59 protein-coding genes and 1 pseudogene (1 of these 60 cut by a window edge) are annotated in these 54,784 nt (G+C 60.4%); 32 read left to right on the top strand and 28 right to left on the bottom strand.

All coding sequences use genetic code 11. From position 1 onward, the window contains the following. The 7 genes from CSZ94_RS14620 to def all read left to right on the top strand — a co-directional run. Positions 1–207: the end of an ATP-dependent Clp protease proteolytic subunit gene (locus tag CSZ94_RS14620; protein WP_258000985.1), read on the top strand. It extends 378 nt beyond the left edge of the window; 207 of the gene's 585 nt are visible here — the last part of the coding sequence; its start codon lies off the left edge, out of view; it ends in the stop codon at positions 205–207. Positions 208–355: 148 nt separating this feature from the next. Further along, the gene (locus CSZ94_RS14615) at positions 356–991 is read left to right on the top strand and encodes a phosphatase PAP2 family protein (RefSeq protein ID WP_258000984.1); all 636 of its coding nucleotides are present in this window, start codon (positions 356–358) and stop codon (positions 989–991) included. 180 nt (positions 992–1,171) lie between these two features. Continuing rightward, on the top strand, positions 1,172–4,699 hold the full coding sequence (gene smc / locus CSZ94_RS14610; RefSeq protein WP_102122165.1) for a chromosome segregation protein SMC: 3,528 nt from the start codon (positions 1,172–1,174) through the stop codon (positions 4,697–4,699). Continuing rightward, positions 4,696–5,862 (top strand): cell division protein ZipA C-terminal FtsZ-binding domain-containing protein, encoded by a 1,167-nt coding sequence (locus CSZ94_RS14605; protein ID WP_102122164.1) that lies wholly within the window; start codon positions 4,696–4,698, stop codon positions 5,860–5,862. Before smc ends, CSZ94_RS14605 begins: the two co-directional genes overlap by 4 nt. A 14-nt stretch (positions 5,863–5,876) precedes the next feature. Next, positions 5,877–8,228, top strand: a complete 2,352-nt coding sequence (gene ligA, locus CSZ94_RS14600; RefSeq protein WP_102122163.1) for an NAD-dependent DNA ligase LigA — start codon at positions 5,877–5,879, stop codon at positions 8,226–8,228. Between the two features lie 24 nt (positions 8,229–8,252). Then, positions 8,253–9,146 (top strand): UTP--glucose-1-phosphate uridylyltransferase GalU, encoded by an 894-nt coding sequence (galU, locus tag CSZ94_RS14595; RefSeq protein WP_102122162.1) that lies wholly within the window; start codon positions 8,253–8,255, stop codon positions 9,144–9,146. Next, the gene (gene def, locus CSZ94_RS14590; protein ID WP_102122161.1) at positions 9,143–9,679 is read left to right on the top strand and encodes a peptide deformylase; all 537 of its coding nucleotides are present in this window, start codon (positions 9,143–9,145) and stop codon (positions 9,677–9,679) included. Before galU ends, def begins: the two co-directional genes overlap by 4 nt. A gap of 128 nt (positions 9,680–9,807) precedes the next feature. On the opposite strand, the gene CSZ94_RS14585 is transcribed toward def, so the two are convergent. The 4 genes from CSZ94_RS14585 to map form a co-directional block, all read right to left on the bottom strand. Continuing rightward, a complete protein-coding gene (locus CSZ94_RS14585; protein WP_102122160.1) occupies positions 9,808–10,572 on the bottom strand; it encodes a flagellar brake protein in 765 nt (254 codons plus the stop codon). A 147-nt stretch (positions 10,573–10,719) separates the two neighbouring features. Beyond that, a complete protein-coding gene (locus tag CSZ94_RS14580; RefSeq protein ID WP_102122159.1) occupies positions 10,720–11,469 on the bottom strand; it encodes a pseudouridine synthase in 750 nt (249 codons plus the stop codon). A gap of 42 nt (positions 11,470–11,511) precedes the next feature. Continuing rightward, positions 11,512–14,079, bottom strand: coding sequence for a [protein-PII] uridylyltransferase (locus CSZ94_RS14575; protein ID WP_102122158.1), 2,568 nt, complete (start codon positions 14,077–14,079; stop codon positions 11,512–11,514). Between the two features lie 45 nt (positions 14,080–14,124). Continuing rightward, a complete protein-coding gene (gene map / locus CSZ94_RS14570; RefSeq protein WP_102122171.1) occupies positions 14,125–14,937 on the bottom strand; it encodes a type I methionyl aminopeptidase in 813 nt (270 codons plus the stop codon). Positions 14,938–15,350: 413 nt separating this feature from the next. Here map and rpsB point away from each other — a divergent pair, with 413 nt between their 5' ends. From rpsB to CSZ94_RS14485, 17 genes are all read left to right on the top strand, one after another. Beyond that, on the top strand, positions 15,351–16,103 hold the full coding sequence (rpsB, locus tag CSZ94_RS14565) for a 30S ribosomal protein S2 (protein ID WP_071077760.1): 753 nt from the start codon (positions 15,351–15,353) through the stop codon (positions 16,101–16,103). 158 nt (positions 16,104–16,261) lie between these two features. After that, positions 16,262–17,173, top strand: a complete 912-nt coding sequence (tsf, locus tag CSZ94_RS14560) for a translation elongation factor Ts (protein WP_102122157.1) — start codon at positions 16,262–16,264, stop codon at positions 17,171–17,173. A 147-nt stretch (positions 17,174–17,320) separates the two neighbouring features. Further along, on the top strand, positions 17,321–18,037 hold the full coding sequence (pyrH, locus tag CSZ94_RS14555) for a UMP kinase (RefSeq protein WP_102122156.1): 717 nt from the start codon (positions 17,321–17,323) through the stop codon (positions 18,035–18,037). Between the two features lie 177 nt (positions 18,038–18,214). Next, the gene (frr, locus tag CSZ94_RS14550) at positions 18,215–18,775 is read left to right on the top strand and encodes a ribosome recycling factor (protein ID WP_102122155.1); all 561 of its coding nucleotides are present in this window, start codon (positions 18,215–18,217) and stop codon (positions 18,773–18,775) included. Between the two features lie 98 nt (positions 18,776–18,873). Next, entirely contained in the window at positions 18,874–19,641 is a 768-nt protein-coding gene (gene uppS, locus CSZ94_RS14545) for a polyprenyl diphosphate synthase (protein ID WP_102122154.1), read from the top strand. After that, the gene (locus CSZ94_RS14540; RefSeq protein ID WP_102122153.1) at positions 19,641–20,474 is read left to right on the top strand and encodes a phosphatidate cytidylyltransferase; all 834 of its coding nucleotides are present in this window, start codon (positions 19,641–19,643) and stop codon (positions 20,472–20,474) included. The genes uppS and CSZ94_RS14540 overlap by 1 nt, the downstream gene beginning before the upstream one ends. 8 nt (positions 20,475–20,482) lie before the next feature. Beyond that, entirely contained in the window at positions 20,483–21,667 is a 1,185-nt protein-coding gene (gene ispC, locus CSZ94_RS14535; protein WP_102122152.1) for a 1-deoxy-D-xylulose-5-phosphate reductoisomerase, read from the top strand. Then, positions 21,664–23,025, top strand: coding sequence for an RIP metalloprotease RseP (rseP, locus tag CSZ94_RS14530; protein ID WP_102122151.1), 1,362 nt, complete (start codon positions 21,664–21,666; stop codon positions 23,023–23,025). The genes ispC and rseP overlap by 4 nt, the downstream gene beginning before the upstream one ends. Positions 23,026–23,108: 83 nt before the next feature. Beyond that, complete coding sequence (gene bamA / locus CSZ94_RS14525) at positions 23,109–25,445, top strand: outer membrane protein assembly factor BamA (protein WP_102122150.1); 2,337 nt, start codon at positions 23,109–23,111, stop codon at positions 25,443–25,445. A 51-nt stretch (positions 25,446–25,496) separates the two neighbouring features. Beyond that, a complete protein-coding gene (locus CSZ94_RS14520; protein WP_102122149.1) occupies positions 25,497–26,015 on the top strand; it encodes an OmpH family outer membrane protein in 519 nt (172 codons plus the stop codon). Positions 26,016–26,040: 25 nt separating this feature from the next. Next, entirely contained in the window at positions 26,041–27,096 is a 1,056-nt protein-coding gene (gene lpxD / locus CSZ94_RS14515; protein WP_102122148.1) for a UDP-3-O-(3-hydroxymyristoyl)glucosamine N-acyltransferase, read from the top strand. Continuing rightward, positions 27,093–27,587, top strand: a complete 495-nt coding sequence (gene fabZ / locus CSZ94_RS14510; RefSeq protein ID WP_071077748.1) for a 3-hydroxyacyl-ACP dehydratase FabZ — start codon at positions 27,093–27,095, stop codon at positions 27,585–27,587. Before lpxD ends, fabZ begins: the two co-directional genes overlap by 4 nt. Continuing rightward, positions 27,587–28,378 carry an acyl-ACP--UDP-N-acetylglucosamine O-acyltransferase gene (gene lpxA / locus CSZ94_RS14505; RefSeq protein WP_102122147.1) on the top strand — a complete coding sequence of 264 codons (792 nt, stop codon included), beginning with the start codon at positions 27,587–27,589 and terminating at the stop codon, positions 28,376–28,378. The genes fabZ and lpxA overlap by 1 nt, the downstream gene beginning before the upstream one ends. Further along, on the top strand, positions 28,362–29,537 hold the full coding sequence (lpxB, locus tag CSZ94_RS14500; protein WP_102122146.1) for a lipid-A-disaccharide synthase: 1,176 nt from the start codon (positions 28,362–28,364) through the stop codon (positions 29,535–29,537). Before lpxA ends, lpxB begins: the two co-directional genes overlap by 17 nt. A 44-nt stretch (positions 29,538–29,581) precedes the next feature. Beyond that, on the top strand, positions 29,582–30,220 hold the full coding sequence (rnhB, locus tag CSZ94_RS14495) for a ribonuclease HII (RefSeq protein WP_102122145.1): 639 nt from the start codon (positions 29,582–29,584) through the stop codon (positions 30,218–30,220). Next, entirely contained in the window at positions 30,217–31,002 is a 786-nt protein-coding gene (locus CSZ94_RS14490) for a TrmH family RNA methyltransferase (RefSeq protein ID WP_102122144.1), read from the top strand. Before rnhB ends, CSZ94_RS14490 begins: the two co-directional genes overlap by 4 nt. A gap of 11 nt (positions 31,003–31,013) precedes the next feature. After that, positions 31,014–32,210, top strand: coding sequence for an aminotransferase class V-fold PLP-dependent enzyme (locus tag CSZ94_RS14485; RefSeq protein ID WP_102122143.1), 1,197 nt, complete (start codon positions 31,014–31,016; stop codon positions 32,208–32,210). Between the two features lie 36 nt (positions 32,211–32,246). On the opposite strand, the gene CSZ94_RS14480 is transcribed toward CSZ94_RS14485, so the two are convergent. The 3 genes from CSZ94_RS14480 to ppsR form a co-directional block, all read right to left on the bottom strand. Next, the gene (locus CSZ94_RS14480) at positions 32,247–32,798 is read right to left on the bottom strand and encodes a hypothetical protein (protein WP_102122142.1); all 552 of its coding nucleotides are present in this window, start codon (positions 32,796–32,798) and stop codon (positions 32,247–32,249) included. A gap of 61 nt (positions 32,799–32,859) precedes the next feature. Next, on the bottom strand, positions 32,860–33,270 hold the full coding sequence (locus CSZ94_RS14475; RefSeq protein ID WP_102122141.1) for a hypothetical protein: 411 nt from the start codon (positions 33,268–33,270) through the stop codon (positions 32,860–32,862). Positions 33,271–33,723: 453 nt separating this feature from the next. After that, the gene (gene ppsR, locus CSZ94_RS14470) at positions 33,724–34,572 is read right to left on the bottom strand and encodes a posphoenolpyruvate synthetase regulatory kinase/phosphorylase PpsR (protein WP_010397654.1); all 849 of its coding nucleotides are present in this window, start codon (positions 34,570–34,572) and stop codon (positions 33,724–33,726) included. Between the two features lie 152 nt (positions 34,573–34,724). On the opposite strand from ppsR, the gene ppsA reads away from it, so the two are divergent. The 5 genes from ppsA (at position 34,725) to CSZ94_RS14445 (ending at position 40,265) form a co-directional block, all read left to right on the top strand. Continuing rightward, positions 34,725–37,157 (top strand): phosphoenolpyruvate synthase, encoded by a 2,433-nt coding sequence (gene ppsA, locus CSZ94_RS14465; protein WP_102122170.1) that lies wholly within the window; start codon positions 34,725–34,727, stop codon positions 37,155–37,157. A gap of 142 nt (positions 37,158–37,299) precedes the next feature. Beyond that, complete coding sequence (locus CSZ94_RS14460) at positions 37,300–37,797, top strand: Dps family protein (RefSeq protein ID WP_102122140.1); 498 nt, start codon at positions 37,300–37,302, stop codon at positions 37,795–37,797. 177 nt (positions 37,798–37,974) lie between these two features. Further along, positions 37,975–38,391, top strand: coding sequence for an NfeD family protein (locus CSZ94_RS14455; RefSeq protein WP_102122139.1), 417 nt, complete (start codon positions 37,975–37,977; stop codon positions 38,389–38,391). Positions 38,392–38,406: 15 nt separating this feature from the next. Continuing rightward, positions 38,407–39,351, top strand: a complete 945-nt coding sequence (locus tag CSZ94_RS14450; protein ID WP_102122138.1) for an SPFH domain-containing protein — start codon at positions 38,407–38,409, stop codon at positions 39,349–39,351. A 605-nt stretch (positions 39,352–39,956) separates the two neighbouring features. Continuing rightward, the gene (locus CSZ94_RS14445; RefSeq protein WP_102122137.1) at positions 39,957–40,265 is read left to right on the top strand and encodes an H-NS histone family protein; all 309 of its coding nucleotides are present in this window, start codon (positions 39,957–39,959) and stop codon (positions 40,263–40,265) included. Positions 40,266–40,577: 312 nt separating this feature from the next. On the opposite strand, the gene smpB is transcribed toward CSZ94_RS14445, so the two are convergent. Continuing rightward, positions 40,578–41,027 carry an SsrA-binding protein SmpB gene (smpB, locus tag CSZ94_RS14440; protein WP_034752217.1) on the bottom strand — a complete coding sequence of 150 codons (450 nt, stop codon included), beginning with the start codon at positions 41,025–41,027 and terminating at the stop codon, positions 40,578–40,580. A 92-nt stretch (positions 41,028–41,119) separates the two neighbouring features. Here smpB and CSZ94_RS14435 point away from each other — a divergent pair, with 92 nt between their 5' ends. Next, positions 41,120–41,551: a type II toxin-antitoxin system RatA family toxin gene (locus CSZ94_RS14435; RefSeq protein WP_102122136.1), complete on the top strand. Its 432-nt coding sequence runs from the start codon at positions 41,120–41,122 to the stop codon at positions 41,549–41,551. Next, positions 41,544–41,840, top strand: coding sequence for an RnfH family protein (locus tag CSZ94_RS14430; protein ID WP_102122135.1), 297 nt, complete (start codon positions 41,544–41,546; stop codon positions 41,838–41,840). Before CSZ94_RS14435 ends, CSZ94_RS14430 begins: the two co-directional genes overlap by 8 nt. A 188-nt stretch (positions 41,841–42,028) precedes the next feature. Here the strand turns inward: CSZ94_RS14430 and CSZ94_RS14425 are convergent, their stop codons facing one another. The 20 genes and pseudogenes from CSZ94_RS14425 to CSZ94_RS14335 all read right to left on the bottom strand — a co-directional run bounded on the left by CSZ94_RS14425 (position 42,029) and on the right by CSZ94_RS14335 (position 53,484). After that, positions 42,029–43,138, bottom strand: a complete 1,110-nt coding sequence (locus CSZ94_RS14425) for a tyrosine-type recombinase/integrase (RefSeq protein ID WP_258000982.1) — start codon at positions 43,136–43,138, stop codon at positions 42,029–42,031. 5 nt (positions 43,139–43,143) lie between these two features. Beyond that, positions 43,144–43,473 carry a hypothetical protein gene (locus CSZ94_RS28310; protein ID WP_219726010.1) on the bottom strand — a complete coding sequence of 110 codons (330 nt, stop codon included), beginning with the start codon at positions 43,471–43,473 and terminating at the stop codon, positions 43,144–43,146. A 2-nt stretch (positions 43,474–43,475) separates the two neighbouring features. Next, positions 43,476–43,835, bottom strand: a complete 360-nt coding sequence (locus CSZ94_RS14415) for a hypothetical protein (protein ID WP_258000981.1) — start codon at positions 43,833–43,835, stop codon at positions 43,476–43,478. A gap of 74 nt (positions 43,836–43,909) precedes the next feature. Then, complete coding sequence (locus CSZ94_RS14410) at positions 43,910–44,347, bottom strand: hypothetical protein (RefSeq protein WP_102122132.1); 438 nt, start codon at positions 44,345–44,347, stop codon at positions 43,910–43,912. Next, entirely contained in the window at positions 44,344–44,715 is a 372-nt protein-coding gene (locus CSZ94_RS14405; RefSeq protein ID WP_146009808.1) for a hypothetical protein, read from the bottom strand. The genes CSZ94_RS14410 and CSZ94_RS14405 overlap by 4 nt, the downstream gene beginning before the upstream one ends. Next, entirely contained in the window at positions 44,712–45,029 is a 318-nt protein-coding gene (locus CSZ94_RS14400) for a hypothetical protein (RefSeq protein WP_102122130.1), read from the bottom strand. Before CSZ94_RS14400 ends, CSZ94_RS14405 begins: the two co-directional genes overlap by 4 nt. Then, entirely contained in the window at positions 45,026–45,451 is a 426-nt protein-coding gene (locus tag CSZ94_RS14395) for a hypothetical protein (RefSeq protein ID WP_102122129.1), read from the bottom strand. Before CSZ94_RS14395 ends, CSZ94_RS14400 begins: the two co-directional genes overlap by 4 nt. After that, entirely contained in the window at positions 45,448–45,699 is a 252-nt protein-coding gene (locus tag CSZ94_RS28690) for a DNA translocase FtsK (protein ID WP_308410566.1), read from the bottom strand. Before CSZ94_RS28690 ends, CSZ94_RS14395 begins: the two co-directional genes overlap by 4 nt. Positions 45,700–45,834: 135 nt before the next feature. Next, positions 45,835–46,722: pseudogene (locus CSZ94_RS14390) on the bottom strand (recombination-associated protein RdgC); the annotation flags it as partial. Positions 46,723–46,731: 9 nt separating this feature from the next. Continuing rightward, a complete protein-coding gene (locus CSZ94_RS14385; protein WP_099376061.1) occupies positions 46,732–47,145 on the bottom strand; it encodes a recombination protein NinB in 414 nt (137 codons plus the stop codon). A gap of 28 nt (positions 47,146–47,173) precedes the next feature. Then, a complete protein-coding gene (locus tag CSZ94_RS14380) occupies positions 47,174–47,815 on the bottom strand; it encodes a hypothetical protein (RefSeq protein WP_102122127.1) in 642 nt (213 codons plus the stop codon). After that, entirely contained in the window at positions 47,812–48,054 is a 243-nt protein-coding gene (locus CSZ94_RS14375) for a hypothetical protein (protein WP_102122126.1), read from the bottom strand. The genes CSZ94_RS14380 and CSZ94_RS14375 overlap by 4 nt, the downstream gene beginning before the upstream one ends. Further along, entirely contained in the window at positions 48,051–48,755 is a 705-nt protein-coding gene (locus tag CSZ94_RS28305) for a KTSC domain-containing protein (RefSeq protein ID WP_219726009.1), read from the bottom strand. The genes CSZ94_RS14375 and CSZ94_RS28305 overlap by 4 nt, the downstream gene beginning before the upstream one ends. A 39-nt stretch (positions 48,756–48,794) precedes the next feature. Continuing rightward, on the bottom strand, positions 48,795–50,087 hold the full coding sequence (locus CSZ94_RS14360; protein ID WP_102122125.1) for a hypothetical protein: 1,293 nt from the start codon (positions 50,085–50,087) through the stop codon (positions 48,795–48,797). Between the two features lie 78 nt (positions 50,088–50,165). After that, entirely contained in the window at positions 50,166–50,675 is a 510-nt protein-coding gene (locus CSZ94_RS14355) for a single-stranded DNA-binding protein (RefSeq protein WP_102122124.1), read from the bottom strand. A 16-nt stretch (positions 50,676–50,691) separates the two neighbouring features. Then, complete coding sequence (locus CSZ94_RS14350) at positions 50,692–51,381, bottom strand: hypothetical protein (protein ID WP_146009807.1); 690 nt, start codon at positions 51,379–51,381, stop codon at positions 50,692–50,694. Positions 51,382–51,409: 28 nt separating this feature from the next. Continuing rightward, positions 51,410–52,183 carry an ERF family protein gene (locus tag CSZ94_RS14345; protein ID WP_102122122.1) on the bottom strand — a complete coding sequence of 258 codons (774 nt, stop codon included), beginning with the start codon at positions 52,181–52,183 and terminating at the stop codon, positions 51,410–51,412. Positions 52,184–52,295: 112 nt separating this feature from the next. Continuing rightward, complete coding sequence (locus CSZ94_RS14340; protein WP_102122121.1) at positions 52,296–52,541, bottom strand: hypothetical protein; 246 nt, start codon at positions 52,539–52,541, stop codon at positions 52,296–52,298. Further along, positions 52,538–52,669: a hypothetical protein gene (locus CSZ94_RS28685; RefSeq protein WP_258000980.1), complete on the bottom strand. Its 132-nt coding sequence runs from the start codon at positions 52,667–52,669 to the stop codon at positions 52,538–52,540. The genes CSZ94_RS14340 and CSZ94_RS28685 overlap by 4 nt, the downstream gene beginning before the upstream one ends. A gap of 440 nt (positions 52,670–53,109) precedes the next feature. Next, entirely contained in the window at positions 53,110–53,484 is a 375-nt protein-coding gene (locus CSZ94_RS14335) for a hypothetical protein (protein WP_102122120.1), read from the bottom strand. Positions 53,485–54,220: 736 nt separating this feature from the next. On the opposite strand from CSZ94_RS14335, the gene CSZ94_RS14330 reads away from it, so the two are divergent. Then, the gene (locus tag CSZ94_RS14330) at positions 54,221–54,757 is read left to right on the top strand and encodes a KilA-N domain-containing protein (RefSeq protein WP_102122119.1); all 537 of its coding nucleotides are present in this window, start codon (positions 54,221–54,223) and stop codon (positions 54,755–54,757) included. The last annotated feature ends 27 nt before the right edge of the window (positions 54,758–54,784 follow it).

Raw genomic sequence — 54,784 nt, 5'->3', positions numbered from 1 at the left:
CTCAGCATCATCGTCGAGGGCTTGCGCGCCGACGACATGCGTACCGAGCGCATCCTGCGCGGCCAGGTCAACCTGACGGAAGAGCAATGGCAGGTGCATGCGTATTCCGACCTGCACCTGACGGCCGATCAGGCGCTGGAAGTGGGCATGATCGAATCGATCCGCGACTTTGCGCCGCCCAGGGGCAAGCGCCTGACGAATATCTGAGGCGCGCCTGGCGCCGGCCAGGCGGATAGTTTTAGCGCGTACATTTTGTAATGGAATGTAATTCTTCGCTGCAGCACAGCAAAAGCCGCGCAGAACAGGGCAGAGTCGTGGCATAGTGCAAGCTGATCATGAAATAAGTGCAGGCGCGATGACTTGGTGGAATGGGATTTCTTTTGCGGCCGACATGTCCGTCATGGGGCCGGCTGGTGTGGCGATTGCCCTGTGGCTGCTCGTGTCGCGCCAGTGGCGCCTGGTGCTCAGCTGGAGCCTGTGGTACGGCGGCGGCCTGGCCCTCGTGGTGCTGTCGAAGCTGGCTTTCATGAGTTGGGGCGTGGGCAGCAGCGCGCTCGATTTTACGGGTTTCAGCGGCCACGCCATGCGCGCCGGCGCCGTGTTTCCCGTGCTGATGTATGTGCTGCTGCAGCGCGCCGAACCGCGCTGGCGCCATGCCGGTGTTCTCGTGGGCGTGGCGTTTGCCGTGCTGGTGGCCATTTCGCGTGTCGTCGTGCATGCGCACAGCGTGTCGGAAGCCGTCAGCGGCTGCGTGCTGGGCCTGGCGCTGGCGCTGGGTTTCATGTGGAATTCCCGCGGCGCCGTCAATTTCGCCGTCAGCCATGCGCTGGCGCTGGCCAGCCTGGTGCTGATGGTAGTGCTGAGCTTCAAGGCAGAGCCCATGCCGACCGAGCAGTGGCTGCAAAAACTGGCCATGGTGCTGTCCGGCCATGAGCGCGTTTTTTCCCGTGACGACTGGAAACTGGCGCAAGATGGCCACCCAGCCCGTTAAGATGGCGCTGGCCAGCACTTGACGCTGCTGTTTTTGGCCAGAAAAGCATCGGGAAATGGTATGATAAAGCACTTTTTTGCGGTGAGCGGCCAGGCTGCCCTCGCCATGGTGCATCTGAACTGAATATGAACCGGATTCGCCGATCTCAACCGCCAGCATAGGCCAGGAACTCTAAAACACGTGCGTCTCTCTTCCATCAAGTTGTCGGGATTTAAGTCTTTCGTCGATCCCACCAATTTCCAGGTGCCAGGCCAGCTCGTGGGCGTGGTCGGGCCGAATGGCTGCGGCAAGTCGAATATCATCGACGCCGTGCGCTGGGTGCTGGGCGAATCGAAAGCGTCCGAACTGCGCGGCGAGTCGATGCAGGACGTCATCTTCAACGGTTCCACCCACCGCAAGCCCGCCGGGCGCGCTTCCGTGGAACTGGTGTTCGACAATAACGACGGCAAGGCATCCGGCCAGTGGGGCCAGTACGCCGAGATCGCCGTCAAGCGCACCCTGACGCGCGACGGCACTTCCACCTATTACATCAACGGCCAGCCCGTGCGCCGGCGCGACATCCAGGATATTTTCCTCGGTACGGGCCTCGGTCCGCGCGCCTACGCCATCATCGGCCAGGGCATGATTTCGCGCATCATCGAATCGCGCCCCGAAGAATTGCGCGTCTTCCTGGAAGAAGCGGCCGGCGTGTCCAAATACAAGGAACGCCGCCGCGAGACGGAAAACCGCTTGCAGGACACCCGCGAAAATCTGTTGCGCGTTGAAGACATCTTGCGCGAACTCAATGCCAACCTGGAAAAGCTGGAAGCGCAGGCGGCCGTGGCCACGCGTTTCCACGCCTTGCAGGCGGATCAGGAAGAAAAGCAGAAACTGTTGTGGCTGCTGCGCAAGAACGAGGCGCAAAACGAGCAAACGCGCTATTTCCGCGAAGTGGAACAAGCGCAGACGGACCTGGAAGAACAGACGGCCAAGCTGCGCAACGTGGAACTGACGCTCGAGCAGATGCGCCAGGCGCACTTTGCCGTGGGCGACCGTTTGCATACGGCGCAAGGCCATCTGTACCAGACGAATGCGGAAATTGGCAGCCTGGAAGCGCAGATCAAGTTCGTCATCGAATCGCGTGCCCGCCTGCAGGCGCAGCTGGCCACCTTGACAGCCCAGCGCGACCAGTGGAGCAGCCAGGGCGCGGAATACCAGGAACAGATCGAAGAGGCGGAATTTCACCTAGAGGAACTGGCTGCGAAGGTTGAGCAATCGCAAATGATGGCCGAACAGAAGGGTGAGCAATTGCCTGAACTGGACGCCGCCTGGCGCGCCGCGCAGAACAAGAGCACGGAATCGCGCGCGCGGATTATGCAGGCCCAGCAGCAGCTGGAACTGGAATCGGCGCACCAGCGCAATGCTTCGAACATCCTGGCCAGCCTGTTGACGCGCCGCGAACGCCTGCAGCAGGAAAAGAACAGCCTCAGTTTGCCCGACAGCAGCCACCTGGAAAACCTGAAACTGCAGCTGGAAGAAAAGCAGCAAACGCTGGAAGAACAGGGTTTCTATCTGGAAGAAGCGCTGGAGCAGCAACCCAAGCTGGAGCAGGAGCGGGCTGAAGCACAGGCGCAAGTCAATGCCGAGACGGCTGCGAATGCCCAGCTGGAAGCGCGTCTTTCCGCTTTGAAACAATTGCAGGAACGGGTGCAGACGCAGGGCAAGGTCCAGCCGTGGCTGAAAAAGCACGAGCTCGATACCTTGCCGCGCCTGTGGCAAAAGCTGCAGATCGAAGCGGGCTGGGAAGCGGCCATGGAATCGATCTTGCGCGAGCGCACGTCGGCCCTGCAACTGTCGAATATCGACTGGGCCAAGGCATTCTTTGCCGATGCGCCACCGGCCAAGCTGGCCCTGTACGCGCCGTCCACCGTGGCGCCGCTGACGATGCCGGAGGTGCCTGGCCTGAAGCCGTTTTTGACTTTGCTGAAACTCAACGATCCGGGTTTGCGCGGCTTGCTGCAGGACTGGCTGTACAACGCCTACGCCGTGGAAGACGCGGCCGAGGCGCTGGCCGAGCGGGCGAAATTGCCGCCGGGCGGCTACTTCGTCACGCGGCTTGGTCACGTGGTCACGGCGTCCAGCGTGCGCTTTTATGCGGCCGATTCGGAGCAGGAAGGCATGCTGGGGCGCCAGCAGGAAATCGAGAATATCGGCAAACAATTGCGCGCTCAGCAATTGCTGGCCGAAGAGGCGCGCGCCCGTTCCGTGCGGGCCGACGCAGCCGTCGCCACCCTGACGCGCAACCTGACCGATTTGCGCTTGCGCATACAGCAACTGACCTCGTCCGTGCATACTTTGCAACTCGACGTGGTCAAATTATCGGAAGTCGAAGCGCGTTTCAACCAGCGCAGCACGCAGATCGGTGCGGATCTGGCGGAAATCGCCGCGCAGGAAGCGGAACAGATGCAGACCAAGCTGGAATCGGAAGAAAAATTCGAACAGCTGGACATGGAACTGGGCAACTTGCAGGAAGCGCACGAAGACGGCCATACGGACTTCTTGCAGAAGGAGCAGCGCCTGGCCGAAGCGCGCGAAGCCTTGCGCGACCTGGAGCGTGCCGCCAAGGATACGGAATACGCGGAAAAAGCCCACCGCGCGAAGATCGAGGAATTGCGCCGCAACATCGCCACTGCCAGCACGCAGGCGCAGCAAGTGACGGCCAGCCTGCAGGCAGGCGAACTGGAACTGGCCAACCTGGAAAGCGGCGCGGCTGCCGACGGCTTGCAAGACTTGCTCGAGCGCCGCACCACGCAGGAGCGGGCACTGGCGGATGCGCGCCATGAACTGGACCAGATCACGCAGCAGCTGCGCCTGTTCGAAGATGCGCGCACGCAATCGGAGCGCAGCTTGCAGCCGCAGCGCGACAAGATCATGGAAATGCAGCTCAAGGAACAGGCCGCGCGCCTGAACCAGGAGCAATTCGCCCAGCAATTGCTGGAATCGGGCGCCGATGAAGCGGCCCTGACGGAAAAGTTGCATCCGGACATGCGTCCATCGTATCTGCAGGGCGAAGTCACGCGTTTGACGAATGCCATCACGTCCCTGGGCGCCGTCAACCTGGCCGCGCTGGACGAACTGGCACAGGCGTCCGAGCGCAAGAATTTCCTCGACGCCCAGAATGCCGACCTGACGGAAGCCATTAATACCCTGCAAGACGCGATCCACAAGATCGACAAGGAAACGCGCGACTTGCTGCAAGACACCTTCGACAAGGTCAACCACCACTTTTCCGAGCTGTTCCCCATTCTGTTTGGCGGCGGCCAGGCCAGGCTGACCATGACGGGCGACGAGATTCTCGATTCCGGTGTACAAGTCATGGCGCAGCCTCCCGGCAAGAAAAATGCCACCATCCACCTGTTGTCCGGTGGAGAGAAGGCGCTGACCGCGACCGCATTGGTGTTTTCCATGTTCCGTCTGAATCCGGCGCCGTTCTGCCTGCTCGACGAAGTCGATGCACCGCTGGACGATTCGAACACGGAACGCTTCTGCCGCATGGTCAAGCGCATGTCCGACCAGACCCAATTCCTTTTCATTTCGCATAACAAGATTGCGATGGAAATGGCCCATCAATTGATCGGTGTGACGATGCAGGAGCAGGGCGTATCGCGCATCGTGGCGGTGGACATGGAGTCCGCCGCAAATTTTGCTACCGAGGCACAAGCAGCATGACAGACCTTCAAATTACCTTGTTCGGCGCCGGCGGCGTCTTTATCGTCGGCGTTTTCTCGTACAACAAATGGCAGGAATACAAGGCCAAGAAAAGCGTGGAGCGGGCCTTTTCCACCGACCACGACGACGTGCTGATGCGCGAGTGCAATGCCCCCGTGGCGGATGTCCAGGAACCCGTCTTGCGCCAGGAACCGCGCTTTGACGCCGCGCCCGCCGCCAAGGCCGAACCGTCGTTCGGCGCGCCGCCAGCGGCGCCCGTGTCCGACGCCCCCGTGCATGCGGAACCATCGCTGGGGAATGCCCCAGCCGAGCCAGTCCTTGCACCAACCGCCGAGCCCGTGCAAGAAGTGAGCGCCGCCAGCGAGCAGGCGACCAGCCTGGTCGACCCGCTGATCGATTGCCTGCTGCCCCTGTCGCTGGAGGCGCCCGTGCGCGGCGACAAGATACTGCCCGTGTTGCAAACCCTGCGCCTGGTGGGTAACAAACCCGTGCACTTCATCGGCTTGCACGTGAATGGCGACTGGGAACCGATCACGCATGGCGGTGTCTATACCAAGATGCAGGGCGGCGTGCAGCTGGCCAGCCGCAGCACGGCCTTGAATGAACTGGAATACTCGGAACTGGTCACGCGGCTGCGCGGCGTGGCGGACGAGATCGGCGCCGAGCCGGAAGTGCCCGACATGATGGAAGTGATGGCCGAAGCGCGCAATCTGCACCGCTTCGTCGCCGGCCACGACGCCCAGCTGGGCGTCAACCTGCACACCAACGGTGCGCCGTGGGCCATTTCCACCTTGCTGTTCGCGCTGGAAAAACAGGGATTTGACGTGCGTCCGGACGGCCGTTTCGTCATGCCGGACGGCGACGGCAGCTATCTGTTTTCGCTGTCGACGAATGTCACCCTGGCCGAGGAAACCACGTCCCGCCTGACCCTGCTGCTGGACGTACCCTGCGTGGCGCCCGCGCGCGACGGTTTTGGCGCCATGGTCGCCTGTGCCAAAGCGCTGGTGGGCCGCCTCGACGCCACCATCGTCGACGATTACAACCAGGCCCTGTCGGACTCTGCGCTGGCCGAGATCGCCGGACAGGTGCAAGAGTTTTACCAGGAAATGGACGCGGCCGACATTCCGGCAGGCTCCACCCGCGCCCTGCGTTTATTTAGCTGAAGAATCCTGCAACAATGACTGATCTGACTAACCAGGATGCCGCCCAGCGCGTCCTGGCACTTACTGCCGAACTCAATCGGCATCTGCACGCCTACCACGTGCTCGACAATCCCACCATCCCCGACGCCGAGTACGACAAGCTGTTTGTCGAATTGCAGGCGCTGGAAGCGGCCCATCCCGAACTCCGGGCACCGGATTCGCCCACCTTGCGCGTGGGCGCGGCGCCCCTGCCGCAATTCGAGCAAGTCACGCACGCTGTGCCGATGTTGTCGTTGAATAATGGTTTCTCCGATGACGATATCGTCAATTTCGACCGCCGCGTACGCGAAGGCCTGGACCTTGACGGTGCAGAAGTCGACTACGCTGCCGAAGTGAAATTCGATGGCCTGGCCATCAACCTGCGCTATGAAAACGGTTTGTTCATGCAGGCGGCCACGCGCGGCGATGGCGCCACGGGCGAAGACGTGACGGCGAATATCCGCACCATTTCCGGCATCCCGCTGCGCCTGCAGGGCGAGAAGATTCCCGCCGTGCTCGACGTGCGCGGCGAAGTCATGATGTTCAAGGCCGATTTTGCGCGCCTGAACGAACGCCAGCGCGAGGCGGGGCAGAAGGAATTCGCCAACCCGCGCAATGCGGCGGCCGGCAGCCTGCGCCAGCTCGATTCGCGCATCACGGCGCAGCGCAAGCTGCGCTTCTATGCCTACGGCATCGGCGCCCTCGATGGCGCCGCCATGCCGGCCTCGCATTCGGCCTTGCTGGACTGGTACGACACCCTGGGCATACCCGTGTCGAAGGAGCGCAAGGTGGTGCAGGGCGCGCAGGGCTTGCTGGCATACTACGCCGATATCGGCGCGCGCCGCCCCGCCTTGCCTTACGAAATCGACGGCGTGGTCTACAAGGTGAACGCGACGCAAGACCAGCAGGAGCTGGGCTTTGTATCGCGCGCCCCGCGTTTTGCGCTGGCGCACAAGTTCCCTGCCGAAGAAGCCTTGACCGTGGTGCTAGGCATCGATATCCAGGTGGGCCGCACGGGTGCCATGACGCCTGTGGCGCGCCTGGCGCCCGTGTCCGTCGGCGGCGTGACGGTGACCAACGCCACCTTGCACAATGAAGACGAAGTGCTGCGCAAGGATGTGCGCGTGGGCGATACCGTCGTCGTGCGCCGCGCCGGCGACGTGATCCCGGAAGTGCTGTCCGTGGTGCTGGAGAAGCGCCCCGAACCGGCGCCGCTGCCGTTCAAGATGCTGGAACGCTGTCCTGTCTGCGATTCCCACGTGGTGCGCGAAGAGGGCGAGGCCATCGCCCGCTGCTCGGGCGGCCTGTTCTGTTCGGCGCAGCGCAAGGAAGCGTTCCGCCACTTTGCCGGGCGGCGCATGATGGATATCGAAGGCCTTGGGGAACGATATATCGATACCCTGGTCGAACTGGAATACGTGCATGGCCTGGCTGACCTGTACAGCCTGACCCTGGATAAATTGCTGGAAATGAAGCTGCGCGCCGACGAACGCGATGGTTCCACGCCGGAAACAGTGCAACAAGGCAAGATTCCCACCAAATGGGCGGAAAATCTGCTGGCCGGCATCGCGGCGAGCAAACGCCCGCCGCTCGAGCGTTTCCTGTTTGCGCTGGGCATACGCCATGTGGGTGAATCGACGGCCAAGACCCTGGCCGAGTGGCTGGGCAGCCTGGACTATGTGCGCCGCGCGCCGGCGGCCTTGCTGCGCGTGCTGCCCGACATCGGTGGCACCGTGGCCGTGTCGATTGCCGATTTCTTTGCCGAAGAAAAAAACCAGCAGGCGCTGCAGGCATTGCTGGATGCTGGCGTCACGCCACAGGGCGAACACGCACCCAGCGCCAAGCTACGCGTGCAACTGGAGCAAACCAAGCTGCTGGCGGCCATCGGCATTCCCAAGCTGACGGAACCGCGCAGCAAGCAGCTGGTGGAGCGGGGCGTGACCCTGGCCAGCCTGGCAGCGCAGGGCGCCAGCTTCCACGCTGGCTTGCCGGCCGCCGTGGCCGAAGCGCTGGCGCAATGGCTGGCCGATGAGGGCAATGTCAAGCTGCTCGCTCAACTGGACGCCTTGCGAAATGAATTACTGTCACAATTGCCTGAAATGTCAGCCGCTGGCGGTAAGCTGGACGGCAAGACTTTCGTCCTGACGGGCACCTTGCCCAATATGAGCCGCGACGAGGCCGCAGAGCTGATCGAGGCGGCCGGCGGCAAGGTCAGCGGTTCCGTGTCGAAGAAAACCGGCTACGTCGTGGCCGGATCGGACGCCGGAAGCAAGCTGGCCAAGGCGCAGGAACTGGGCGTGGCCATACTCGACGAGGCTGGCCTGCTGGCCTTGCTCGCGCAAGACTAATCATTAAAATACTATAGAAGACCCATGAAAAAAATCAGAAAAGCAGTCTTTCCCGTCGCCGGCCTGGGCAGCCGTTTCTTGCCTGCGACCAAGGCACAACCGAAGGAAATGCTGCCCATCGTCGACAAGCCCTTGATTCAGTACGCGGTGGAAGAGGCGGTGGCGGCGGGCATCACGGAAATGATCTTCATCACGGGACGCAACAAGCGTGCCATCGAAGACCATTTCGACACGGCCTATGAGCTCGAATCGGAACTGGAAGCGGCCGGCAAGCGCCAGTTGCTCGACATGGTGCAAAACGTCATTCCAAAGCACATCAATTGCATTTACATCCGCCAGTCGGCGCCGCTGGGTCTGGGGCATGCTGTGCTGTGCGCCCGTCCCGTGATCGGCGACGAGCCGTTTGCCGTCTTGCTGGCCGACGATTTCATGGATGTGGAAGAGGGCGTGCGCCCCGTGCTGGCGCAGATGACCGATGTCTTCCAGTATGAAAATTGCTCGCTGCTGGCGGTGCAAGATGTGCCGCGCGCGGAAACCAAGCAGTACGGTATTGTGTCGGCAAAGCATTATCAGCCCGACCTGGAACTGGTGTCTGCCATCGTGGAAAAGCCCGCGCCTGAAGAGGCGCCGTCGACCCTGGCCGTGGTGGGCCGTTATGTGCTGACCAGCCGTATCTTTAACCACCTGGAACATATCGGCACGGGCGCCGGCGGCGAAATCCAGTTGACGGACGGCATCGCCGCTCTGATGCGTGAAGAGCGCGTGCTGGCTTACCGCTACCAGGGGCAGCGTTATGATTGCGGCTCCAAGCTTGGTTATCTGAAGGCAACGACGGCGATGGGCATGAAACACCCGGAAACGGGCGCTGCCTTCCGCGCTTACCTGCAGGAACTGCAATCGACACTGGAAGCAAAATGACGGTACGTGAAATTCTGAAGATGGGCGATCCGCGCTTGCTGCGCATGGCCGAGCCCGTGCGTGAATTCGATACGCCCGAATTGCATGCCTTGATCACCGATATGTTCGACACCATGCACGCCGTCAATGGCGCGGGGCTGGCGGCACCGCAGATCGGTGTCAACCTGCAGCTGGTGATTTACGGTTTCAAGCAGAATTTGCGCTATCCCGATGCGCCGCAAGTGCCGGAAACCGTGTTGATCAACCCTGTGCTGACGCCGCTGTCGGAACGCAAGGAAGAGGGTTTTGAAGGCTGCCTGTCGGTGCCTGGCCTGCGCGGCAGCGTGCCGCGCTGGAGCGAACTGCACTATGAAGGCGTGGACCAGTTCGGCCAGCCCATCAGCCGCGACTGCGACGGCTTCCATGCCCGCGTGGTGCAGCATGAAGTGGACCACCTGCACGGCATTTTGTATCCGATGCGTATCGTCGACTTCACACAATTTGGCTACACGGAAGTCATGTTTCCTGATTTGGATCCAAACGACGACGATTAATTGCTGCTTCACCTGGGGTCTGACCAGGCGGGTCAGACCCCAAATGTTGCTGGCGGTAGCCGTGCATGAGTACAAAAAATGGCCGCGCAGCATGAGCTGGGCGGCCATTTTTCATGCGCGAAGTGAATCTAGCGCACCTTGCGGCTGCTGCCCAGGTTGTCGAGCAAGGCTTTCAATTCATCCTGCATGGCATCCGTCAGGTTCAGAAAGCGGCAGCCGATCTGCACTTGTTCGCCCAGCAGGAAAGAACGGAAGGTGCGCGACAGGCGGATTTCCAGGTCGGCGATCATGACCTTGTCCGGTCCCAGCTCCAGGCGCACGCGCGACAGCTTGCGCCCCACGTACAGGCCGACCGTATCGCGCGGGTGGGCGCGCATGCCGATGCCGCCGGCAGAGAAATCATACAGCTGCAGTTCGTATGGGCGCCCCTCCAGCACGAAGGCGGCCAGGTAGTACACACCCAGCGGTGTTTCCAGGCGCGTCGATTCGCGCCGTTCCAGCACCAGGCAATGGCTGGGGAAGTTCGTCAGGTAGACGTTTGGCCGCTCGGGATAGGCTTCCCATTCGCCATTGATGGTAAATTGCAGCTTGGCGCTTTGCACCCACGACACAAACGTGGCGCCGCCTTCGGGCAGGGTGGCACCTTCATTGAGTTCCAGTACGAATTGCGGCAAGTCGTCGTCGACCGACAATATGCGCGCCATGATGACGTCTTCGCCGCCCGTCGGGTAGATGGAAATGGCGTCGCCGTTATCAGCCAGGCTGCACAGGGTTTCGCCGATATCCCACGGATCGCTCATATGGTGCGGCTTGGTGCCTGGCTCCATCGGCTCGGCCACGTCGGCCAGGCTGGGCGCGCCTTTGCGCAGGGGATTGGGGATGGGATCGTTCACGACAGCGTATCTCTTTTGTTCTAATGGGGAATAGTGTATAGGTTTAAGGCAATATTTACTAAGTAAATCACAATAATTGATTTTATATCACTATATTCGCTTATGTAACATGGCATGCCGGGGCGCATGCCATCTTGATGCCGTCGCTTAAAACTGTTCGTCCGCGCTCAGGTAGCGCCATTTGCCCGTCGGCAAGTCGCCCAGTTTGACCTTGCCGATGCGTACGCGTTTCAGTCCCAGCACTTTCAGGCCGACGGCTTCGCACATGCGCCGGATCTGGCGTTTCTTGCCTTCGCGCAAGGTAAAGCTCAGCTGGTCTTCGTTTTGCCAGCGCACCTTGGCCGGCAGCAGCGGCTTGCCGTCGAGCCACAGGCCGTGGTTGAGTTTTTTCAGCTCGCTGTCGGGCAGGGTGTCACCCTTGGTATAGCTCACGCGCACCAGGTATTCCTTGTCGATATCGGTATCGTGGCCGATCAGCTGCTTGGCCACGCGCCCATCCTGCGTCAAGACCAGCAAGCCGACGGAATCGATGTCCAGGCGTCCGGCGGCCACCAGGCTGCGCAGCTGGGTCGGGTGGAACTGTTCCGGGCTGCGGTCTTCCGCCCAGCGGTTCTCCGCCTTGATCAAGGCCACGGCGGGCGTGTAGCCGTCTTCGGCCTGGCCGCTGACATAGCCCATCGGCTTGTTGATCAGGACGGTAACGCGTTTCGACTGTTCCGCCGCCGCTTGGCGCTCGACGGTGACGTGCTGGCTGGGGGTGACTTTGCTGCCCAGCTCGGACACCACCTTGCCATCTACGCGGACCCAGCCGCGCGCGATCCATTCATCGGCTTCACGGCGCGAGCACAGGCCCAGTTCGGACATGCGTTTGGACAAGCGTAATAATTCTTCGGTCATGTTGTTTCAGTTTCAGTAAGGGTAGGCGCTGCGCGGAGGTCATTACACTTTCAGCGCATCGAGTAAATCGGTTTCCAGCAATATCTGGTTGCGGGCATTGTTGAGCGCGGGACCGTCGACGAGGAAGACGTCTTCGACCCGCTCGCCCAGGGTCATGATCTTGGCCGTGTGCAAGTTAATGCGGTACTTGGTCAGCACATTGGCGATGGCATACAGCAGGCCCGTGCGGTCGTTGGCGGCCACCGACAGCAGGTAGAACTGGCCCCTTTCATCGGGCCGCAAATCCACCGTCGGCTGGAAGGGGAAGGTACGCGACAGGCGCGACAGCCGTCCCTTGCCCGGTGGCGGCAGCGGCGTTTGCGACTGCAGCAGTTCGCCCAGCTCATGCTCGATCAGGCTGATGATGTCGCGGTAGCTCTTGGCAAAGTTCTGCTCGGTGACGAGAAAAGTGTCGAGCGCATAACCATTTCTGGTCGTGTGGATCTTCGCGTCGAGAATGCTGAAATTCTTGCGGTCGAAATAGCTGCAGATGCGCGCGAACAGATCGGGCTGGTCGCGCATGTACACGGCCACCTGCAAGCCTTCGCCGATGGGCGCCAGGCGGCATTTTACCACCGGCAACTTGTTGTCGAGCTTGTCATACAGCGAGCGCGTCTGCCAGGCGATGTCGGAGGCGTCGTGGCGCAGGAAATACGCCACGTCCAGTTGCTGCCACAGTTTCAGGTGCGCGTCTGGCGGCAAACCGTACAGGCGCAGGGTGGCCAGCGCTTCCTGCTGGCGGTTCTTCAGCTCGCGGTCGGTCGTGTGCGGCTCTCCGCCCAGCACGCGCAAGGTGATTTTGTACAGGTCTTCCAGCAGCTTGCCCTTCCAGGCATTCCACACTTTCGGGCTGGTGCCGCGGATATCGGCCACCGTCAGCAGGTACAGGCCCGTCAGGTGGCGTTCGTCCTTGACCACTTTCGCAAAGGCAGCGATGACGTCCGGATCGGACAGGTCCTGCTTTTGCGCCACTTGCGACATGGTCAGGTGATTTTCCACCAGAAAAGCGATGAGTTCCGTGTCCTCTGCCGACAGGCCGTGCTCCTGGCAGAACTGGGTGGCGTCGGCCACGCCCAGCTTGGAATGGTCGCCGCCGCGGCCCTTGGCGATGTCGTGGAACAGGGCTGCCACGTACAACAGCCACGATTGCGAGAAATCGGCCATCAGCTGGCTGCAGAACGGGTATTCGTGCGCGTGTTCGCTCATCGTGAAGCGGCGCATGTTGCGCACCACCATCAAAATATGCTGGTCGACCGTGTACACGTGAAACAGGTCATGCTGCATCTGGCCCACGATGCGGCGGAAGTTCGGCAGGTAGCGCCCCAGGATGCTCATCTCGTTCATGCGCCGCAGCGCGTGGATGATGCCCACGGGGGCGCGCATGATGCGCAGGAAGAGGGCGCGGTTGACGGGGTCCTGGCGGAAGGGGGCGTCGATCTTGAAGCGCGCGTGCCACAGGGCCCGCGTGGCGCGCGACGTCATGCCCTTCAGGGCCGGGCGCTGCGTCATCAGCACGAAGATTTCCAGCATGGCGGACGGGTATTGCTCGAACGTATCGTCGGCGCTGATATCGATCAGGCTGTTGACTTCATTGAAGCGTTCGTTGATGGGCACGGCCACATCGTCTTGCGGAAACAGCCGTGCCTCGATATTTTGCAGCAGTATCGTGTTGAGCTGGGTCACCGTCTTGGCGGCCCAGTAGTAGCGCTGCATGAGGAATTCGCTGGCGCGGCGCATGTTTGGCCCGCTGCCCGTGGCCTGCAGACCCAGCGATTCGGCGATCGCCGTCTGCACGTCGAACACCAGGCGGTCTTCGCGCCGGCCCGCATGCAGGTGCAGGCGCACGCGGATATCCTTGAAGGCGCGCTCCTTTTCCATCAACTGGCGCGCTTCCGTCAAGGTGATCAGGCCGCCTGTGGCGAGTGTGCGCCAGGAATTGGCCAGGCCGGCCGCCTTGGCTACCCACAGGATGACCTGCAGGTCGCGCAGGCCGCCCGGGCTTTCCTTGCAATTCGGTTCCAGGCTGAAGGCCGTGTCTTCGTATTTCGCGTGGCGCTGGCGCATTTCCGCCGTTTTCGCCTGGAAAAACGCCTGCGGGTCCATTGCCGCCTCGTAGCGCTGCTGCAATTGCGCGAACAAGTCTGCGTTGCCGCACACGAGGCGCGCTTCGAGCAGGCTGGTTTGCACGGTGATGTCGGCTTTCGATTCGATCAGGCATTCCTCGACCGTGCGGATGCTGTGGCCAATTTCCAGGCCCAGGTCCCACAGCAGTTGCACCAGCTCCTCGAGTTTTTCCTGCGCGGCCGCGTCCGGCGCCTGCTGCAGCAGGATCAGCAGGTCGACGTCGGAATACGGAAACAGTTCGCCGCGGCCATAGCCGCCCACACCCACCAGGGCGGTGCCGGGCGGCAGTCCCGCTTCCTGCCAGGCGCGCGCCAGCACCCCATCGACGCTGTGGCGTAGGCTGCGCAGCAGTTTTTCAGGCTTGCCGTCGGCCTGGAAGGCCGCGATGACGACCTGGCGGTCGGCTTTCAGTTGCTGTTTCAGCTGTTCCCGAACTTGCTTTTTCATCTGGGCCCTGGGGTGGCGGTGCGTTTGGCTGGCTGGATGGCAGGATCAGGCTTTGTTCGTGATGAAGTCCGGCGGTGGCGGCATGCCGGGCGAGACGGTCAGTACTTCATAACCGGTTTCCGTCACCAGCACCGTGTGCTCCCATTGCGCCGAGTGGCTGCGGTCCTTGGTCTTGATGGTCCAGCCATCGTTCATTTCGCGGATCTCGCGGCGGCCGGCGTTGATCATCGGCTCGACCGTGAAGATCATGCCCGCATCCAAACGTTCCAGGGTGCCTGGTTTGCCGTAATGCAACACCTGCGGCTCTTCATGGAAGACCTTGCCGATGCCGTGGCCGCAGAATTCGCGCACCACGCTGTAACCGGCTTTTTCCGCGTGTTGCTGGATAGCATGGCCGATATCGCCCAGGTGGGCGCCCGGCTTGATCTGGTCGATTCCCAGCCACATGCATTCATAGGTGATTTCCGACAGGCGCTTGGCCAGGATGGTGGGCGTGCCAACCAGGAACGTGCGGCTGTTGTCGCCGTGGTAGCCATCCTTGATGACGGTGATGTCGAGGTTGACGGTGTCGCCGCTCTTGAGCACCTTGTCGCCCGGAATGCCATGACAGATGACATCGTTGACGGAGGTACAGATGGCTTTCGGGTAGGGCGTGTAGCCGGGTGGGCAATAGTTCAGCGGGGCAGGAATAGTGCCTTGTACATTGACCATGTATTCGTGACACAAGCGGTCCAGTTCGCCGGTCGTGACGCCGACCTTGACGAAGGGCGTGATGTAGTCAAGTACTTCGGCGCCGAGCTTGCCGGCAACGCGCATGCCTTCGATGTCGGCGGCGCTATTGATACGGATGGTGGGCATGGTGTAATTCGCAATCTGCAAGATAGTCGGCTGAAAAGCACGGGTGAAAAGCACAGACGAGTCCTGCGGTACGGGGAAAAGTCTGCATATATGTCGAAATTATAAACGAGGTGCCCTGAATCCGCCGCCTCCTTCCTATGGCCGGGCAGGGATTTGTGGGGAAATTGGGGTGAAGCGCCGCCGCGACCACGCCTTGCACCAGCGTGGTGCATCGGACGTCTCCGCAGGGCGGGCGATTTGCAGTGCGGACTTGATGCGGCGGTCATTTCGGTGTAGAATTCTGCGTTGCTTGAATTCTCTTTTGAGCAATGCAATAAAACAGTGTCTTTAATTTATATAAACACGCGAATCCGGTCGACAAGGGTGCCTGTATGGTGACTGATCGGATTCCAGACCCAACCCTGGAGTTAATAATGTCCGTAACAATGCGCGAAATGCTGGAAGCCGGTGTCCACTTTGGTCACCAAACCCGTTTTTGGAATCCAAAAATGGCACCGTTCATCTTCGGCCATCGCAACAAGATCCACATCATCAACCTGGAAAAAACCATGGCGATGTACCAGGACGCAATGAAGCACGTGCGTCAACTGGCTGCAAACCGTGGCACCATCCTGATGGTTGGCACCAAGCGTCAAGCTCGCGAAATCATCGCTGCTGAAGCACAACGTGCTGGCGTGCCTTTCGTTGATCAACGTTGGTTGGGCGGCATGCTGACCAACTTCAAAACGATCAAAACCTCGATCAAGCGTCTGAAAGACATGGAAGTCATGGTTGAAGACGGTTCGATCGAGAAGCTGTCGAAAAAAGAAGCGCTGATGTTCTCCCGCGAAATGATCAAGCTGCAAAAATCGATCGGCGGCATCAAGGACATGGGCGGCATTCCTGACGCAATCTTCGTTGTGGACGTCGGTTACCACAAAGGTGCGATCACCGAAGCAGCTAAACTGGGTATCCCGGTCATCGGCGTTGTCGATACCAACCACTCCCCAGAAGGCGTGAACTTCGTGATCCCAGGTAACGATGACTCGTCGAAAGCCATCATGTTGTACGCTCGCGGTGTTGCTGATGCAATCATCGAAGGCCGTGCAGCTGCCGGTAACGAAGTTGTTGAAATGGTTAAAGCAGCCGCTGGCGACGAATTCGTCGAAGTAAACGAACAGGCTTAATGGCCAGGCTATCGCGAGATAGCCGTTTGTAAGCACAGCAGTAAGGGAAAAGGGGTGGCAGCAGCTCCCCCTTTTTTTTAACAAAAAAACGATAGGCACCGCTGGCGAGGCATGCATGCCCGGCCGCGACTATCGACTCACCGAATCAGGAGAAACACATGGCAGCGATTACAGCAGCGATGGTAGGCGAATTGCGCGGCAAAACCGACGCACCAATGATGGAATGCAAAAAAGCACTGACCGAAGCCGAAGGCGACATGGCGCGTGCGGAAGAGATCCTGCGCGTCAAACTGGGCGGCAAGGCATCGAAAGCATCGGCACGCATCACCGCTGAAGGCGTTGTGGCAACCTACATCGCCAATGGCGTAGGTGCCCTGGTCGAAGTGAACTCGGAAACCGACTTCGTTGCGAAAAATGACGATTTCCTGGCACTGGCCAACAACGCTGCCCGTCTGGTAGCGGAACACAACCCGGCTGACGTCGCTGCCCTGCTGGCCCTGCCACTCGATGGCAAGACCCTGGACGACGTGCGCGCTGCCCTGATCGGCAAAATCGGCGAAAACATGACCATCCGCCGCTTCCAGCGTTTCGAAACCAGCAACAAGCTGGCGTCGTACCTGCACGGCGCGCGCATCGGCGTGATCGTCGAATTCGACGGTGCCGATGAGCAAGTCGGCAAAGACGTGGCCATGCACATCGCTGCCATGAAGCCAGTGTCGCTGTCGTCGAACGAAGTTCCTGCGGAACTGATCGAAAAAGAGCGTTCGGTTGCACAACTGAAAGCCGAAGAAGACGCAGTCAAAGCAGCCGCCGAAGGCAAGCCGGCGCAATCGCCGGAAATCCTGGCCAAGCGCCTGGAAGGTTCCGTACAGAAGTTCCTGAAAGAAGTATCGCTGCTGAACCAGGATTTCGTGAAAAACGACAAGCTGTCGGTTGAGCAAATGCTGAAGGCGGCTAACACCAGCGTCAAAGGTTTTGCCATGTACGTGGTAGGCGAGGGCATCGAGAAGAAGCAAGACGACTTCGCAGCAGAAGTCGCAGCACAGATGGCTGCCTCCCAGGGAGCGTAAGTAAAGCGGGCCGAGAGGCCCGTTTTTTTGGCCCGCCCGCACCTGTCGTGCCGGGCGGCGGCATGGGCAGCTACGCGCGCCTATCCGGCGCTGCAAGGCGCTGCGCCATGTCATACTCGAATAACCTCATTTATGGAGCCCCAGCTCATGTCAAAACCAGCCTACAAGCGCGTCCTCCTCAAGTTGTCCGGCGAAGCCCTGATGGGCGATGATCCCTATGGCATCAACCGCGCCACGATCGAGCGCATGGTGGCCGATGTGGCCGAGGTGGCGAAGTTGGGTGTGGAACTGGCAATCGTGATTGGCGGCGGCAATATCTTCCGCGGCGTTGCGCCTGGCGCGCAAGGCATGGACCGTGCCACCGCCGACTACATGGGCATGCTTGCCACCGTGATGAATGCACTGGCCCTGGCCGATGCGATGCGCCACGTCGGCATCGTCGCGCGCGTCATGTCGGCCATCGGCATCGAGCAAGTTGTCGAGCCATACGTTCGTCCGAAAGCCCTGCAATACCTGGAAGAAGGCAAAGTGGTTGTCTTCGCCGCCGGCACCGGCAATCCGTTCTTCACCACCGATACGGCAGCCGCCCTGCGCGGTTCCGAGATCAGTGCCGAGATCGTCCTGAAGGCCACCAAGGTCGACGGCGTCTACACGGCCGATCCGAAGAAGGATCCGAACGCCACCCTGTTCCACACGATTACGTTCGACGAGGCCATCGCCAAGCACCTGCAAGTGATGGATGCCACCGCATTCGCCCTGTGCCGCGACCAGAAACTGCCAATTAAAGTGTTTTCGATCACCAAGCCAGGCGCGCTGATGCGCGTGATCATGGGCGAAGATGAGGGCACGCTGGTCCACGTATAGAAATAAGGAGCACCGAGAAACCGTCCATGGCTGCGTTGCAGCGCCTCGCCGTACCTCAAGTACTGTCTTCGGCGCTGCGCCTGGCCCTGAACGGTTTTCGGCACTCCCGACTGAGCTAGTGTTTTCATCGCAAGCGCAGTAGAAATATTCATTATTATCAAGACAAGGAGTAGAGTAATGTCCTTAGCTGACGTTAAAAAGAACACCCAGGAACGCATGACGAAGTCGCTGGAAACACTGCGGGCCGACCTGGCCAAAGTGCGTACCGGCCGCGCCCATACGGGTATCCTGGACCACGTGATGGTCGATTACTACGGTTCGCCGACGGCGCTGACCCAGGTCGCCAACGTGACCCTGATCGACGCGCGCACCATCGGTGTGCAGCCGTACGAAAAAAAGATGGCCAACACCATCGAAAAAGCCATCCGCGACGCCGACCTGGGTTTGAATCCATCGGCGCAGGGTGACCTGATCCGCGTCCCGACGCCGCCGCTGACGGAAGAGCGTCGCAAGGAAATGGTCAAGCTGGTCAAGACCGAAGCGGAAGACGCAAAGATTGCCGTGCGTAACATTCGCCGCGATGCGAACGAGTCGCTGAAGAAACTGGTCAAGGAAAAAGCCTGCTCCGAGGACGATGAGCGCCGCTCGTCGGAAGAAGTGCAGAAGCTGACGGACAAGTTTATTGCCGACATAGACAAGATGGTGGTCGACAAAGAAAAAGAAGTGCTGACGGTCTAGTTTTCAGTCCTTTGACGCTGCCCGGGAAAGCATGGCTTTTCCGGGCAGTGCTATTTGGCGCATAATAGTTATCTTTTATTTTTGGTATTCGTGTTTTCATGATCTATTCGAGTTCGACAACGGCAGTACCTGAGGTGGGCACAGTGCCGCGCCATGTGGCAATCATTATGGATGGCAATGGCCGCTGGGCAACCAAACGCTTCCTGCCGCGCGTGGCTGGCCACGTCAAGGGCGCCGACGCCGTGCGCGGTGTCGTCGAGACCTGCCTCGAACGGGGCGTCGAATATCTGACCCTGTTTGCCTTCAGCTCGGAAAACTGGCGCCGCCCGGAAGAAGAAGTGTCGATGCTGATGCGCCTGTTCGTCACCATGCTGGAACGCGAAGTGGTCAAGATGCATGCCAACGACATCCGCTTGAAAGTGGTGGGCGACCTGTCGCGCTTCAACGACCAGCTGCAAACCTTGATCGCCAATGCGCAACGCAAGACGGCGCGCAACACGCGTCTGACGGTGACGATCTGCGCCAATTACGGCGGCCGCTGGGACATCATGCAGGCAGTCAACAAAATGACGGTCGAGGCTGCCGCCAACGGCCAGCCTGCCGGACAGGCTTACACGGAAGAGCAACTGGCGCCGCACCTGGCCATGGCCTATGCGCCCGAGCCTGACCTGTTCATCCGCACGGGCGGCGAGCAGCGCATTTCCAATTTCCTGCTGTGGCAACTGGCGTACACTGAGCTGTTTTTTACCGAGACTTTCTGGCCCGACTTCAATGACGAGTGCCTCGACGCGGCAATCGCGTCTTACCAGCAGCGCGAACGGCGCTTTGGCCGTACCAGCGCGCAATTAACTGAAAAGACAAACTGATGCTGAAAACACGGATAATCACCGCCCTGGTCCTCTTGGCGGTCTTGCTGCCGGTTCTGTATCTGAATTATTTCCCCGCCTTCGCCGTGATCGCCACGGCGTTCTTCGGCGCCGCCGTCTGGGAAAGCTTCCGCATTTTTAAAAATCGCCAGGCGCTCTTGATTGCTGCCGTCTGGACTGCCGCCTTCGCGTATACGTTTTTTGTCGCTAACGGCATGGCGCAGCTCAATTTCTGGTTTGCCTTGTGCGTGGCCATCTGGCTGATCCGCTTCGTGCCCTCGCTGGCGACGGGCTTGCCGCCCACCGAAGGCCTGGGCAATACCTTGCTCAGCCTGGTGTACCCGGTGACCATCGTCGGTTGCTTCGTCGCCATCATCGCCTTGTTCCTGCATAGCCCTTTGTACCTGCTGTCCGTCATGGCGCTGGTATGGATCGCCGATATCGGCGCGTATTTCTCGGGCAAGGCTTTCGGCAAGCGCAAGCTGGCGCCCAGTATTTCTCCTGGGAAATCCTGGGAAGGTGCCATCGGCGGCGGCATCGCCGTGCTGCTCATCGCCGCCATCACCATCGTTGCCGCGCCATCGCTGCCGGTGCTGCAAGACACCTTCGCCGTGCAGCTGCAATTGCGCCGTGGCTGGTTGGTGGCCGTGCTGGTGCTGTTGCTGATCGTCGCGGCCAGCATCGTCGGCGACTTGTTCGAATCGCAATTGAAGCGCCGCGCCGGCATCAAGGACAGCAGCAAGCTGCTGCCCGGCCATGGCGGCGTACTCGACCGTATCGACGCGCTGATTCCGGTCCTGCCATTTGCCGCCCTCGTGGCCAGCTGGCTTTAAGGAAACTCATGCAATACATCACCATCCTTGGCGCGACCGGCTCGATCGGCGTGTCCACCCTGGACGTGCTCGCGCGTCATCCCGAGCAATACAGCGTGTATGCGCTGAGCGCGCACAGCCGCGTGGCCGAACTGGCCGCGCAGTGCTTGCAGTTCCGTCCGCAGCGCGCCGTCGTCGGCACGGCAGATGCCGCCCTTGAACTGACGCGTTTGCTGCGCGGGCAGGGCGTTGCTACGCAAGTCGAGTACGGCGTGGAGGCCCTGTGCGCCATCGCCAGCGCACCGCAAGTGACGGGCGTGATGGCGGCCATCGTGGGCGCGGCCGGCCTGGCGCCGACCCTGGCAGCGGCACGTGCTGGCAAGAAAGTATTGCTGGCCAATAAAGAAGCGCTGGTCATGTCTGGCCAGTTGTTCATCGATGCCGTGTACGATAACGGCGCCGTGCTGCTGCCCATCGATAGCGAGCATAACGCCATCTTCCAATGCATGCCGCATGCGCATGGCCGCACGCCAGGTGCCGCAGGCGTGGCGAAAATCGTGCTGACGGCGTCCGGCGGCCCCTTCCTTACGCGCGATGTCGAGACGCTCGACACGGTCACGCCGGACCAGGCGTGCAAGCATCCGACCTGGGCCATGGGGCGCAAGATTTCCGTCGATTCGGCCACCATGATGAACAAGGGCCTGGAAGTGATCGAAGCGCACTGGCTGTTCGGCGCGCCGGCCGAGCAGATCGAAGTGCTGATTCATCCGCAAAGCGTGATTCATTCGATGGTGTCGTATGTCGACGGTTCCGTGCTGGCCCAACTGGGCAACCCGGACATGCGTACGCCGATCGCGCATGCGCTGGCCTATCCGCAGCGTATCGCTTCCGGCGTGGCGCAGCTTGATTTGGCGCAAGTGGCCACCCTGCATTTCGAACGTCCCGATTTCCGTCGTTTCCCCTGTCTGGCGCTGGCCTTCGACGCCTTGCGCGCGGGCGGCACGGCGCCAGCCTTGCTGAACGCGGCCAATGAAGTGGCCGTGCAAGCCTTCCTCGATGAGCAGATCGGCTTCCGCCAGATCGACCGCGTCATCGCGCATGTGATCGAGACGGTGCCGCATGGCGCCGCCTCCAGCATCGAGGCCGTGATGGAGCAGGATCGCCTGGCCCGCGTGGCCGCGCACGCGTATATCGCACTAAGGCTGGCCGCATGACCTTGATTACCACCTTGCTGGCCTTTATCGTCGCGCTCGGTTCCCTGGTTACCCTGCACGAGCTGGGTCACTATCTGGTGGCGCGCTGGTGCGGCGTGAAAGTGCTGCGTTTCTCGATTGGCATGGGAAAAGTAGTGTATTCGCGCAAGTTCGGCAAGGACCAGACGGAATGGGCGATTTCCGCGCTGCCGCTGGGCGGCTATGTCAGCATGCTCGACAGCCGCGCGCAAGACCTCAGCGACTTGCCGGAAAGCGAATTGCGCCGTGAATTCACGCGCCAGAGCGTGTGGCGCCGCATTGTCATCGTGGCCGCCGGCCCGCTGGCCAATTTCCTCGTCGCCATCGTGCTGTACGCGGGTCTGTTCATGCATGGCATCGAAGAGCCGTCGAGCAAGCTCGGTCCCGTGGCCGAGCAGACGGCCGCCTATGCGGCTGGCTTGCGCAGCGGCGATACGGTTGAAACGGTGAATGGCAAGGCCGTGGCCAGCTGGTCCGAGCTGCGCTGGGAACTGATTCAGGCCACCCTCGACAAGCAGCCGGCGCGCATCGAAGTGCACCGTCCCGACCGTGGGCAGCAGGAAGCGAACCTGCCGACGGCCAGCCTGACGGAAACGGATCTGGAAGGCGACGTGCTGGGCAAGCTGGGCCTGACCCTGGCCCGTTCCGCGCCCACCCTGATGGAAATCATGCCTGGTGGCGCCGCCGCGCGCGCCGGCCTGCAGAAAAACGACCAGATTCTGGCCATCGACGAACAGCCCGTGCATGAGGTGGCGGTCGTCATCGCCACCCTGAGCCAGGCGCCAGGCCGGACCTTGCAATTGCAACTCTTGCGCCAGGGTCAGGACCTGACCTTGCCCATTACGCCGGATGCCGTGCCGGGCGCCGGGACAGAGGGAGCTGTAACAGTTGGTAAGATCCAGGCAAAGCTGGGGCAGGTGCCGGATATGATCACCGTGGCCTCCGGACCGTTCTCTGCCGTGGGCAAGGCGTCCGCCAAAGTCTGGGATACCAGTGTCATGAGCCTGAAAATGCTGGGTAAAATGATCACCGGCCAGGTCTCGCTGAAGAATGTGACGGGGCCCATTACCATCGCCGATTACGCGGGCCAGACGGCGCGCATCGGCCTGGTAAGCTACCTGAGCTTCATCGCCTTCATCAGTATCAGTCTGGGCGTGATGAATTTGCTACCCATTCCTGTTCTGGATGGCGGGCATTTGCTGTATTATTCGCTGGAAGTTTTGACCGGACGCCCCTTGCCGGAGCGCGTAGGCGAGATTGCCCAGCGCCTGGGGATCGGTTTGTTGCTGACCTTGATGGTGCTTGCCGTCTTTAATGACGTGTTGCGATTGCTTAATTAGGGCGGTGGTTGATGCCATTGCGTGAGTCGCACAAGCAATCTTTTGTGTATGTTGTCCATTGATTTACCCATTGAATAACCCCAATGAAATTACATTCTGCTCGTTTTGCCTTGCCTTCCTTTCGTCGCAGCCTGATCGGCGCTGCCGTCATGGCCTTGTGTGCCGGCCATGCGCTGGCCGTCCAGCCATTTACTGTCAAGGATATCCGGGTCGAAGGGATCCAGCGTACTGAAGCGGGTACTGTTTTCAGCTACCTGCCAGTGCGCGTCGGCGAAACGTTCTCCGACGAGAAGAGTATCGCCGCCATCAAAGCCTTGTACGCGACGGGTTTTTTCAAGGATGTACGCCTGGAAGTCGATGGCGACGTACTGGTGGTGCTGGTCGAGGAGCGCCCGGCCATCGCTGCCGTGGAATTCACGGGCACCAAGGAATTTGAGAAAGATGTGCTGGTCAAGGCATTGAAGGAAATCGGCGTGGGCGAAGCCAAGATTTTCGACAAGGCTTCGGTCGACCGCGCGGAACAGGAGCTCAAGCGCCAGTATCTGTCGCATGGCCTGTACGGCGTGAAGATCACCACCACCGTCACGCCGATCGAGCGTAACCGCGTCAACGTGGTGTTCGCCGTCGACGAGGGCGACGTGGCCCGCATCAAGCAGATCAACATCGTCGGCAACAAGGCCTTCAGCGACAAGGAGCTGCGCGAACAACTGGCCCTGAACACGGGCGGCTGGTTCAGCTGGTACACCAAAGCCGATCAGTATTCGAAGACCAAGCTGACGGGCGACATCGAGTCGCTCAAGTCCTACTACCTGGACCGCGGCTATATCGAGATGCAGGTCGACTCCACGCAAGTGTCGATCACGCCCGATAAAAAAGACATCTACCTGACGATCAATATCACGGAAGGTGAAAAGTACAAAATCGCCGGCACCAAATTCGAAGGCGAGATGTTCGGCCGCGAAGAAGAACTGAAGGCCCTGAATCTGATGCGCGAAGGTGAAATTTACTCTGGCGCGCGCCTGACGGCCACGAATAAACGCATCCAGGACCGCCTGGCCACGTTCGGCTATGCTTTCGCCAACGTTAACGCCAACCCGGAAATCAACCGTGAAAAGCATGAAGTAGGTTTTACTTTCTTCATCGATCCGGGCAAGCGCGTGTACGTGCGCCACATGAATATCGCCGGCAACACCACCACGCGCGATGAAGTCATTCGCCGCGAATTCCGCCAGTTCGAATCGTCCTGGTATGACAGCAACAAGATCAAGCTGTCGCGCGACCGCGTCGACCGCCTGGGCTACTTCAAGGATGTGACCATCGATACGCCCGAAGCGCAGGGCTCGACCGACCAGGTTGACGTCAACGTGACGGTGGTGGAAAAACCAACGGGTAACTTCCTGATCGGTGGCGCCTTCTCGCAATCGGAGAAGTTCACCCTGTCGGCATCGATTTCGCAGGCCAACTTCGCCGGTAGCGGCAACACGGTCGGCATCGAACTCAATACCAGCCATTACAGCCGCACGATCGCGTTTTCGCAAACTAATCCGTACTTTACGGACGATGGCATTTCGCGCAGCTTTGAAGTTTACCTGCGTACGACGGAACCGCCCGCGCTGAACATCGGCAGCTACAAGATCAAGCAAACCGGTGGCCGTGTCAGTTTTGGCGTGCCGTTCTCGGAAGTCGATACTGTCTTCTTCGGCATCGGCGCCGAGCGCTCGCGCATCGAAACCGACATCACCAGCCCGGTCCGCTTCAAGCAGTATGTGATCGACAATGGCGGTCCGTCGGACGGTATCGGTTCGGCCACCACGAACTCCATCCCGCTGACGGCGGCATGGCAACGCGACAGCCGCGACAGCGCCCTGACGCCATCGATCGGCCGCTACCAGCGCATCAACCTGGAGGCTGACGTGATTGGCGACCAGAAATACTTCCGTGCCATCTATGAACACCAGTATTTCCGTCCGTTGTTCAGCAAGGTCACCCTGGCGCTCAAGGGCGAGCTCGATTATGGCCACGGCATCGGCAAGCACGTGTATCCGGTCTTCAAGAACTTCTACGGTGGCGGTATCGGCTCGGTGCGCGGCTACCTGAGTTCCTCGCTGGGCGCGGTCGAGCCGAGCACCAACGATGCGCTGGGCGGCGCTTCGCGCCTGATCGGTAACGCGGAACTGCAGATGCCATTCCCCGGTTCGGGCAATGACCGCAGCTTGCGCTGGTTCGGTTTCCTTGACGGCGGTCAAGTCTACCAGGAAGGCGAAAAAATGCGGATCTCGCAATTGCGCTATTCTGCTGGCTTGGGCATCAGCTGGATTTCGCCGGTGGGCCCGCTCAAGCTGAGCTATGCCAAACCGCTGAACGCCAAGCCGACGGACCGCCTGGAGCGCTTCCAGTTCCAGATGGGCACCGGTTTCTAAGCGCCCATCTGAACCGGGGCGACAGCTTTTACCTTTTGACCATGGAGTATCATGAACACCGCATCCGCTACCCTGCCCAAGTCCCTTGCCGTGATCGCATTGTGCTGGAGTTCGCTGTTGCCGGTGCAGGCGCAGGCTCAGGATTCGAAGATCGCCTGGATCAGCAGCGAACGTATTTATAACGAATCGAGGCTGGCCAAGGCGGCCAGCGCCAAGCTGGCTGAAGAGTTCCGCTCGCGCGAAAAAGCCGTGCAGGAACTGGCCAGCCGCTTCAAGGTGGCCAACGAAGCCCTGGAAAAGGATATGCCGACCCTGAGCGAGGCCGAGCGCGCCAAGCGCCAGCGCGAGTTTTTCGAGCTGGACAAGGAGCTGCAACGCCGTCAGCGTGAATTTCGCGAAGACTTGAGCCAGCGCACGAACGAAGAGCGCAGCGCCATCGCGGAAAAAGCCAACACCATCATCCAGCAGATGGCGCATATCGAAGGATATGACATCGTGCTGCAGGAAGCCCTGTGGGCCAGCCCGCGCATCGACATTACCGACAAGGTCTTGAAGGCGCTGGACAAGTAACAGTAACAAAATAAGGGTTATCAAGATGGGCACTCGACTAGGAGATTTGGTCGAACGCTTCGGTGGACAGTTGGCGGGCGAGCCCAACCTGGAAGTCACAGGGATCGCACCGCTGGCCGATGCCGGCGCTTCGCACATCAGTTTTCTCAGTAATAGCAAATTGCGCGCACAGGCGGCGCAGAGCGGCGCTGCCGCGCTGATTCTTACGCCGGCTGACAATGCGCTGATCGGTGCCGAGTACGCCGGTGCGCGCATCGTCACTCCGAATCCCTATGTCTATTTTGCGCGCGCGGCGCAGTATTTCGCCGCCCTGCATGAGATCAAGGCACCGATGGGCATCCATCCGAGCGCCTTTGTCGACGCCAGCGCGCAGGTCGATGCCAGCGCCTCTGTCGGCGTGCATGCGGTGATCGAAGCGGGCGCCGTCATTGGCGCCGGCTGCGTCATCGGTCCTGGCTGCGTGGTGGGGCGCGATGCCGTCATCGGCGCGGGCACCCAGCTGCTCGCCAACGTGACCTTCCACGCGCGCTGCGTGATCGGCCAGCGCGGCATCATCCATTCGGGCGCCGTGATCGGCACCGACGGCTTCGGCTTCGCCAACGAAGGTGGCGTGTACATCAAGATTCCGCAGACGGGCAGGGTGGTGATCGGTGACGATGTCGATATCGGCGCCAATACCACCATCGACCGTGGCGCACTGGCCGACACCATCATCGAAGATGGCGTCAAGCTCGATAACCAGATCCAGATCGGCCACAACTGCCATATCGGCGCGCATACGGCCATGGCCGGCTGCGTCGGCGTGGCCGGCAGCGCCATCATCGGCAAGTACTGCACCTTTGGCGGCGCCGCCATGGTGCTCGGTCATTTGACGATCGCCGACCGCGTCCATGTCGGCTCGGGCAGCATGGTCTCGCGCTCGATCGCGGAAGCAGGCCAGTACACGGGTTTTTATCCGCTGGCCAAGAACGCCGATTGGGAAAAGAGCGCCGCCATCGTGCGCAACCTGTCAAGCATGCGCGAGAAGATACGCGCGCTTGAAAAAACAATTAAAACACTGACCACGCAAGACGAAAAATGACTACTGAAAAAAAGACCCTCGACATCCTCGCCATCAAATCGCTGCTGCCGCACCGCTACCCGTTGCTGCTGGTTGACCGCGTGCTGGACTGGGAAGCCAACAAAACCATCACCGCCATCAAGAACGTGACGGTCAACGAAGAGTTCTTCCAGGGGCATTTCCCGCACAAACCGGTCATGCCCGGCGTGCTGATGATCGAAGCGCTGGCGCAAACGGCGGCCTTGCTGTCGTTCCTGTCAATGGGCGTCAAGCCCGACGAAAATTCGGTCGTGTACTTTGTCGGCATCGACAATGCCCGCTTCAAGCGTCCTGTCGAACCGGGCGACCAGCTGAAGATGGACGTGGAAATCCTGCGCGTCTCGCGCGGCATCTGGAAGTACAAGGCCGTCGGCTCGGTCGACGGCAAAGTGGCGCTGGAAGCGGAATTGATGTGCACCATCCGCAGTGCGCAGGATGCGAGCCAGTCTGCGAGCCAACCAGCGGGGCAGTGATGGCGGACATCCACTATACGGCAGTGATCGACCCGAAGGCTGAGCTCGACAGCTCGGTCGAGGTGGGTCCGTACACCATCATCGGTCCGCACGTGCGCATCGGCGCTGGCACCAGGGTCGGCCCGCACGTGGTCATCGATGGCCACACGACGATCGGCAGCGACAACCACCTGTTTCAGTTTTCTTCCATCGGCGCGCAGCCGCAGGATAAAAAATGGGCGGGCGAGGCGACGCGCCTGGAAATCGGCGATCGCAACACCATCCGCGAATTCTGCACCTTCAACACGGGCACCGTGCAGGGTGGTGGCGTGACGCGTCTGGGCAATGACAACTGGATCTCGGCGTATGTGCACCTGGCGCACGACTGCCAGGTGGGCAACAACACGATTTTCTCGAACAACGCCCAGTTGGCGGGCCACGTGGAGATCGGCGACTGGGTCATCATGAGCGGCTTCGCCAATGTGCACCAGTTCTGCAAGATCGGCGCGCACGCCTTTGTCGGCATGAGCACCAGCCTGACGCAGGACGTGCCGCCTTTCGTCCTGCTGAATGGCAATCCGGCGCAGGCGCATGGCGTCAATATCGAAGGCCTGAAACGCCGCGGCTTTACGCGCGAGCAGATCAACGGCATCCGCACCGCGTATAAACTCATCTACCGCTCGGGACTGACCCTGGAAGAATCCAAGGCAGCCCTGTTCGAAGAAGAAGCGGCATCGTCGCCCGAGGTGGCGCAGCACATTCGCGCCATGCGCGAATTCCTTGGCGCGGCATTGCGTGGCATCGTCCGCTGACCAGACCAGCGGCCTGTCGGTCGCCATCGTCGCCGGCGAGGTGTCGGGCGACCTGCTGGCTAGCCGGCTGCTGTCCGGCCTGGTGCCGCAGCTACCCGGCGCGCGCTTCCACGGCATCGGTGGCGAGCACATGGCCAAAAAGGGTTTCGTCTCCGACTGGCCGCTCGACAAGCTGACGGTACGCGGCCTGTTCGAGATCATTCCCCGCTACCGCGAAATCAAGGGCATCCAGAACGCGCTGCGCGACCAGCTGCTGGCGGAGCGGCCCGCCGTCTTCATCGGCGCCGACTATCCCGGCTTCAACCTGGGACTGGAGCAGCAGCTGAAGGAGGGGGGCATTCCCACCGTGCATTACATCGGCCCGCAGATCTGGGCCTGGCGCGGTGGACGCATCAAGAAAATCATCAAGGCTGTCTCGCACATGCTGGTGATCTTCCCGTTCGAGGAAGAGATCTACCGCAAGGCGGGCGTGCCCGTCACCTATGTCGGCCATCCGCTGGCCGAAATGATTCCCCTGCAGCCGGACGAAGCGGCCGCGCGCAGCAATCTGGGCTTGCCCGAGGACGCCAACGTCGTGACCTTGATGCCGGGCAGTCGCATGGGTGAACTCAAATACAATGCGGTGGCCTTTGTGGCTGCCTGCAAGCTCCTGCTGGCGCGCGACCGTTCGCTGCGTTTCGTCGCGCCCATGGCCGGCGAGAAGCAGCGCCAGTATTTCCTGCAGCTGATTGCGGAAGCGGGTTTGCAGGACGTCGAGATATTGCTGACCGATGGCGGCTCGCACACGGCCATCTGCGCCGCCGATGCGGTGCTGGTGGCGTCCGGCACGGCGTCGCTGGAAGTGGCGTTGTACAAGAAACCCATGGTCATCGCCTACAAGATGATGCGCGCGTCGTGGGAAATCATGCGCCACATGGGCTACCAGCCGTGGATTGGTTTGCCCAATATCCTGGCGCGCGACTACCTGGTGCGCGAGTTGCTGCAAAACGCGGCCAACCCGCAGGCGCTGGCCGACGCCATGTGGCAGCAACTGAGTGACGTGCCCGGACGCCTGCGCCTGGTGCAGCGCTTCACGGACATGCACCACAGCCTGCTGCGCGACAGCGCGCGCGAAAGCGCCAACGCGGTCATGCAAGTCATCGCCGCCAACCGCAAGTAAGTCCCGGTCATCGCTTCAACTGCATTACCAACCAAAGATTCAACGTGAAAAATATCTATCCCGGCCTGTTTGACGACTTGCCATTCTCGCTCGATGAAATCATCTGTGGCGTCGACGAGGCAGGGCGCGGTCCGCTGGCCGGCCCCGTGTTCGCCGCGGCTGTGATCCTCGACCCGCAGCAGCCGATTGACGGCTTGCGCGACTCGAAAAAACTCACCGAGGCCAAGCGCGACCTGCTGGCGCCGCAGATCAAGGCCACGGCCCTGGCCTGGGCCATCGCCGAAGCGTCGGAAGAAGAGATCGACCGCCTGAACATTTTGCAGGCGTCGATGCTGGCCATGCGCCGCGCCGTCGAGGCGTTGAGTACCGTGCCGACCCTGGCCCTGATCGACGGCAACCGCTGCCCTGTGATGCCGATACGCGGCATGGCCATCATCGGTGGCGACGACAAGGTCGATTCCATTTCCGCCGCCTCGATTCTGGCCAAGACGGCGCGCGACGCGGCCCTGGTGCACCTGCATGCGGCCTATCCCGAGTACTGCTTCGACCAGCACAAGGGCTATGGCACCAAGCTGCACCTGGAGCGCTTGCATCTGCACGGCGCCTCGCCCGTGCACCGCCGCTCGTTCGCGCCCGTGCGCAACGTGATCGCCCTGTTTGGCGGACAAGAGGTAGTGGCATGAAGACGATTACCTCGCGCGACAACGCGCAATACAAGGAGCTGCTGAAACTGGCGGGCAGTTCGCAGGCGCGCCGCAAGTCGGGTCGCACCTTGCTCGACGGCGTGCACCTGTGCGTGTCGTACCTGCAGCTGCGTGGCATGCCGGAGCAGTGCATCGTCAGCGAAAGCGCCTTGCAGAACGGCGAAGTGGCCGACATCGTCGGCCAGCTGGAAAGCCAGCGCGCGCACGTACTGGGCTTGCCCGATGCGCTGTACAACGCGGTGAGCCAGGTCGAGCATGGCGTGGGCGTGATGTTCCTCATCGAGACGCCGGAACGGGCCGTAACAACCCCCCTGAGCGTGTCGGCCGTGTTGCTCGATAACTTGCAAGACCCGGGCAACGTGGGTTCCATCCTGCGCAGCGCGGCCGCCGCCGGCATCACGCAGGTGTACTGCAGCGCCGGCACCGCTTTCTGCTGGTCGCCGAAGGTGCTGCGCGCGGCGATGGGCGCGCACTTCGTGCTCGACATTTTTGAAAACGTCGACCTGGCGGCACTGGTCGCCGACGCGAAGGTGGCGACGCTCGCTACCAGCGGCTACGCCACCCAGCGATTGTACGACGTCGACCTGCGCCAGCCCGTCGCCTGGCTGTTCGGCCATGAAGGGCAGGGCGTGGCCGACGACCTGCTGTCGATGGCGACGCACCAGGTGGTCATTCCCCACCTGGGCCAGATCGAATCGCTGAACGTGGCCGCCTGCGCTGCCGTGTGCTTCTTTGAACAGCTGCGCCAGGGGCAGGCCTGAACAGGGTCGCCATGTCTTTCCCTGTGCTTGCTGACGGTGCCGCACGTGACGAGGCATGGTGGCGCCAGGTCGCCGCGTTGTATCCCGCGCCGCCGGACGCCATCGTCAATCTCGAACATGGCTATTTCGGCGCCATGGCGGCGCCCGTGCAAGCCTCCTTCGAGCAGGCCGTGCGCTACACGAATGAACAGCTGAGTCCCTTCGTGCGCGGCGAGTTTACGCGCACGCATGTGGATATTCTGCGCCGGCGCCTGGCCGCCCTGATCCACGCCGAGCCGCACGAAATCCTGCTGACGCGCAGCGGCACCGAGTCCATGCAGGTGCTGATCACGCAATACCATGGCCTGGCGCCCGGCGATACCGTGTTGTGGAGTAATCTCGATTATCCGGCCACGCGCACGGCCATGCGCTGGCTGGCGCAGCGCCGTGGCGTCACCAGCACGCTAGTCACACTGCGCTTGCCCATCAGCGATGACGAAATCATCGCCCGATACGCGCAAGCCATGCGCCAGGCCGTCAGGCCGAAATTGCTGCTGCTGTCGCAGGTGACGCCGGCGAATGGTCAGCAGTTGCCGCTGCGCGCCTTGATTGCGCTGGCGCGCGAACACGGCATCGATGTCGTGCTCGATAGTGCGCATGCGCTGGGGCAGGTGGCGCTCGATGTGCGGACGATGGATGTCGATTTTGCCGGTTTTAATTTACATAAATGGCTGGGTGCTCCGCCGGGGCTGGGCTTTGTGTATATCCGCGCCGCGCAACTGCACAAGATCGAGCCGCATTTCGGCGACGACGATTATCCATTGGACGATATCCGCTGTCGTCTGCACATGGGCATGCCGCCGATCGGCGCCATCCTGGCCGCGCCCGCCGCGCTCGATTTTCATGAACGCCTGGGCGGCACGCCAGCCAAGACGGCACGCCTGGCCTGGCTGAGGGATTACTGGGTCAGCCGCGCAGCGCAACTGCCTGGCGTACGCCTGCTGTCGCCGCTCGATGCGCTTCGCGGCACGGCGCTGGTGGCATTTGCCGTCGATGACATGGACGCACGCGCGCTGCAACAGGCCTTGCTGCAGCGCTTTGGCGTCTTTACCGTGCAGCGCAATATCGGCGACATGGACGTCGTGCGCGCCACGGTGGCCGTCACCACCACCACCGCTGAACTGGACCGGCTGGTGGCGGCGCTGGAGGTGCTGGGCAGCGAGGCATAGCGGCAGGTCCGCCAGGAAAGCCGGCTGCGCGGTGACTTACAGTTTCAGCTCAGCGATTTTGCGCAGGCCCTGTTCGACATTGTTACGTGCCGCACCTTCCGTCGCCAGGCGCAGGCGTGTGGTTCCTGCGAAGGCGTCGGTGGCGCCGGCCGTGTGTTCCGACTTGATGGCTTCCTGCCATACCTTGCTGCCGTCGCTGGCGCGTATCAGTGTCCAGCCCATTTCCAGGCCCACAGTAAAGGAAAAGCCGAAATTGGGCTGGACGACGTTGACGATGTTGACGGTCAGCAGGTAGTCGCCGCCCTTGCCGGGCACCACGCGCGAAAAGGTCTTGGTCTGGTTGATCGCTTCGGTGACCGCTTTCGCCAGTTCCGCGTTGTCGATCTGCGATTTACCCATGCTGACGGTGCCGCTGCCGCCGAGCGCCGCCACTGACACCGATTGTGGATGTTGCTGGCTTACTTTCAGCGTCACCGGCACCATTGCCTGATAGGTGACGGGTGATGCGCAACCGCCCAGCGCCAGCAGAGTGGCAACGACAGGGATGGCGAGCAGGCGCGCTGCAGGGAATGGCAGAATTTTTTTCATGATATAGGGTCGTGGATGAGTGAACACGGCACGGTTTGCCACAGGCAGCAAACCGCAGGATTTACTGCGGCGTGGCGGAAAAAATATTGTTCAGCACTTCATCGACCATTTCGTCGGGCGACTTGCGCGACATCGAGGTATGGAAGGAATTGCCAGTGGCAAGCGGGAAGCCGGTTTTCGGGTCGCGCAAGTTGACGCTCAGTTCCACCATGTACATGGTGATATCCCACACCCACTTGTCGGCGTACGTGACGGCGACATCGGCGTTGTACGGTCCCGCCAATACAGGACCGTTGGTCACGACATAGCCGCGCTTTTCCAGATGAGCCTTGATGATCTTGTCGATATGGCGCCCGTCTTGCGGCAACTTCACCACGTAGACGCTTTTGATGCTATTCAGATCGGTTCCCGGACTGAGCGAGCTGGTGGCTTTATTGACAGCGCAGCCGGTCAGTGACAGGGCCGCCAGCATAGTGCAGCTTGAAGCAAAAACGGAAAGGGCATTACGTGTAAACATACTATGATGGCCTAGGTGGTAACGCGATCGAGCAAAAATAAGTCCGCGCGGTGGAGAACTCTTATTTGCTTTTAGGAAATAAAATAATAATGCATTTTTGATAAATAAGAAAGTGTAAAGATGGAGTTTTCAGTCCGCTGCGACCTGGCCTGCGACCGGCCACGCCGGATCACCGCAGTTTGGTCAGGGACATCGAAGGGAGTTTTTGATCGCTGGCCAGTCGGGGATGACTGCAGCAGAGAGTAGGGTCGTGGAAAGTGCGAAAGATATTTTAAGAGCAAGCCACTGGCAAGACCTCGGCCAGCGGCAGTGCCACTGCAACAGGCGATAGCTTGTGCCACCTTACGTTTTATTGCAGACACCTTGCTTTCGACATGATGCCTGCGCTACGCGGCGGACCTTCCTGTGTCAATACTCGCGGCGGTTCGGCTTGATTTCCTGCAGGATCGTCGTCGAGATTTCCTCGATCGACTTGGTGGTCGAGGACAGCCAGCGGATACCTTCGCGTTTCATCATTTTTTCCGCCTCGTTGACCTCGTAACGGCAATTCTCTATGGCCGCATACTTGCTTCCTGCGCGTCTTTCGTTGCGTATTTCCGACAAACGTTCGGGCGTAATGCTTAATCCGAAAATTTTATTCTTAAATTCCAGTAGGGCGGAAGGTAGCTTGTCGCGCTCGAAATCGTCGGGAATCAGCGGATAATTGGCCGCCTTGATACCGTATTGCATGGCCAGATACAGGCTGGTCGGGGTCTTGCCAGAGCGCGAGACACCTACCAGAATGACATCGGCCGAGGACAGGTTCTTGTGCGACTGGCCGTCGTCGTGCGCCAGCGAATAGTTGATCGCCTCGATGCGGTTCTTGTACTCCTCGCTGTCGACGATGTTGTGCGAGCGCCCGATGGTGTGGGTCGACATCACGCCCAGTTCCTGCTCCAGCGGCGCGACAAAGGTCTGGATCAGGTCCATGTGCATGCCGCTGGACTTGCGGATCACGGCCGACAGGTCGTTCTTCACCAAGGTGGAGAAAATGATCGGGCGCTGGCCATCGGCGGCGAAGGCTTCGTTGATCTTGCGCGCCGCCTCGTAGGCCTTGTCCATGGTATCGATGAAGGGCAGGCGGATCTGGCGGAAACGCAGATCGAACTGCGTCAGCACCGAGTGGCCGAAGGTCTCGGCGGTGATGCCGGTGCCGTCGGAAACGAAGAAGACGGTGCGGGCCGCGGAGGGCAGAGGGGGGCGTGGATCTTGTGTCATGGGTTTTCGGATCAAGATTGTGCGTCGTCAATTTGCGCCGCACAAGGTAAAATGGCTGCAACGGTATGATTGTGCTGCACGACGCCAAGAATAACAAGAAGACTGTCTGTGCGCCGCGCGTAAAGATTTCTATCATCAGTAAGGGTGTCATTATGACCAACGCAGTATCGCAACAGCAGGAAGACAAGGACGCGGTGTATGTTGCCTCGTTCGAGCATTTGCGCATGACGGATGTTGAATCCGTCGGCGGCAAGAACGCCTCCCTGGGCGAAATGATCAGCCAGCTGGCGGAAGCCGGCGTGCGCGTGCCCGGTGGCTTTGCCACCACGGCGCAGGCATTCCGCGATTTCCTGTCGTATAGCGCCAACGGCGGCTTGCCGCTGGCCGAACGCATCGCCCAGCGCCTCGAAGGGCTGAACATCGATGACGTGCGCTCGCTGGCGCAAGCCGGCGCCGAGATCCGGCGATGGATCGTGGAAACCCCATTCCAGCCACGCCTGGCCGCTGAAATCGACCAGTTCTATGCCAAGCTGGTGGCCGATTCCGATACCGAAATGTCGTTTGCCGTGCGTTCCTCGGCCACGGCGGAAGACTTGCCGGACGCGTCTTTTGCTGGTCAGCAAGAAACCTTCCTGAACGTGGTCGGCATCGACAACGTGCTCGACGCCATGAAACAGGTGTTCGCGTCGCTGTACAACGACCGCGCCATCTCGTACCGCGTGCACAAGGGTTTTACGCACGCTGAAGTGGCCTTGTCGGCCGGCGTGCAGCGCATGGTGCGTTCCGACCTGGGCGCGGCCGGCGTGATGTTTACCATCGATACCGAGTCGGGCTTCAAGGACGTGGTCTTCGTTACCTCCAGCTATGGCCTGGGCGAGACCGTGGTGCAGGGCGCCGTCAACCCTGACGAATTCTATGTGCACAAGCCGATGCTGGAAAAAGGCAAGTCGCCTGTGATTCGCCGCAATATCGGCTCGAAGCTGCTGAAAATGGAGTTCACGAACGAAGCGAAAGCCGGCCGTTCCGTGAAAACCGTCGACGTGCCCGTCGAAATGCGCAACCGCTACTCGCTGAACGACAGCGAAGTGGTGGAACTGGCAAAGTACGCCGTCATCATCGAGAACCACTACGGCCGTGCTATGGACATCGAGTGGGGCAAGGATGGCCGCGACGGCAAGCTGTACATCTTGCAAGCGCGTCCTGAAACCGTCAAGTCGCAGCAAAAGGCGACCGACGTGCAAGAACGCTTCAAGCTGAAAAGCACGGGCACCGTGCTGACGTCCGGTCGCGCCATTGGGCAGAAGATCGGCGCCGGCCCTGTGCGCGTGATACACGACCCGGCCGACATGGAGCGCGTGCAGCCAGGCGACGTGCTCGTTGCCGACATGACGGACCCGAACTGGGAACCGGTCATGAAGCGCGCTGCGGCCATCGTCACCAATCGCGGCGGCCGTACCTGCCACGCGGCAATTATTGCGCGTGAACTGGGCGTGCCTGCCGTCGTCGGCTGCGGCAACGCCACTGACGTGCTGAAAGATGGCACCTTTGTCACCGTGGTGTGCTCCGAAGGCGACGAAGGCAAGATCTACGATGGCCTGCTGGAAACGGAAGTGTCGGAAGTGGCGCGCGGCGAATTGCCGAAGCTCGACACCAAGATCATGCTCAACGTGGGCAATCCGCAACTGGCGTTCGACTTCCAGTCCGTGCCGAATGCAGGCGTGGGCCTGGCGCGCCTGGAATTCATCATCAATAACAATATTGGTGTGCACCCGCGCGCGATCCTCGAATATCCGAACATCGATGCCGACCTGAAAAAGGCCGTGGAATCGGTGGCGCGCGGTCACGCTTCGCCAAAAGCGTTTTATATCGACAAGCTGGCTGAGGGCATCGCCACCATTGCTGCCGCATTCTGGCCGAAAAAAGTCATCGTGCGCCTGTCCGACTTCAAGTCGAACGAGTACAAGAAGCTGATCGGCGGTTCGCGTTACGAGCCGGACGAGGAAAACCCGATGCTGGGCTTCCGCGGTGCGGCGCGCTACCTGTCGGCCGACTTCTCCGAAGCATTCAACATGGAATGCGAAGCGATGAAACGCGTGCGCAACGACATGGGTCTGACGAACGTGGAAATCATGGTGCCATTCGTGCGCACCCTGGGCCAGGCCGAAAAAGTCATCGACCTGCTGGCGAAAAATGGCTTGAGGCGCGGTGAAAACGACTTGCGCGTCATCATGATGTGCGAAGTGCCGTCGAACGCCATCCTGGCCGACCAGTTCCTCGACCATTTCGATGGCTTCTCTATCGGTTCGAACGACCTGACGCAGCTGACCCTGGGCCTGGACCGCGATTCCGGCATGGAATTGCTGGCGGCTGACTTCGACGAGCGCGATCCTGCCGTGAAAGCACTGCTGTCGCTGGCCATCAAGGCTTGCCTGGCGCGCGGCAAGTACATCGGCATTTGCGGCCAGGGTCCTTCCGACCATCCGGACTTCGCCGTCTGGCTGATGGAGCAGGGCATCGAATCGATGTCCCTGAATCCCGACTCGGTGATCGATACCTGGCAGAAGCTCGCTGCGCTGAAAGCGTAAGCATCTACCCTTTGAAAACCCGCTGCCGCTCACCTGGCAGCGGGTTTTTTTTACGCCTGCCATGCGGCGCACGGCAGTATTCGATGGGCTTGCGCCAGATCAGCTAAAATGATTCTACCAATACATTGAAACGGGAGTTCTCATGGCAAGCAAGAAACCGAGCAAAGTTGCAAAGATCGACATCGGCATCTCCGAGGCGGACCGCGCGAAGATCGCGGAAGGCCTGTCCGGCCTGCTGGCCGACAGCTACACCTTGTACCTGATGACCCATAATTTTCATTGGAACGTCAAGGGGCCGATGTTCAACACCCTGCATCTGATGTTCATGGCGCAATATACCGAGCAGTGGGGCGCGCTGGACCTGATCGCCGAGCGCATCCGCGCCCTCGGCTATCCGGCGCCGGGCACCTACAAGGAATTCGTCAAGCTGGCCTCGATCAAGGAAATCGACGGCGTGCCGCCTGCGCTCGACATGGTCAGTCACCTGGTGTCGGCACAGGAAGCGACTGCGCGCACGGCGCGTCGATTGTTCCCGCTGCTGGAAAAAGCCAATGATCAGCCGACGGCCGACCTGATCACGCAGCGCCTCGATTTGCATGAAAAGACGGCGTGGATGCTGCGCAGCCTGCTGGAAGAATAAATGCCGGGCCGGCGGCGCTAATTCGCCTCCGGCTATTGACGCCATCAGGAATTGCGTTAGACTGCTTGTATATAGGTGTTTGGCAAGAAGAATATCAGGCTGTACTGCGCATTAAACCCCGTCGCTTATGTAGGCTGCGGGGTTTTTTATTTTTGGGTTCACAAGGACGGAGGCATCATGGCTGAATGGGTAGGCTGGTTCGTGGCAGCTGGCGCGGTATTGATCCTGGAACTGTTTACCGGCACGTTTTATCTGCTGATGATCGCCATCGGTATCAGTGCCGGAGGACTGGTGGCGCTGACGGGCGGCAATGGCAGCTGGCAGGCCGTGACGGCCGCCATTGTCGGCGTGGCGGCCACGCTGTTATTGCGGCGCAGCCGTTTTGGCAGGGCGGCGCGGCGCGATGTGGCGCAGGATCCGAATGTGAACCTCGATATCGGTCAAAGCGTGGCGGTCGCGCATTGGGTCGATGGCGCAGCGCGCGTGATGTATCGCGGCGCCTTGTGGGATGTGGAGTTGATTCCCGGCAGCGATGCGCAGGCCGGTCATTACACCATACGTGCCGTGCGTGGCAGCCGTTTGATTGTTGGATAACCTGGAGAATAAATTATGGAAGTAAGCATCGGAAGCGTGTCGTTGATCTTGTTATTGCTGGCACTGGTATTTGTCTTCAAGACGGTCAATGTCGTGCCGCAGCAGCATGCCTGGGTGGTGGAGCGCCTGGGCAAGTTCCATGCAGTATTGGGTCCTGGCCTGAATATTGTCGTGCCTTTTGTTGATCGCATCGCTTACAAGCACGTGCTCAAGGAAATTCCGCTCGACGTGCCGCCGCAGGTATGCATTACGCGTGACAATACGCAATTGCAGGTCGATGGCATTCTGTATTTCCAGATTACTGACGCCATGCGTGCTTCGTATGGCTCGTCGAATTATATTGCCGCCATTACGCAACTTGCGCAGACGACCTTGCGTTCGGTGATCGGTAAAATGGAACTCGACAAGACATTTGAGGAACGCGACCATATTAATACGGCCATCGTGAATGCCATCGATGAATCGGCGGCGAATTGGGGGGTCAAGGTATTGCGTTATGAAATCAAGGATTTGACGCCGCCGAAGGAAATTTTGCATGCGATGCAGGCGCAGATTACGGCCGAGCGCGAGAAGCGCGCCCTGATTGCTGCATCGGAAGGGCGCAAGCAGGAGCAGATCAATATTGCCAGCGGTGAGCGTGAAGCGAACATTGCCCGCTCGGAAGGCGAGAAGCAGGCATCGATCAACCGTGCCGAAGGCCAGGCTACGGCCATCGTTGCGTTGGCGCAAGCCAGTGCCGAAGCGCTGCGCCAGGTGGGCGCCGCTATCCGCGAGCCGGGCGGCGAGGATGCCGTCAATCTGAAAGTGGCCGAGCAGTATGTGGGCGCGTTCGCGCAATTGGCGAAAACGAATAACTCGATTATCGTGCCGGCCAATCTGGGCGATATGAGTAGTTTGATCGCCACGGCGATGCAGGTGGTGAAAACGCAGAAGCCGAAAGGCAGCGTGGCGATGCCCTGATTACCTGATTGGCTGGGAGAATAGCAAACCCGTGACAAGGTCTCGTCAATACTGCCCGCTGTATAGCGGGCAGTTTGCATTTGCGTCAACCCGATTATGTCGTAGTGGCAGGGCCGGAGTATTGGCGGCTGAATGAATTGCGTTGAAAATATTTTCTTCATGCTATGCTATGCGCACTTTGGGGATTATGTGTGGGCGTGCGATGCTTATTTCTTTGATTAGCGTAACATCTACCGCGCAGGATGCAGGCTGGCGTTTGCTGACGAGGCGTGATCGGCGATAGTATTGGGCCCATGCATATTTTGAATTGCAATTTATAATTACTATAAATTGCAATGAAACAAAAAGTACTGCAAAATAAATACAGCCGATGGCGCTGTATTGAATCGCAGGCGCATAAGGCAGAGGTATCGCACAGGCGGTCCATGTGCGATACCCGCCCCCTTGATTGAAGACTTGCATCGCTTGAAAGCCGGGAAAGTAGGGTTTTTGGTAAAAGAATTGTAAAAAACAATCAAATCTTCAGAAAAATCACCTCAGTCGCGTTACAATTGGATAGAATTTAACTGTTCAGTTATATTTTTCAACTCACACAAGGAAATATCATGGATTTGTCGAGCTTATCCCTGTCCGAACTGCGCACCTTGCAGGACGACATCAAGAAGCAAATGAAGAAACGCGAACAGGATGATATGTCCAAAGCGCGCGAGCAAATCCTGGCCATTGCCCAGAGCGTCGGTGTTTCCGTAAAAGACCTGGTTGGTACAGGGATTCGCGCTAAAACGGGCACGGTCGCAGTGCGCTATCGCAATCCGGACGATGCGACGCAGCAATGGACTGGCCGTGGCCGTCAACCGAAATGGGTCAAAGAGTGGACCGATTCGGGCAAGTCGCGCGATCTGCTGAAGGTGTAATACACCGTTCATTCGGATGCTTGTCCTGTGGAGTGGTACAGGTGTAGTACAAGGCAGCATGCAAGCATCCGGAACTTTGTTGATTCATTCGTTGGCCAAGCCGGCCAAGCTGATTTACCTCGGCTTCCTTCCATGGTATTTTTGATGATGCCAGTCTTTTCCCGCCTTATCTGATTCCTTATCTAATTCCTTCCCCGTTTTAGTCCTGTCGCGCCGAGCTTTTTTCAGCTTGCCGCAGATAGTGGCAAAATAAAACCCGGCATATAGCCGGGTTTGTCGGTGCGGTCGCAGCACGCTGCACAGAATGGCGGATCAGCGGCGGTGTGACTTCATTGCCGCCTGCACTTCGCGCGCGCCGTCGCGGTCGCGTTCCGCTGCCCGCTTGTCGTGCTGCTTCTTGCCCTTGGCCAGGCCGATTTCGCATTTCACGCGGCCGCCCTTGTAGTGCAGATTGAGCGGCACCAGCGTATAGCCGGAGCGCTCCACCTTGCCGATCAATTTGTCCATTTCCGTGCGGTGCAGCAGCAGCTTGCGCGTGCGCACGGCTTCCGGGTGGATATGGGTGGAGGCGGTCGGCAGGGCGCTGATATGCGCGCCGAACAGGAAGAGTTCGTCGCCGCGGACGACAACGTAGGCTTCCTTGATTTGTACGCGGGCGTCGCGGATGGCTTTGACTTCCCAACCTTCCAGCACGATGCCCGCTTCGTAGCGATCCTCGATAAAGTAGTCGTGGAAGGCTTTTCTGTTGTCTGCTATGGTCATGAGATGGTAAATGTGCGCGGGTCGGTTAAACTACTGTCTCGCGCAAGCGCGATAAAATCACTATATCCAACATCATAGCAAATGGTTCTTCAATGGCAGTAGTACATAAATCAGTTTTTCTCGGCTATAGCGCCGAACAAATGTTCGCGCTGGTGGCGGCGGTGGAGGATTATCCCAAATTCCTGCCCTGGTGTGGTGCGGTCGAGGTTCGCGAGCGAGGCGAAAACACGGTTGTCGCCAGCGTGGGCATACATTACCACGGCGTGCGCCAAAGCTTTACCACGTCCAACGAAAACGTGCCGCCGAGTTCCATCAAGATGAAGCTGGTGGACGGTCCTTTCAAGACCCTCGATGGCGTGTGGACCTTCAAGGCCCTGCGTGACGATGCCTGCAAGATCGAACTGGACCTGCACTACGAGTTTTCCAGCCGCGTGCTCGAACAGATCATCGGCCCCGTCTTCGGCATGATCGCCAACAGCATGGTCGATTCCTTCTGCAAGCGCGCGGAGACGGTGTATGGCTGAGGCGGACATCAAGGTGCAGGTTTGCCACGCGCTGCCGGACAGCACGTTCCAGTGCTCCTTGCGCGTGCCTGCAGGTAGTACCATCGGGCAGGCGGTGGCACAGAGCGGCTTGCTGCAGGCCATCCCCGGCATCGACCTGAGCATCAATATGGTGGGCATCTATGGCAAGAAGAGGCCGCTCGATACCGTCTTGCACGAGCACGACCGGGTGGAAGTGTACCGGCCCTTGCAGGCGGACCCGAAGGAGGCGCGCCGACGCCGCGCCAGTGGCAAGTCCGGGAAGGGCTGAGCAGGCAAGGCGGCGGCGTGGCCGCTGCCCGGCGGGCGCGATTTTTTGCTATTTTCAAATATCTTTTCTATGCTGCAAGGACGGAGGGTACTTTTTTCTGTATAACTTGCTTTCTTCTGCCACAAGCAAGCATCCATGCGGGTTCCAGTCGTTTTGCCGTTTCCATGGGCGAAACGTGGGCGAAAATACTAAGCAGTCCCAGCCTTAATCCCATCTGTCATTTTGCAATACTGATCAGGCAACACGCCACCTTCCTGCTCTACCCAGCGGCCATACGTTCGTGTGATCATGGTCGTATCGGTATGCCCCATTTGCTTTGCCACGTACATTGCGTTGGCGCCCGTCGACAGCAGCGTCGACGCGAAGGTGTGCCTTGTTTGATACGGATTGCGGTAGCGGACCTGGGCCTTCTTGATCATTGCCGCCCAGAAGAGGCTCAGGCGCTGCGTGTTGTCCCAGCCCTGGCCGGTGGCCGGATCAAGGAACACCAGGCCGCCAGCAAGGAAGCTATGTTGTTTTTGTGCAACCAGCGCCTCGACGGCACCGCGCCGCAGGTCAACCAGGCGGCGGCCGGCGCGCGTCTTCAGTTCCTCACGCGACTCACCCATAACGCGCGAGCGCTCCACCTTCGCCTTGAACCCGGCCCAGTCGATCGATTCCCAGCGTAACGCGATGTATTCACTCGGGCGCATGCCTGTGTAAAAGGCAAACTGAAAGACGTTCCTGGCCTGGCCCTGAGCCGCCCCGAGGATGGCCGCGATCTCCTGGGCGGAAAACGGATCCACTTCGTATTCCGCCTTGTACGCGTCGCGATCCAAGGTTTTTTGCAATTTCACCCGGTCCAGCGGATTGCTGTCGATCAGATCGTCGTTTATCGCGAGCTCCAGCGCGCCGCGCAGAGGGATGAGAATTTGACGGACCGAGGTGGCCTTCAGCGAAAGATCGACAATCCAGGTGCGCAGCGCGGCCGGCGTAAGGTCGGTGAGCAGGGTGTCGCCCCATTGCCCCAACAGAATTTTGTCGCGCACGCGTTTGTAGCTTTTCAAGGTACTGGGCGCGAGGATGCGCTCATAGATTTCGAATTGCTGTTTAAGCAAATCGCCGACCGTCAAATCCTTGCCCCGAGGTTGCAAGCCGAACTTCTTCAGTTGCGTCGATTCGGGGAAGTACTTGGCATAGCTGAAATTGCCCAACGCAATTGCGTTCAGTATCTCGCCGCGCAGGCGCTCGGCGTATTTGATGTTTGCCTTGCTGTGCGCAATCTTCAGCGTTTCCCTGCACTCAGTTCCCCGGTACATGAATTTTATGCGGATCGATTCGCTTTGGACGCCCGACCGGAGTTCGACGCCTGGCGGACTGGACTTGCTTGTTCCCATGTTGCTACCCATTCTTCTACTGCCGGCAGGTTGATCCACAGCCGGCCATCCACAATTTTGCATTGATTGCCGTCGAGCCACTTGCCAGCCTTGCGGCGGGCCTGCACGGAATCGACGGAATCGCCTGATATTTCGACGTAGCGCTCCAGCTTCACCCAAGCCAGAGGCTGTCGCTCTGCCTCTGCCTTGGCGGCCGCCGCGCGCGCATTGCGCTCGATGGTCTCGACCAGCTTGGCCACCATGTCGTGCTCGCTCATGTTCAAGGCGTGCTCCCGGGTGCCATTTGCGGAATTGCGGCCGGCAGCGGCGAGTGTTTCGGCTTGGCCGCCTGCTTGGCGCGGATCGCCTCGACCTTCGTCCAGATCCTGGCCAGCTCCATCTCGCCTGCGGCTTGCATGTCCAAGCCTTGGGCCAGGCACAGGGCGGCTAGCGTGACCATGACGCCACCGACTTCCTGCGCGCGCTCGCCAACCGGGCGACCGTACACATAGTCGACCAGCTGGTGCGCCTCGCTGGCGGTGCAGCCGCATGCCTGCACCAGCTCCAGCGACTCTTCGAGGAAGCGGTGATTGCGCTCGGCGCCGTCAGCGGAGATTTTGGCGCCGAAGCACGCCATCATCCAAGGCTGCACGCAGCTCTGAAATGAATCGGTGGGCGTTACACTGACGGGTGTATTGTGTTGCTCGTTATTTATCATTGCGGTTGCTCCAATATGGTTATTTCGGTGGCCGAAACCGTTTTGCCCAGGCCCAGGTCGTCGGCCAGCAAGAAGCCGCCTCTCAGTTCAAGCATCTGCGCCGCGAAGGCCTGGTACTCGCGTGCCGGCTTGGCGAGCTTGATCTCGAAAGGCGTCACATGGCCAGCCATCAGGTCAGCCAGCCGCGTCTCGCTGTCCCGGTGATGATCAGCCAGCCGGTCCATGATGTCGCGGCGGTCGACGTCCATTGGGTACCGATCGATAAACCAGGCCAGTTCGCGCGTATTCTCGGGCGTCACTGAAATGCAGATGTGCTTAGCGGCGTGATGCGGTACGCGTGGGAAAACGCGCTTGAGTCGTGCCCGCACGAATGGCTCGCCTTGGATCAGCCAGAAACGCTCGGTGTAGTTGATGGTTCCGTATGTCGAAGTCAAAACGATGCTCCTGTCAGTTTAATAATGCGCATTGGCTTGCCGTGCAGTTGGTCGACCTTGGCACCTGCATTGCCCCAGAACCTGGTTGTTACCAGCACCACGGCTGTAACGTCGGGCCGGGCGGCGTATCGGGCGATTTGCGTGAGCGCCTGCGACAGCGAACCTTTAATCTTGGCCTCGATGACGATGCCGGGCGCTACGAGGAAGTCGAAGCGATCCTTCGGCCCGGCCACCACCTCGCGCTGGAATTCGATTCCGGCTTCGGTAAGCACCTGCGCCATGCCCTCGTGCAGGGCCACCTCGTTCGCAAATCGGTACGCGAAGCGCGGCAGCGTTTCCGCCACGCTGCGCAGGATCATTGCGCTCATGCTGCAGTCGCTTTCTCGCCCGGTGCCGCAAACATATCGACGGTTTTGGTGTCCCGCACTACCAGTGGCGGCGGCACGTCCAGGAATTCGCCGATGGTCAGCGCGTTGTCGCGTGGGCCATACGGCAGGCAGTCAACCGTCCACTCGTCCGGAAGGTCGCCCTCAGTCCGAATTTCCTCATCGGCCACCGCGTCGATGGGCTGGTCTTTGATCTCGCCAAAGTTCGACTTAAAGCGGATTTCTGCTTCCTGTTCGCTGGTGGCCATGATGACGGCCGTCAGGGTGGCGCTGACGGTGTAGAGGCGGTTGATCATGTGGCGCTGCCTTTCAAGACTTCGCGCACGCTGACCATCACCTCATCGAACTCGGCCGACGTGCACGGCATGCCTTCGTCGTGATCGGTGATGCCATCGCTGTCGTCGAGCTTCTTGATCGCCAGGAGCAGGGCGCTCGCCGCGCTCAGCTTTTCTTCCAGGCCTTTGGCGTAGGCGCCCATGCTGCGCACGTTCCAGCCGCCATCGAGCGCGCCGTCGGGCAGGCCATCGAGCGCATTCCAGCAGGCGACCAGGTGCTGCGCGTTGGCCTCGCGCATGCCCGGGTTGTTCGCGCCAAAGTCGATGGCGACCGCCACACCAGCTTGTCCGCCCATGCCACGGATCACGGTTTCCGGGCTGCAGCCGTCGTCCTGGCCCGTTTCTGCTACGAAAAGCAGGTCAGGGGTACGCACGCCGCTCATGCTGCCGCTCCCGTTACGGCCGCCACCGTATAGACGCCCTGTGTGCCCTTGATCACGCCTGCGACCCCCATCGCCTCGATCAGGCGGGCCGCGCGGTTGTAGCCGATTTTCAGATGGCGCTGCACCAGGGCGATGGACGCACGCTGGCTGGTGCGAACGATTGCCACGGCCTGCTCGTATAGCGCATCGCTCGCGCTGCCGTCGCCGGGTGGGACGGCGTCGGCTGCCCTAGGCTCCAGGTCGTGCATCGTGAGACCACGCTGTGCGAGTTGGCCAGCAATATGATCATCCAGCGACAGCACCACCCGCTGTTCGCGCACTGGCTCGTGGCCTTTGGCCGGCGCCGCGTCAACGGCCGGGCCCGGCGGCCGCGCATCCACCTCCGCTTCGCCACCCAGCGCATCAACCAGGTCGGCCAGCATCTTGGCCAGCTCGCCAGTCATCAAGGTGAAGTCGCTGTCGAAGCGCTCGTCGGCCGCCTCGCCAATCGCACATTCCCGCAGTATGTCCAGCGCCTTGACGCTCTTAATGGCCAGACTCTCGTCCAGCACGAAGGAAATCTTGTCGTTCCAGGTCATGGCCAGGCGGGTGCACTGCTTGCCGGCGGCGATATGGCGGCGGATATCGTCCACCTCCAAGGTGTGGCGCTTGTAGGCCACCTGGGCCTTGCTCTCGCCCGTGGCGCGCATGATCGCATCCTGGTCGACCGTGAAGCCGGTAGGGGATTCGTCCGCCTGCAGCCATTCCGTCATCGCGCCCACTGGGGAGCGCTGCACGCGCAGGCTTTCCAGCGGCAACTTGTCGACGGATTTCAGCAGCAACTTGATCACCTCGTCCGCCTTGCTCGGGCTGGCTGCCTCCACCACCAGCCATCCATTCACTGGATCGATCCACACGGCGGTGGTACTGAGAATGGCGAACGCGCGCGGCAGCAACTCGTCGGTGACGCGCTCCTTCAGTTCCTTCATCGCCTTCTTGCCGGGCGCGAAGCCCTGGGCTTCTTCCATTTCCAGCGCGCGGGCGGCGGCCACCTGGTTGATGACGGTCGACGGCAGCAGCTTCTTCTCGGTTTTCAACTGCAGCAGGAACTGGTCGGCCACGGCGTGCACCAGCGGCTGGCCGGTGCCGCGCGGCGGGGCCCAGCCCTGGCGCACCAGGTCCATGCTGGTGGCGGGCGTGAACTGCTGCGGCGCCAGCGCTTGTTCGAGCGTGGTTGCCGTCATTGCCCAAGGGGCGGGCAAGCGGTAAATCTGAAGGTTCTTGAAAAACATGGCATTTCCTTATTCTGAGAAAACGACACCGCGCGCGGCGCCAAAGGCGTATAGGAATTCTATGAACTGCGCGGCTTCCTTCACGTAGAAGTCGCTGGTCTGGACGCCCAGCTGCACGATCCGGCGCCCGTCGAAGCTGGGTGTCACGCGCCCGTCGTGGTGCAGCGGCGTGCCGGCCAGGCGCATTTCGTCGGCAAACTCGTCCACCAGCAGCCGCTTCATGTCATCCGCATCCCACTTGCGCCCGATGTGCTCGACCTGCTTGGCGATTTCGCCGATCATTGCGTGATACTTTTCTTCCTGGGCCCGCTTTTTCTTCGGCTCGGAAAACACGACCATCCAGCCGGGCGGTGCGGTCTTGGCAAATTCAACCGCCCGGCGCCGTGCTTCGTCGTGTACGAGGAAGTAGGTTTGCTTCGTCATGGCGGCGCTCCCGCTGGGCCGTGCGCCATCATGCCGGTACCGCCTCTGCCGCCAGCCGCTTGGCCGCGTCGTACTGCTCGATGCCCCAGGCCAACGCGTAGCAGCACCAGACGAAACGGTGCGAGTAATCATCGCTATCTACCTCGTAAAAGTCGGGAAAAACGCGCTTCCCGTTCCAGACAAAGTCCATCGCCGCTCTGTAAGCTACGTCGGCGCCATCATCCGCATGGTCCAGCACTTCTGATTGAAGCTCGTCGCGCAGGCCGTGCCCGAGCTTTCCAGCCAGCCCCCGTTGTTCAATCCAGTCCATGACATTCGCCTTGAACTTCTCAGCCGAATACTTCCGGTAGCCGTCGCGATCTGTCGCCTGGAGCTTTTCACCCCAGTACGACAGGTTGACCGCCAATTTAGCGCCGTTACGTTTTTTGTAGTCCCGGTCGGTACGGAAAAACTCAAACATGTCGGTCAGCCGCTGAAATACATACGTGCCCATGTCGCCGGTGTAGCAGAGGTAGCCGGGCCAGGTAATCAGGTCGAAGTGCATGCAGACCGTGCCGGGGCGCGAGAAGCGAGCATGCCGACCGTTGCCACCATCGTCACGCAGCACGGTCATTTCGTGGTCTGCAACGTCCCGGAGGAATTGCGCTTCAGTGCAGGCGGTGGCACTCATGCTTTTTCCGCCTTTAAAGCCGTCACGCGTTCCAGGTCATAGCAGCCGCGAACGCCATCGAGCCAGATGACTGCGCTGTGGCCGCCCATGACCTGCGCCTCGCTGGTCGTGACCGTCTCGCGGACCTCACCACCATCCAGCTTGACGCTGACGGCGGCGCCGACCTGGTGCGCGGCGTTGAACTTGTCGCAGGCCGCTTGCAGCTGCGCGGCGGACTTGCGGGCCGGGCGGCCGGTCACGCTGCACCGCCCAGGTCAGCCACGTCGATCACGATGCCGCGGCAATACGCCTCGCCGTCTTCCACGATTTCGAAGGTGGCGTGCGGCACGTCGGTACGGTAAGTCCAGCTGTAGCCTTCTTCGGCGGACCACAGCGCCTCGATGGAGTGGGCGGCAGGTTGGCGCGCGAACAGGTCTTTCAGTTCGTCATCGTCCACGACGTTTTCGCGGTCGGGAAGCAGGCCCTTGGCATCGATGTGCGCCGTACCGCCGTCGTAGCAGTTAAATTCGGCGATGATTGCGCCGCGCAGTTCCATCAGGTCGTCGTTGGCGCTGAAGATGACGATCAAGCCGGCCGTCTTGGCCTGCATTTCCTCTTCCTTCAGCATTTCCTTGCCGTATTCGCGGCCCGTCAGCAGGCCTGCCAGCAGTTCCTTGCTCAGCTTGACCGGTGGCAGCTCAATGGCCGGCATGCCCATGTTAGTGCACGGATGCTTTTCTTTATGGGCTTTAATGTGGAGCGCCAGATACTCTCCCAGGGACTTGGCGCTGGCCATGGCGCTGTATTCGATCAAGGTGACGTTCGCGTAGTGGTAGACGTTGCCTGGCTTCGCGCCTTGGAACATCTGCACGGCGAGCGTTTCGGTCGCAGGGTCATGGCCAATGGCGGCCAGTGCCGACGATGCTACGGGCTTGAGAGGTATGGAATTTGCGGTATGCATGCGGGTTCTCCAGGGAAGGGTAGGGTATTGGGTGGTCAATTACGCAGGCTCTGCGGCCAGCGCAGCGCGGGCCGCAGCGAAGTCGATCAACTCCAGCGCGGAAATCATGGTGAGAACATCCAGCTTCGAGTTGTTGGCCAGGTCGCGCAGGTACGACACGTCGTCGTAGATTTCATCAGCTGCGTCGGCCAAGTCCGTCGGCACGCTGGTCACCGCAGCCGGCGCCGGCGCAACTTCCACCACGCGCACCGCCTCGGCAGCTGCATGATCATCAAACTCTTGATCGATGATCAGCGCTTCGACATGGTCGGCCACCACGCGTGCCGCCATTTGCTCGACAGCCAGTGCATCAGCTTTGCGCTGTTCGGCGGCTGCCTGTTCGTCAGCCAGCGCCTGGCGGGCGACGGCGAGCTTTGCGAGTTCGGCGTCGATCTTGGCTTGCGCCTCAGCGGCCGCGCGGTTGCGCTCGACCTGTTCCAGGCGGGCGACCTCGGCGCGGCGCACCTCTTCAGCTTTCGCTGCGGCTTCGGCCTGTTCACGCTGTTGACGCGCGGCCAGGTCCAGCGCCGCCTGCTGGTCGGCTAACTTCTGGGCGGCGGCCTCGTTCTCGGCAGCGATGCGCTGGTTCTTGGCGGCGACCCTGGCGTTTTCCTCGGCCTGCTCGGCGCGGAGCTTGTCGGCGGCGGCAATGTCGGCCAGGCGCTGGGCTTCGGCGGCTTCGGCGGCGACGCGCACTGCCAGTATGTCCAGCATCTGCGCCAGCGTGGCAGCCTTCAGTTCGACCGCTTCGGCCAGTCGCTCCTGGTAAATGGTGTCGGTGATCTGCATCGCTTCGAGATTGTCGATTGACGCCTGCGTGGCGGCCGCCGTCTTGTCGATGAATGCCGCGTCAGTGCCGCGCTCGCGGATGCCTTGCAGCGCGCTGGCGATCGCGGCTATGCGGTCCATTTCCGCCGCCAGTTCGTCAGCCTTGCGCTTTTCCTCGATGGCATCAAAGCCGTCGCGCAGCAACTGCAGCCGAGTTTCCTCGGCGCTGATGATCTCGACCAGGCGCGCAGCTTCGGTTTTGACGGCAGCCGTAAATTTCTTGGCGTCCTCGGTTGCATCGGCGGCAGTGTGGCCGACAGCAACGCGCGAGTTTTTCAGCTTCATGTAAGCCGTGTGGCATTCCTCGCGGCCTGCCTTGTTCGTCACGGTGACAATACTGGCGGATGCTTTGATCAGTTCGCGCAGCGCAGTTTCGGTTTTGGTGCTACTGAGGGCTAGCGCGGCGCGTGCGGCCGGCGGCAGGGTGGCGATTGCGTTGCTTTCGGCTTCGGTGACTGCGTTCATGTTTTCTTCCTATGGTCGGGTTTTGGTGGGTGGCTGAGCGGTGCTGATGCCGTCCCAGCCGGGCCTATTGCGCTTGAGTCAGAACTCGGTACTGGAGTTGCGGCCGTGGCGCGAGCGCTCCATCTGTCGCGATTCCACGTGCACCGAGTGGCCGACGTTGCTGTAGGCAAAAGGAATGTCGTCATCCATATCGGCGAAGTTCGGCGCCGGGGCGGGTGCTGGCCGGGGCGCCGGGCGTGGCGCTGGCGCCTGAGCAGGTGCTGGTGCCGCAGCCGGACTACCAGCCAGTTCGATGTCCAATACTTTGCCCGCCAGCTTCGTGGCAGCGCCGTTCGCGCCTTGGTAGGTCTCGATGTGCACTTCATCCAGCGTCACCGCAATCAAGGTGCCCTTGAGCAGGTACGGAGCCAGCGCTTCGGCGCGCTTGCCCCACAGTGAGCCATCGACCCATTGCGTAGGGCGCTTGCCGCTTGAGTCTTTCTTGCCCCACGTGAACGCCAGTGACAGGCTGCACACCGCATCTTGATTTGCTGTGTGGCGGATTTCCGCATCGCGCCCGATGCGCGCCAGTCCAAATAATTTAGCCATTTTGATATTCTTTCGCTCAGTTAGATTTGTGTTCCAGGTTGATGCGCGCTACGGTGTTGAGTAGGTATTTCTGTGCTACCCGGCACTTGTTAACCATTTTTTCTTCCAGCGCCGCGTCGCGCTGGTAGGTGATGCTGGTGAGCCGCAGCGCCGGGTCGATGTGCTCGACCTCGTGCAATTCGCGCTGCTCGTAGCGGATCAGCTCGTCCGGCGTGTTCAGCATCACGAAGCACACCTCGTGCTCAGGAACGTCCCACAGCCGCATGTAGGCCCGGCCTTGCCACTCGTACAGGCTGTCGTGGCAGTCCTCGCTCAGTGCCGGGAAGGTGTCGAGATCCCATGACACTTTGGTATCGATGGTCTTTACGCCAGGGACGTAGATGTCGCACTCGCCGGTCAGAAATTCATCTTCGCGGCGCTCGGTGTTCTTCGTGTAGCTCTCGAAGCGCAGGCGGTTGATCATGTCGATCGCCTCGTCTTCGCAGGCCAGGCCTTTGTCCATATATTTCGTCTCGACCACCTTGTTGTAGGAGTAGACGAACTGCTTTGCCAGTTTCCCCAAGTAGGTCTTGGCACCAGCGGACAGCGACATTTCCTTGTAGGGCGCCAGCAATTCCTTGTCGGCGTCGGTCTTGCGCGCCCTGGCGGCGACCTCCAGCAGAGCTGCCGGCAGCAGCGACTTGTCGATGGATATTGCGTCGGTCATGATCATGCCGAGCGAGGATGGGTGAAATTTAAGCACTTTTCACCTCGTCGTTGACCTGGGTGAGCTGGTCTTCGGTCAGGATATTTTCCTTAACCAGGCGCGCCACAGTGAATTTGCCGGCTTTGATTTGCGCGATGGCGGCGACCAAGCCTTTCGGTCCGATTGGGCGAGGCGCAGCAACTACAGCAACCGGCGCTTCCTGCGCGCCACCGCGGCCGTCATCGTCCATGTCCTTGGTGGCCAAGCCGCACGCGCCCAGCAGCGTGTAGCGTTGCAGGTAGGTCACGGTGCTGGCGATCTGCTGGATGCCATTCTTCTTGCCGGAGTTATCCGGCGGCGCCTCCATCGTGGTCGACTTGCTGTGGCCCAGCACGTGGGTAAGGGAGCAGCTGACAACGATCATGCCGCTTTCGGGTTGTTTGGTGTCCCAGTCGTGGCTGATACCGTGCCGCGCCAGAGATTCAATAACGACTTCGCAGATGCCGCCAAGCGTGGCGTGGTCATACGAAATGCCCGAGTGAGACACGTTTTTGTCCTTGAAAATAGTCGGCGCATTCTTTTTGAACTCGGCCATGGCAGCCACGAAAGCCATGCGGGCCTTATTGGCGTTGTCGCGCTCTTGCAACTCCATCAGCTTTTCCAGGCGATCGAGATCAGCGCCGCTGTCCAGCGCATAGCGCAACAGGTCTGCGGGGCCAACAGTACTCAGGCTCTGCCGCTGAGGCGCTGTGGTCGAAAGTTCACCCTGATCGTGCTCCACCACCTGCATGGCGGTGCGGCTTTCTTGCGTAACTGCGTTCATGACTTTTTCCTTGTGAGTTTTATGATTTCTGCCTTCAACAGCGCCAGGCGGACGGCGTAGACGATTGCGTGGCCGGCATGCCAGTTGCGCAGGGCCTGGCTGGCCACGTCGATCACGGCTTGGCTGACGACGTCCACTGCGCCTCCCGATGGGAGCGGCCCAGCTGCTTCACGCGCGCGGCGGATGCATCCAGGTCGATCAGCGCTTCGATCTGCGCAGTGATCAGTTCCTTGCGCATTTCTTCCAGCCCGGCCAGTTCGCGGCGTACGCCGGCCAGGCGCATCTTGTTCATGCTGTGCTGGTGCTGCGCCTGGTAGTGGCGGTGGACAGCCAATAGGCGGTGGAAGAGGGCGATCATGTGCGCACCATTACCGTGACACCCAGGGCGCCTGCGTCATAAGCCGCGTCCTGCAGGGCGCCCAGGTCGCCAATGGCCGGATAGCTGCGCACGCCGTCGGCGGTGCGGATGGTGATGATGTAGCTCATGTCCTGCTCCTCTGGTTATTTGGTGCCCCGCTGGGAGTCGAACCCGGCCGCTAAGCCATCCTCCGAGTTAGTGTCCTCGGCGCTCTCCACTGAGCTAACGGGGTATTTATTCCTGCGTACGCCAGGAAGCGCGTGTGATAGGCGGGCTACTTTCACCTTCTCGCTTTCAAGCCAGGCTAGACGCATAGCGGTTACTGGGTTGGGTACGGATCGGGTACTAGCCAATCGGATTCAGTTATGCGGCCACCACCCAGATTTCCCCTACCGGCTCTGCAGAACTGCAATGGCTTGCGGCCAAAGCGCAGGGCGAAATCTGTGTGGTTCCTGCGCTTGCCCTTTCGGGTCACCTGCGCAGGGAGGTGGGAATTCCTCCACGGTGCCGTGCTGCTTTTCGGGTGGCAAATCCCTTGTTTCCGCCTTACCTCCGGCGCGGCCGACCGTTAAACCTGCAATTTCTCCAGCGCCACCGCCTGGGCGCGCGTCTTGGGCTGGCAGTTCGCCGGATCGTCGCGCGCCAGCCGGGCGGCGCTGTCGATCTCCCTAGTGGCCACGGCCACCGCATCCTCGTAAATCGTGCCGGCCACAAATTCCCGCATCGCCGCGCCAGCCGTGGCGTCGTCGCATGCAAGGGCGGTGCGCGCCAGCACATTCATCACGCCGCGCTCGGCCAACTTGTCGAGCAACAGGTTGGCGATGCCGCTGGAGCCGACGCTGCCCGTCAGCACGACGGTGCGTGCGGCTTCATATTTCTCGGCTGTCAGGCAGGTGATCATTTCTTCGCGCAGATCGGCGGCGTCGTGGTCGCGGGCGCTCATGGCGATCAGCTGCGCGCTGGAATGACGATTGCCGGGATCACTTCGCCGTGGGCGATGTAGACCGCTTCTAGTGCTGCGAGCTCTGCTGGGGACATGTCGTACTCCTGTGTTTGCTTTCGATGGAGTGAACTATAGCAGTGCTACAGTTTATGTGCAATAGCAATGCTACAGTTTATGTTAAAATTCTTTCGCCGCCTCAAAAGCGACCGGATGCCCGGACCAAATCACGCCGGGCAGCGCGAGTCCAGATAGATGGAGCCGGCGAACGCTACGCAGTACCCAGGGTATTAACGCGAAACGGGCGTAGTGGAAGGGCCGCAAGAAGGACGACTGGCGGCAACGATGGGTGATAGTGGGGAGAGTCGAGTCGGGGGCTGGAAACGGTCAAAGTCTTCCCTATGCGCAGTGTCCGAAGTCGAAGAGGGGCATTCAGCGTTCTCACGGAGCCAGGCTTTATCGCTTGGCTACTGGGAGAGTGCTGCCCAGGAACCGAGTCTCCAAGGGCATAGACTTCAAAACAGTAGCTTTAGAACTTGGAAAAGCAAGATCAAAAGCTTACTTCAAGAGCAAGATAATGATTTTTTAGTACCAATTACAGAGCAAATAAGAGTGGAAAATAATTTCGCCCGCTGGCGCAAAAAAATCGCCGGGCGATGCTGCGCGCAGTAGCGCACTGGGCTGGTGGCCGTGCTACTCTTGATTTTCCGCCCTTCAATCAAACCGACTGGACAATCACATGAATGATCGCGTTTCCGAAGAGTTGCTTGCTGAGGCGGCAGGGCGCCATGCGGCGCGCATCAGTGGCGTCACCAGCATCGTCAAGGCCGAGTACAACGGGGCGGCATTCACCTTCCAGGATAATGGCTGGTTTAACGCCACAGCTGCGGCCAAGCGGTTTGGCAAGCGGCCAGTAGACTGGCTGCGCCTGCCGGAAACTGAGCGGTACATACTTGCCAGGTGCGAACACCTCAAAGTGCAAAAATCTCACTTTGTAAAAACAAGCCGTGGTGGCAATACCAGAAAATCCGGTTTTGCTGGAACCTGGCTTCATCCGAAGCTGGCGGTGATTTTCGCGCGCTGGCTTGACGTTGATTTTGAAATTTGGTGCGATGAGCAGATTGATCTCTTGCTGCGCGGCGAGCCATTAGATGAGGGTAGTGCAGAGGAGCTGACTGGGTATTTCGGTCCATCGTGCCCACCGATTCCGGTCCATTGTGCCCAGCCATTCCGGTCCATCGCGCCCACCCATTCCGGTCTATCGTGCCCAGTTTGAGGGCCAGACCGGAATCACTGGTCACGA

The sequence above is a fragment of the Janthinobacterium sp. ROICE36 genome (genome assembly GCF_002869965.1).
Classification (GTDB): domain Bacteria; phylum Pseudomonadota; class Gammaproteobacteria; order Burkholderiales; family Burkholderiaceae_D; genus Janthinobacterium.
Note: the sequence above shows the minus strand (reverse complement) of the source record. Positions and strands in the feature narration are given on the sequence as shown.

Excerpts from the sequence above, each read along its gene's own strand:
- CSZ94_RS14615 (WP_258000984.1), top strand. The coding sequence starts at position 356 with ATGACTTGGTGGAATGGGATTTCTTTTGCGGCCGACATGTCCGTCATG.
- CSZ94_RS14605 (WP_102122164.1), top strand. The coding sequence starts at position 4,696 with ATGACAGACCTTCAAATTACCTTGTTCGGCGCCGGCGGCGTCTTTATC.
- ligA (WP_102122163.1), top strand. The coding sequence starts at position 5,877 with ATGACTGATCTGACTAACCAGGATGCCGCCCAGCGCGTCCTGGCACTT.
- galU (WP_102122162.1), top strand. The coding sequence starts at position 8,253 with ATGAAAAAAATCAGAAAAGCAGTCTTTCCCGTCGCCGGCCTGGGCAGC.
- def (WP_102122161.1), top strand. The coding sequence starts at position 9,143 with ATGACGGTACGTGAAATTCTGAAGATGGGCGATCCGCGCTTGCTGCGC.
- CSZ94_RS14580 (WP_102122159.1), bottom strand. The coding sequence starts at position 11,469 with ATGACCGAAGAATTATTACGCTTGTCCAAACGCATGTCCGAACTGGGC.
- CSZ94_RS14575 (WP_102122158.1), bottom strand. The coding sequence starts at position 14,079 with ATGAAAAAGCAAGTTCGGGAACAGCTGAAACAGCAACTGAAAGCCGAC.
- map (WP_102122171.1), bottom strand. The coding sequence starts at position 14,937 with ATGCCCACCATCCGTATCAATAGCGCCGCCGACATCGAAGGCATGCGC.
- rpsB (WP_071077760.1), top strand. The coding sequence starts at position 15,351 with ATGTCCGTAACAATGCGCGAAATGCTGGAAGCCGGTGTCCACTTTGGT.
- tsf (WP_102122157.1), top strand. The coding sequence starts at position 16,262 with ATGGCAGCGATTACAGCAGCGATGGTAGGCGAATTGCGCGGCAAAACC.
- pyrH (WP_102122156.1), top strand. The coding sequence starts at position 17,321 with ATGTCAAAACCAGCCTACAAGCGCGTCCTCCTCAAGTTGTCCGGCGAA.
- frr (WP_102122155.1), top strand. The coding sequence starts at position 18,215 with ATGTCCTTAGCTGACGTTAAAAAGAACACCCAGGAACGCATGACGAAG.
- uppS (WP_102122154.1), top strand. The coding sequence starts at position 18,874 with ATGATCTATTCGAGTTCGACAACGGCAGTACCTGAGGTGGGCACAGTG.
- CSZ94_RS14540 (WP_102122153.1), top strand. The coding sequence starts at position 19,641 with ATGCTGAAAACACGGATAATCACCGCCCTGGTCCTCTTGGCGGTCTTG.
- ispC (WP_102122152.1), top strand. The coding sequence starts at position 20,483 with ATGCAATACATCACCATCCTTGGCGCGACCGGCTCGATCGGCGTGTCC.
- rseP (WP_102122151.1), top strand. The coding sequence starts at position 21,664 with ATGACCTTGATTACCACCTTGCTGGCCTTTATCGTCGCGCTCGGTTCC.
- bamA (WP_102122150.1), top strand. The coding sequence starts at position 23,109 with ATGAAATTACATTCTGCTCGTTTTGCCTTGCCTTCCTTTCGTCGCAGC.
- CSZ94_RS14520 (WP_102122149.1), top strand. The coding sequence starts at position 25,497 with ATGAACACCGCATCCGCTACCCTGCCCAAGTCCCTTGCCGTGATCGCA.
- lpxD (WP_102122148.1), top strand. The coding sequence starts at position 26,041 with ATGGGCACTCGACTAGGAGATTTGGTCGAACGCTTCGGTGGACAGTTG.
- fabZ (WP_071077748.1), top strand. The coding sequence starts at position 27,093 with ATGACTACTGAAAAAAAGACCCTCGACATCCTCGCCATCAAATCGCTG.
- lpxA (WP_102122147.1), top strand. The coding sequence starts at position 27,587 with ATGGCGGACATCCACTATACGGCAGTGATCGACCCGAAGGCTGAGCTC.
- CSZ94_RS14490 (WP_102122144.1), top strand. The coding sequence starts at position 30,217 with ATGAAGACGATTACCTCGCGCGACAACGCGCAATACAAGGAGCTGCTG.
- CSZ94_RS14485 (WP_102122143.1), top strand. The coding sequence starts at position 31,014 with ATGTCTTTCCCTGTGCTTGCTGACGGTGCCGCACGTGACGAGGCATGG.
- CSZ94_RS14480 (WP_102122142.1), bottom strand. The coding sequence starts at position 32,798 with ATGAAAAAAATTCTGCCATTCCCTGCAGCGCGCCTGCTCGCCATCCCT.
- CSZ94_RS14475 (WP_102122141.1), bottom strand. The coding sequence starts at position 33,270 with ATGCTGGCGGCCCTGTCACTGACCGGCTGCGCTGTCAATAAAGCCACC.
- ppsR (WP_010397654.1), bottom strand. The coding sequence starts at position 34,572 with ATGACACAAGATCCACGCCCCCCTCTGCCCTCCGCGGCCCGCACCGTC.
- ppsA (WP_102122170.1), top strand. The coding sequence starts at position 34,725 with ATGACCAACGCAGTATCGCAACAGCAGGAAGACAAGGACGCGGTGTAT.
- CSZ94_RS14460 (WP_102122140.1), top strand. The coding sequence starts at position 37,300 with ATGGCAAGCAAGAAACCGAGCAAAGTTGCAAAGATCGACATCGGCATC.
- CSZ94_RS14455 (WP_102122139.1), top strand. The coding sequence starts at position 37,975 with ATGGCTGAATGGGTAGGCTGGTTCGTGGCAGCTGGCGCGGTATTGATC.
- CSZ94_RS14450 (WP_102122138.1), top strand. The coding sequence starts at position 38,407 with ATGGAAGTAAGCATCGGAAGCGTGTCGTTGATCTTGTTATTGCTGGCA.
- CSZ94_RS14445 (WP_102122137.1), top strand. The coding sequence starts at position 39,957 with ATGGATTTGTCGAGCTTATCCCTGTCCGAACTGCGCACCTTGCAGGAC.
- smpB (WP_034752217.1), bottom strand. The coding sequence starts at position 41,027 with ATGACCATAGCAGACAACAGAAAAGCCTTCCACGACTACTTTATCGAG.
- CSZ94_RS14435 (WP_102122136.1), top strand. The coding sequence starts at position 41,120 with ATGGCAGTAGTACATAAATCAGTTTTTCTCGGCTATAGCGCCGAACAA.
- CSZ94_RS14430 (WP_102122135.1), top strand. The coding sequence starts at position 41,544 with ATGGCTGAGGCGGACATCAAGGTGCAGGTTTGCCACGCGCTGCCGGAC.
- CSZ94_RS14425 (WP_258000982.1), bottom strand. The coding sequence starts at position 43,138 with ATGTACCGGGGAACTGAGTGCAGGGAAACGCTGAAGATTGCGCACAGC.
- CSZ94_RS28310 (WP_219726010.1), bottom strand. The coding sequence starts at position 43,473 with ATGAGCGAGCACGACATGGTGGCCAAGCTGGTCGAGACCATCGAGCGC.
- CSZ94_RS14415 (WP_258000981.1), bottom strand. The coding sequence starts at position 43,835 with ATGATGGCGTGCTTCGGCGCCAAAATCTCCGCTGACGGCGCCGAGCGC.
- CSZ94_RS14405 (WP_146009808.1), bottom strand. The coding sequence starts at position 44,715 with ATGAGCGCAATGATCCTGCGCAGCGTGGCGGAAACGCTGCCGCGCTTC.
- CSZ94_RS14400 (WP_102122130.1), bottom strand. The coding sequence starts at position 45,029 with ATGATCAACCGCCTCTACACCGTCAGCGCCACCCTGACGGCCGTCATC.
- CSZ94_RS14395 (WP_102122129.1), bottom strand. The coding sequence starts at position 45,451 with ATGAGCGGCGTGCGTACCCCTGACCTGCTTTTCGTAGCAGAAACGGGC.
- CSZ94_RS28690 (WP_308410566.1), bottom strand. The coding sequence starts at position 45,699 with ATGCACGACCTGGAGCCTAGGGCAGCCGACGCCGTCCCACCCGGCGAC.
- CSZ94_RS14385 (WP_099376061.1), bottom strand. The coding sequence starts at position 47,145 with ATGACGAAGCAAACCTACTTCCTCGTACACGACGAAGCACGGCGCCGG.
- CSZ94_RS14380 (WP_102122127.1), bottom strand. The coding sequence starts at position 47,815 with ATGAGTGCCACCGCCTGCACTGAAGCGCAATTCCTCCGGGACGTTGCA.
- CSZ94_RS28305 (WP_219726009.1), bottom strand. The coding sequence starts at position 48,755 with ATGCATACCGCAAATTCCATACCTCTCAAGCCCGTAGCATCGTCGGCA.
- CSZ94_RS14360 (WP_102122125.1), bottom strand. The coding sequence starts at position 50,087 with ATGAACGCAGTCACCGAAGCCGAAAGCAACGCAATCGCCACCCTGCCG.
- CSZ94_RS14355 (WP_102122124.1), bottom strand. The coding sequence starts at position 50,675 with ATGGCTAAATTATTTGGACTGGCGCGCATCGGGCGCGATGCGGAAATC.
- CSZ94_RS14350 (WP_146009807.1), bottom strand. The coding sequence starts at position 51,381 with ATGACCGACGCAATATCCATCGACAAGTCGCTGCTGCCGGCAGCTCTG.
- CSZ94_RS14345 (WP_102122122.1), bottom strand. The coding sequence starts at position 52,183 with ATGAACGCAGTTACGCAAGAAAGCCGCACCGCCATGCAGGTGGTGGAG.
- CSZ94_RS14340 (WP_102122121.1), bottom strand. The coding sequence starts at position 52,541 with ATGATCGCCCTCTTCCACCGCCTATTGGCTGTCCACCGCCACTACCAG.
- CSZ94_RS28685 (WP_258000980.1), bottom strand. The coding sequence starts at position 52,669 with ATGAGCTACATCATCACCATCCGCACCGCCGACGGCGTGCGCAGCTAT.
- CSZ94_RS14335 (WP_102122120.1), bottom strand. The coding sequence starts at position 53,484 with ATGAGCGCCCGCGACCACGACGCCGCCGATCTGCGCGAAGAAATGATC.
- CSZ94_RS14330 (WP_102122119.1), top strand. The coding sequence starts at position 54,221 with ATGAATGATCGCGTTTCCGAAGAGTTGCTTGCTGAGGCGGCAGGGCGC.